39 protein-coding genes and 4 pseudogenes are annotated in these 46,183 nt (G+C 44.2%); 29 read left to right on the forward strand and 14 right to left on the reverse strand.

Annotated features, from left to right (window positions below):
• The coding region (locus tag PGRAN_RS15830) for a toxin Cry1Ac domain D-VI-related protein (RefSeq protein WP_173399972.1) at positions 1 to 1,408 on the reverse strand (1,408 nt) is incomplete at its 3' end.
• 347 nt (positions 1,409 to 1,755) lie between these two features.
• Entirely contained in the window at positions 1,756 to 2,451 is a 696-nt protein-coding gene (locus PGRAN_RS12280) for an N-acetylmannosamine-6-phosphate 2-epimerase (RefSeq protein WP_036067423.1), read from the reverse strand.
• Positions 2,452 to 2,621: 170 nt separating this feature from the next.
• On the opposite strand from PGRAN_RS12280, the gene PGRAN_RS12285 reads away from it, so the two are divergent.
• The 3 genes from PGRAN_RS12285 to PGRAN_RS12295 all read left to right on the forward strand — a co-directional run bounded on the left by PGRAN_RS12285 (position 2,622) and on the right by PGRAN_RS12295 (position 9,398).
• Positions 2,622 to 3,587, forward strand: a complete 966-nt coding sequence (locus PGRAN_RS12285; protein ID WP_036067424.1) for an LCP family glycopolymer transferase — start codon at positions 2,622 to 2,624, stop codon at positions 3,585 to 3,587.
• A 202-nt stretch (positions 3,588 to 3,789) separates the two neighbouring features.
• Positions 3,790 to 6,912 (forward strand): alpha-mannosidase, encoded by a 3,123-nt coding sequence (locus tag PGRAN_RS12290; RefSeq protein WP_036067425.1) that lies wholly within the window; start codon positions 3,790 to 3,792, stop codon positions 6,910 to 6,912.
• Between the two features lie 185 nt (positions 6,913 to 7,097).
• The gene (locus tag PGRAN_RS12295; RefSeq protein ID WP_036067426.1) at positions 7,098 to 9,398 is read left to right on the forward strand and encodes a bifunctional metallophosphatase/5'-nucleotidase; all 2,301 of its coding nucleotides are present in this window, start codon (positions 7,098 to 7,100) and stop codon (positions 9,396 to 9,398) included.
• A 158-nt stretch (positions 9,399 to 9,556) separates the two neighbouring features.
• On the opposite strand, the pseudogene rnjA reads toward PGRAN_RS12295, so the two are convergent.
• Together rnjA and PGRAN_RS12305 are read right to left on the reverse strand one after the other, a co-directional pair.
• Positions 9,557 to 11,223 (reverse strand): annotated as a pseudogene (rnjA, locus tag PGRAN_RS12300) (ribonuclease J1).
• A gap of 6 nt (positions 11,224 to 11,229) precedes the next feature.
• Positions 11,230 to 11,440 (reverse strand): annotated as a pseudogene (locus PGRAN_RS12305) (DNA-dependent RNA polymerase subunit epsilon).
• Positions 11,441 to 12,033: 593 nt separating this feature from the next.
• On the opposite strand from PGRAN_RS12305, the gene PGRAN_RS12310 reads away from it, so the two are divergent.
• The 4 genes from PGRAN_RS12310 to PGRAN_RS12320 all read left to right on the forward strand — a co-directional run bounded on the left by PGRAN_RS12310 (position 12,034) and on the right by PGRAN_RS12320 (position 15,699).
• A complete protein-coding gene (locus tag PGRAN_RS12310) occupies positions 12,034 to 12,804 on the forward strand; it encodes a Cof-type HAD-IIB family hydrolase (RefSeq protein ID WP_036067427.1) in 771 nt (256 codons plus the stop codon).
• A 227-nt stretch (positions 12,805 to 13,031) separates the two neighbouring features.
• On the forward strand, positions 13,032 to 13,139 hold the full coding sequence (locus PGRAN_RS16640) for a putative holin-like toxin (protein ID WP_149024059.1): 108 nt from the start codon (positions 13,032 to 13,034) through the stop codon (positions 13,137 to 13,139).
• 301 nt (positions 13,140 to 13,440) lie between these two features.
• Positions 13,441 to 15,339: an OPT family oligopeptide transporter gene (locus PGRAN_RS12315; RefSeq protein ID WP_036067428.1), complete on the forward strand. Its 1,899-nt coding sequence runs from the start codon at positions 13,441 to 13,443 to the stop codon at positions 15,337 to 15,339.
• A 15-nt stretch (positions 15,340 to 15,354) separates the two neighbouring features.
• Positions 15,355 to 15,699, forward strand: coding sequence for a PqqD family peptide modification chaperone (locus PGRAN_RS12320; RefSeq protein WP_036067429.1), 345 nt, complete (start codon positions 15,355 to 15,357; stop codon positions 15,697 to 15,699).
• Positions 15,700 to 15,971: 272 nt separating this feature from the next.
• Here the strand turns inward: PGRAN_RS12320 and PGRAN_RS12325 are convergent, their stop codons facing one another.
• Genes PGRAN_RS12325 through PGRAN_RS12340 form a run of 4 tightly spaced genes read right to left on the reverse strand, consistent with a single transcriptional unit; the run spans position 15,972 to position 18,633 of the window.
• Complete coding sequence (locus PGRAN_RS12325) at positions 15,972 to 16,742, reverse strand: DUF817 domain-containing protein (RefSeq protein ID WP_036067430.1); 771 nt, start codon at positions 16,740 to 16,742, stop codon at positions 15,972 to 15,974.
• A 21-nt stretch (positions 16,743 to 16,763) separates the two neighbouring features.
• Positions 16,764 to 17,321 (reverse strand): molybdenum cofactor guanylyltransferase, encoded by a 558-nt coding sequence (locus PGRAN_RS12330; protein WP_051998628.1) that lies wholly within the window; start codon positions 17,319 to 17,321, stop codon positions 16,764 to 16,766.
• Positions 17,308 to 17,958, reverse strand: coding sequence for an ATP-binding cassette domain-containing protein (locus tag PGRAN_RS12335; protein ID WP_036067433.1), 651 nt, complete (start codon positions 17,956 to 17,958; stop codon positions 17,308 to 17,310). Before PGRAN_RS12335 ends, PGRAN_RS12330 begins: the two co-directional genes overlap by 14 nt.
• Positions 17,959 to 17,961: 3 nt before the next feature.
• On the reverse strand, positions 17,962 to 18,633 hold the full coding sequence (locus tag PGRAN_RS12340) for a molybdate ABC transporter permease subunit (RefSeq protein ID WP_036067435.1): 672 nt from the start codon (positions 18,631 to 18,633) through the stop codon (positions 17,962 to 17,964).
• Positions 18,634 to 18,824: 191 nt separating this feature from the next.
• On the opposite strand from PGRAN_RS12340, the gene PGRAN_RS12345 reads away from it, so the two are divergent.
• The 14 genes from PGRAN_RS12345 (at position 18,825) to PGRAN_RS12410 (ending at position 32,773) form a co-directional block, all read left to right on the forward strand.
• The gene (locus PGRAN_RS12345) at positions 18,825 to 22,499 is read left to right on the forward strand and encodes a nitrate reductase subunit alpha (protein WP_036067437.1); all 3,675 of its coding nucleotides are present in this window, start codon (positions 18,825 to 18,827) and stop codon (positions 22,497 to 22,499) included.
• Entirely contained in the window at positions 22,489 to 24,084 is a 1,596-nt protein-coding gene (gene narH, locus PGRAN_RS12350) for a nitrate reductase subunit beta (protein ID WP_036067439.1), read from the forward strand. The genes PGRAN_RS12345 and narH overlap by 11 nt, the downstream gene beginning before the upstream one ends.
• Entirely contained in the window at positions 24,077 to 24,652 is a 576-nt protein-coding gene (narJ, locus tag PGRAN_RS12355; protein WP_036067441.1) for a nitrate reductase molybdenum cofactor assembly chaperone, read from the forward strand. Before narH ends, narJ begins: the two co-directional genes overlap by 8 nt.
• A complete protein-coding gene (narI, locus tag PGRAN_RS12360) occupies positions 24,642 to 25,310 on the forward strand; it encodes a respiratory nitrate reductase subunit gamma (RefSeq protein ID WP_036067443.1) in 669 nt (222 codons plus the stop codon). The genes narJ and narI overlap by 11 nt, the downstream gene beginning before the upstream one ends.
• Positions 25,311 to 25,652: 342 nt before the next feature.
• Positions 25,653 to 26,771 (forward strand): nitrate/nitrite transporter, encoded by a 1,119-nt coding sequence (locus PGRAN_RS12365; RefSeq protein WP_065427922.1) that lies wholly within the window; start codon positions 25,653 to 25,655, stop codon positions 26,769 to 26,771.
• Positions 26,772 to 26,867: 96 nt separating this feature from the next.
• Positions 26,868 to 27,620, forward strand: coding sequence for a molybdate ABC transporter substrate-binding protein (gene modA / locus PGRAN_RS12370; RefSeq protein WP_420911976.1), 753 nt, complete (start codon positions 26,868 to 26,870; stop codon positions 27,618 to 27,620).
• A gap of 88 nt (positions 27,621 to 27,708) precedes the next feature.
• Positions 27,709 to 28,929, forward strand: coding sequence for a molybdopterin molybdotransferase MoeA (locus PGRAN_RS12375; protein ID WP_036067446.1), 1,221 nt, complete (start codon positions 27,709 to 27,711; stop codon positions 28,927 to 28,929).
• Positions 28,908 to 29,393: a molybdopterin-guanine dinucleotide biosynthesis protein B gene (gene mobB, locus PGRAN_RS12380; RefSeq protein WP_036067448.1), complete on the forward strand. Its 486-nt coding sequence runs from the start codon at positions 28,908 to 28,910 to the stop codon at positions 29,391 to 29,393. Before PGRAN_RS12375 ends, mobB begins: the two co-directional genes overlap by 22 nt.
• Positions 29,390 to 29,812 carry a molybdenum cofactor biosynthesis protein MoaE gene (locus PGRAN_RS12385; RefSeq protein ID WP_036067449.1) on the forward strand — a complete coding sequence of 141 codons (423 nt, stop codon included), beginning with the start codon at positions 29,390 to 29,392 and terminating at the stop codon, positions 29,810 to 29,812. Before mobB ends, PGRAN_RS12385 begins: the two co-directional genes overlap by 4 nt.
• Positions 29,799 to 30,041: a molybdopterin converting factor subunit 1 gene (moaD, locus tag PGRAN_RS12390; RefSeq protein WP_036067452.1), complete on the forward strand. Its 243-nt coding sequence runs from the start codon at positions 29,799 to 29,801 to the stop codon at positions 30,039 to 30,041. The genes PGRAN_RS12385 and moaD overlap by 14 nt, the downstream gene beginning before the upstream one ends.
• A gap of 18 nt (positions 30,042 to 30,059) precedes the next feature.
• A complete protein-coding gene (moaC, locus tag PGRAN_RS12395) occupies positions 30,060 to 30,539 on the forward strand; it encodes a cyclic pyranopterin monophosphate synthase MoaC (protein WP_036067454.1) in 480 nt (159 codons plus the stop codon).
• Positions 30,540 to 30,558: 19 nt separating this feature from the next.
• Positions 30,559 to 31,560 (forward strand): GTP 3',8-cyclase MoaA, encoded by a 1,002-nt coding sequence (moaA, locus tag PGRAN_RS12400; RefSeq protein ID WP_036067455.1) that lies wholly within the window; start codon positions 30,559 to 30,561, stop codon positions 31,558 to 31,560.
• 70 nt (positions 31,561 to 31,630) lie between these two features.
• Positions 31,631 to 32,191 carry an NADPH-dependent FMN reductase gene (locus tag PGRAN_RS12405; protein ID WP_036067456.1) on the forward strand — a complete coding sequence of 187 codons (561 nt, stop codon included), beginning with the start codon at positions 31,631 to 31,633 and terminating at the stop codon, positions 32,189 to 32,191.
• 15 nt (positions 32,192 to 32,206) lie between these two features.
• The gene (locus PGRAN_RS12410) at positions 32,207 to 32,773 is read left to right on the forward strand and encodes an LOG family protein (protein ID WP_206537369.1); all 567 of its coding nucleotides are present in this window, start codon (positions 32,207 to 32,209) and stop codon (positions 32,771 to 32,773) included.
• Positions 32,774 to 32,818: 45 nt separating this feature from the next.
• On the opposite strand, the gene PGRAN_RS12415 is transcribed toward PGRAN_RS12410, so the two are convergent.
• From PGRAN_RS12415 to def, 6 genes are all read right to left on the reverse strand, one after another.
• The gene (locus PGRAN_RS12415) at positions 32,819 to 33,304 is read right to left on the reverse strand and encodes a MogA/MoaB family molybdenum cofactor biosynthesis protein (protein WP_036067459.1); all 486 of its coding nucleotides are present in this window, start codon (positions 33,302 to 33,304) and stop codon (positions 32,819 to 32,821) included.
• A gap of 13 nt (positions 33,305 to 33,317) precedes the next feature.
• Positions 33,318 to 34,313 (reverse strand): ThiF family adenylyltransferase, encoded by a 996-nt coding sequence (locus tag PGRAN_RS12420; protein WP_036067460.1) that lies wholly within the window; start codon positions 34,311 to 34,313, stop codon positions 33,318 to 33,320.
• Between the two features lie 93 nt (positions 34,314 to 34,406).
• Positions 34,407 to 34,652: a GNAT family N-acetyltransferase gene (locus PGRAN_RS17635; RefSeq protein WP_338151717.1), complete on the reverse strand. Its 246-nt coding sequence runs from the start codon at positions 34,650 to 34,652 to the stop codon at positions 34,407 to 34,409.
• Positions 34,594 to 34,839, reverse strand: a complete 246-nt coding sequence (locus PGRAN_RS17640) for a hypothetical protein (protein WP_338151718.1) — start codon at positions 34,837 to 34,839, stop codon at positions 34,594 to 34,596. Before PGRAN_RS17640 ends, PGRAN_RS17635 begins: the two co-directional genes overlap by 59 nt.
• 139 nt (positions 34,840 to 34,978) lie before the next feature.
• On the reverse strand, positions 34,979 to 37,150 hold the full coding sequence (locus PGRAN_RS15835) for a LapB repeat-containing protein (protein ID WP_051998629.1): 2,172 nt from the start codon (positions 37,148 to 37,150) through the stop codon (positions 34,979 to 34,981).
• A gap of 202 nt (positions 37,151 to 37,352) precedes the next feature.
• Complete coding sequence (gene def / locus PGRAN_RS12435) at positions 37,353 to 37,904, reverse strand: peptide deformylase (protein WP_036067461.1); 552 nt, start codon at positions 37,902 to 37,904, stop codon at positions 37,353 to 37,355.
• An 808-nt stretch (positions 37,905 to 38,712) separates the two neighbouring features.
• Here def and pdhA point away from each other — a divergent pair.
• The 8 genes and pseudogenes from pdhA (at position 38,713) to PGRAN_RS12475 (ending at position 46,165) form a co-directional block, all read left to right on the forward strand.
• On the forward strand, positions 38,713 to 39,828 hold the full coding sequence (gene pdhA, locus PGRAN_RS12440) for a pyruvate dehydrogenase (acetyl-transferring) E1 component subunit alpha (RefSeq protein WP_036067462.1): 1,116 nt from the start codon (positions 38,713 to 38,715) through the stop codon (positions 39,826 to 39,828).
• Positions 39,829 to 39,830: 2 nt separating this feature from the next.
• A complete protein-coding gene (locus PGRAN_RS12445; RefSeq protein ID WP_036067463.1) occupies positions 39,831 to 40,808 on the forward strand; it encodes an alpha-ketoacid dehydrogenase subunit beta in 978 nt (325 codons plus the stop codon).
• Positions 40,809 to 40,944: 136 nt separating this feature from the next.
• Positions 40,945 to 42,579 carry a dihydrolipoyllysine-residue acetyltransferase gene (locus PGRAN_RS12450; RefSeq protein ID WP_036067464.1) on the forward strand — a complete coding sequence of 545 codons (1,635 nt, stop codon included), beginning with the start codon at positions 40,945 to 40,947 and terminating at the stop codon, positions 42,577 to 42,579.
• Positions 42,580 to 42,583: 4 nt separating this feature from the next.
• Entirely contained in the window at positions 42,584 to 43,987 is a 1,404-nt protein-coding gene (gene lpdA / locus PGRAN_RS12455; protein WP_036067465.1) for a dihydrolipoyl dehydrogenase, read from the forward strand.
• 118 nt (positions 43,988 to 44,105) lie between these two features.
• Positions 44,106 to 44,426 carry a hypothetical protein gene (locus PGRAN_RS12460; protein ID WP_051998630.1) on the forward strand — a complete coding sequence of 107 codons (321 nt, stop codon included), beginning with the start codon at positions 44,106 to 44,108 and terminating at the stop codon, positions 44,424 to 44,426.
• An 83-nt stretch (positions 44,427 to 44,509) separates the two neighbouring features.
• Positions 44,510 to 44,822: pseudogene (locus PGRAN_RS12465) on the forward strand (hypothetical protein).
• Between the two features lie 44 nt (positions 44,823 to 44,866).
• Complete coding sequence (locus PGRAN_RS12470; RefSeq protein WP_051998632.1) at positions 44,867 to 45,901, forward strand: Rossmann-fold NAD(P)-binding domain-containing protein; 1,035 nt, start codon at positions 44,867 to 44,869, stop codon at positions 45,899 to 45,901.
• Positions 45,891 to 46,165 (forward strand): annotated as a pseudogene (locus PGRAN_RS12475) (UPF0223 family protein). Before PGRAN_RS12470 ends, PGRAN_RS12475 begins: the two are co-directional and overlap by 11 nt.
• Positions 46,166 to 46,183 lie beyond the last annotated feature (18 nt).

Here is a 46,183-nt window from a genome sequence, read left to right on the forward strand (position 1 = left end):
GCATCGACATCTTGCTTTCGCCGTGTTTTTTGTCATCGAGCTCTGTTTGTGCTTTATCCACGTATGTTTGGAGCTCCGCTTTCTTCGTCGTATCTGTCACGGCATCGACTTTCGTTTGTGCCGCGTCTATTTTGGCTTGTGTCGTCGTATCTTTGATGTGATTCGCTGGGTTGTCACTAAGGAATAGATCGTTCACACTCGTTGTTGCCGCCGCCACACGCTCGGCTTCGGCTGTGCGTGCGTTCAGCTCCGTTTGGGCTTTATCCACGTATGTTTGGAGCTCCGCTTTCTTCGTCGCATCCGTCACGGCATCGACTTTGGCTTGTGTCGTCGTATCTTTGATGTGATTCGCTGGATTGTCACTAATAAATAGGTCATTCACCGCAGTTTGTGCTACATCTGCTGCATTTGCTGTTACAGTGACTGAAATTGTTTTAGCTAAACCAGTATTCGCATTTGGCGTAACGGTAATCGTTGCGGTTCCTGTTGCTTTCGCTTGCCAACTACCACTTGCATCTACAGTGATAATATTGGAGTTGCTTGATGTATATGTTAGTGCTTGATCTGCCGCGGCCGGAGTAATGCTAGCTGTTATTTTCCCAGTAGTTCCACGAGCAGCATTGATCGCGCTTGTATCTACAGTTAGAGATGTCGGTACGTAAATGGATGTTTCATTAACACCTGGAATTGTGTTGAGCAAAATTTCTAAACTGCTTTCAACAGTAAGGCGTGCGTATTGAATACCTGTTCCTAGTGTAAATTTAAAATTGCCATTTGCATCTGTCGAAGTATACGCTACTCTCTGGGGTGTAGGAGTAGTCGTACCAAAGGTCCAAGCTCCCATTTCTCTAAATGTGATTGGTTGTGAAGGGCGATTATCAAGGTGCCCAGTTATTTCTTTGTCGCCTACTTTTACTGGGTTAATATAACCAGTATTCGCTGTATTTTTCGATTGTTGTATGCTTGTCTCTGCTGTTAAGCTATTTCCAGTCGTAATCTTAACGGAAAATGGATAAGCTCTAAAGGCATATTTAAACGAGCTAGAAGTATAGGGACCAGCCAAATCAACGGGGGTTAGATCTCCCGGAGTTATGCTATAGTTTCCATTAGAATCGGATTGAACTCTGGCAGCGTACCGTTTTAAGGCGTATACTGGATCTGAGGGATAATCAGCGTGTTCCCATAAGGAAACTTCTACTAGTTGAGCACCGCCCGGAACTTTACCAGTAATCTTAGTATCCCCGTCTCTCACCGTATTGATAAGATTATCTTGACTCGCGTTTACTGTCGACATTAATTTATTTTCTGCCGCATGTGTTTGTACTGGTGGTAACGCTGTTAATACCGTACTTGCGATCACATTCGTCGCAAGTAAGGCTATTGCTACTTTTTTCATATTCTTATTCATTAGTGTAATTCCTCCATTTTTCTTTATTGTGGTATGTGAGTGAACCTTTATGTCGTTTGACCTCATTTCCTGCGCTTTATTATCCCCCTTCTATGCATGTTTGATCGAGCAGTTTCTAGTTGTATTGTATACCACTCCTTTACTTTATCAGCTTTCCGAGCTAAAAAAATACATTCCTTCCGCTGTATGGACTTATTTTGTGACTAATTTGTTACATTTTTATTGTGTGTTTTTTTCATAAAGGGCGCTATTGATATATGCTTTATCTTTAGATTTTGGGCAGACGAAAAAAGCGCGCTTCATGACTTAGAAACGCGCTTCCTTGATACCTTCATAATTCTTTTCAATTATCGTAACGCCGAAACAAAGCGTTCTGTGATCTGTTGTGGCCTTGTGATCGCTCCACCAACAACAATTGCAAATAGGTTCATGGCTTGAATTCGTTTTGCAATCTCCGGTGTGCTCACATTTCCTTCCGCAATAATCTGTGCCGTGTTTACAACATGAATCATTTCTCGCAATACCGCGAAGTCCTCATCCGCTATCTTTTTTCCGAGTGTATCCTCCGTGTAGCCGAACAAGGTAGGGGCTATAAAATCAAAACCTAGCTGTTCTGCAACGATTGCCTCTTCAACCGTCGCCACATCTGCCATAAAAAGCTGATCAGGATACTTTTTCTTTATTTCAGGAAACAATTGTGTTATCAAGCAACCGTCTGGTCTGATTCTACGCGTCGCATCCATGGCTACGATCTCAGCGCCTGTTGCCACAATTTCATCCACCTCTGCGATCGTCGGTGTAATAAAGACAGGGCAGTCCCCATAGTTTTTCTTATAAATTCCGATAATCGGCAAATCGACTTCCGCTTGAATGGCTTGAATGTCTGCTGCACTGTTCGCTCTGATTCCAACAGCACCTCCGATTTTTGCTGCTAAAGCCATTTTTGACATAATAAAAGAGCTATGTAATGGTTCATCTTCCAGCGCTTGGCATGAAACAATAAGTCCACCGCGCATTTTCTCGACCTTTTCTTGATTTTTCATGGCAAAATACCTCCTGTTTATCATTAAATTCTAATTTGATTTATAGTCAGTGCAATGATAACATTAGTGTAAGTATCAATTCTAACAATAATCATGCCTATATACTACTTACAAGCTTCTATATTTATAAAAATCGTCGTGTCAGTATACACAGAAAGATAGGAATCAATATGGATACAATACGCTTTCAACCCTTTGAAAAAAAACCATCAAAACTTATGCAACGACTGCAGTTTTCGTTTGTTATCCTACTTGGTATCGTCTTCACACTCGGTGCTTTTGCAATTCACTATTACAACGGAATCCAACAAACGCTAAATGGTATCCACGTCCCGTTAGCGAAGGATAAAGCCTCCACGAGCACACTCACAGATGGCCATTCTTTTTCTATTTTAATGATCGGAACAGATGCGCGCGCGGGTGAAAAAAATGGTCGCTCCGATTCCATGATTCTGGCAACAATTAATAAGGAAAAGAATTCTGTTAAGATGCTCAGTATTCCTCGGGACACAAAAGTAACCTATGAAGACGGCGATATCGGAAAAATAAATGGTAGCTACTCGAAAGGTGGCGCAGAAGGCACGGTAAAAGCCGTAGAAGGTCTAATGAATGTGCCGATCGATTATTACGTAACCATCAATATGAAAGGCTTCAGCGATCTGGTTTCAGCGGTTGGTGGTGTCCGTGTTACGAATGATATCGATCTCACCGAAGTCAACAAAGTTTTCGTGAAAGGCAAGATTGATCTGGCTGGAAAAGAAGCACTGCAATACGTTCGAATTCGCCATGAAGATCCTCGTGGGGACTTTGGGCGGCAAGATCGGCAACGCGATGTTATCATGGGGATTAGTAATGAACTCGCAGGAACAGCTTCCATCACCCATTTCAACAAACTTCTAAAAGCAGTCGGCGATAACTTTACGACCAACCTCAAAATGGATGACATCACAGAAATTGCAACAAAGTATGCTAGCGTCAGAAACGACGTCGATACACTAAAAATGGAAGGCGAGGGCGTTTCCATCTACAGTGAAGCGTACGGTTTTAACCTATATTACTACGAACCAGATAGTGCATCTAAAGCAGCCGCAACCAAGAAATTCCGCGAACATCTAGGATTATCTACTACCGAATAACGGAAAAAGATGCGTGTGTATTAGCCTACTTCTATAGTGGCGCTAGTACACGCGTTTTTTTGTTTTGTAGAAATGTTATAAAAAAACTTCGTGGAGCAGGGCATTCAAGTCCAGTTTTCTTTAATTTATCTATTGGATCTGCTCCGTTTATATGCTATGTTTAAATCATAAATGAAAGCGTTTAACAGGAAGGTGTGAGGAGATGTTTTGGAAGCAGGAGAAATTGCAAAATCGTAATCGAGAGGTAGAAGGGTATCGTTATACGAAATCACAGATCATTTCGGAATTTGAGAAGTTAGAAGATGTGGATGGGACGATTGGCGCCTATCCAAAGGGGCTCGTTTTTGAGGAGAAGATTGTGCTTGGAAGTAACTGGTGTGGTCGTGATCGCTATGTGTGGTTAAAGACGGATATTATATTGCCGACACGACTTGAGGGCCAGCGCATTTTGGGATTTTTTGATTTTGGAAAAACTGGGGATGGAAATAATTCTGGTTTTGAATCGTTGCTATTTGTGAATGGAAAACCGTATCAAGGTGTGGATCAGAATCATAAGGAAGTATTTTTTGATGATGATTTGGCTGGGACGCAAGTGGAACTTATCTTTAGACTTTGGTCGGGGCTTGAGGGTGGTGGCGAGGTGACGACGCAGGAGCATCGATTGAACGCTGCGTTTGTTGGTTATTTGGATACGCAGATTGATGACCTATATTACACGGCCTCTGCGGCGCTTCAGACACTGGATTATTTGGATGAAAATAGCACGGAACGCTACGGGTTATTGCAGGCGCTTGACCACAGTTTTCGAGTGATTGATTGGGCGAATCCTGGGGGACCGACGAATGTGGCCTCCCTTTATGAGGCTGGGAAATTACTGAATGAAAAAATAGATGCGATGCCGAAAAATTTTGATGTAACGGTGACATGTGTAGGGCATACGCATATTGATGTAGCGTGGTTATGGCGTTTGAAGCATACGCGGGAGAAGTCAGCGCGGTCATTTTCGACGGTGATGCGGTTAATGGAGCAGTTTCCTAACTATGAGTTTTTGCAATCGCAGCCGCAATTGTATGCTTATATACAGGAGGATTATCCAGAGATTTATGAGGGGATTAAGGCGCGGGTTGCGGACGGGCGTTGGGAGGCGGACGGGGCCATGTGGCTGGAGGCAGACTGCAATATTCCGTCAGGTGAGTCTTTGGTGCGCCAAATTTTGCAGGGAACGCGGTTTTTTAAGGAGGAGTTTGGTAAGGATAGTAAGCATTTGTGGTTGCCAGATGTGTTTGGGTATAGTTGGGCGTTGCCGCAGATTCTGAAGAGGTCGGGGATCGAGACGTTTATGACGACGAAAATTAGTTGGAATCAGTTTAATCGGATGCCGCACGATACGTTTTGGTGGCGTGGGATTGATGGCTCGGAGGTTCTGACGCATTTCATTACGTCGCCGGATGTGCATGATTTGTACTATACATATAATGGGAATATTACAGCGCGGACGGTAAAAGGTGTTTGGGATAATTATCGGGATAAGCAGTGGAACAATGAGTTGTTGGTATCTTATGGATTTGGTGATGGTGGTGGCGGTCCGACGCGGGAGATGCTTGAGATGATCGCGCGTTTTGATAAGATGCCAGGGATGCCGAAAGTGGAAACAGGGCTTGCAGGGCCTTATTTCGAACGGTTACATGAGCGGGTGGAAACAACAGAGGAGTATGTGCATACGTGGAACGGTGAGCTTTATTTTGAGTATCATCGGGGGACATATACGAGTCAAGCGCATAACAAGAAAATGAATCGGAAATTGGAGCTGTTGTTGCGGGATGCGGAGTGGTTCCAAGTGTTACAGGCAGCGAGGACGGGAACTTTTGAGGCGTATCCGAGTGATCTGTTGCAGGAAAGTTGGCGAATGGTGTTGCGGAATCAATTTCATGATATTATTCCGGGCTCTTCGATTCAAGAGGTGTATGAGGATTGTGTGTTGGAGTATGACGAGGCGGAGAATCTGACTTTAGCGGCTTATGACGAGATGAGCGCGATGGATGAGGCGGCGCCAAATGCGGTGACATTGATGAATAGCTCCATATGGGAGCGGCCACGCTTGGCGGAGATTGCGATTCCGGTTGAGGAAATGGTGATTTGGAAGGATAAAGATGGGAATCGGTTGGACAGCCAGCGAAATTTAGCTGGTAGTTGGATAGTGGCGCTTGATGGGCTACCTTCGATGGGAACGATGACGCTAAATTACGAGATGGTAGATGACATCATGGATGCTAAGCCGTTAGCGAATATTCGTGATAATAGTTTGGAAACAGACCGGTACCGTGTCATTTGGAACGAGGCAGGGCATTTTACGACTATTTTTGACAAAAAGAACGACCGAGATGTTCTTGCAAAAGGGGAGCGTGGCAATGTATTACAAGTTTTTGAAGATAAACCTCTGAATTTTGATGCGTGGGATATTGATATTTATTATCAGGAGAAGATGCGCGAAGTGACGCAGTTGGAAAGCGTGGAAGTGATTCAAAATGGTGCGCTTCAGGCTACGCTACAAATGGAGTGGCTATACGGGGATTCGACGATTTCGCAAACGATTCATTTTTACAGAGATAGCGCGCGGATTGATTTTGAAACGGCATTAGATTGGCATGAAAAACAGCAATTACTAAAAGTTGCATTTCCTGTGGATGTGATGGCGACGGAAGCAACGTATGATATTCAGTATGGGAATGTGAAACGCCCGACGCACTGGAATACAAGTTGGGATTATGCGCGATTTGAGACGGTGGGGCATCAATGGGCAGATTTGAGCGAGAAGGGGTACGGTGTTAGTATTTTGAATAATTGCAAGTACGGTCACGATATAAAAGATCATGTGATGCGCTTGACGCTCCTGAAATCGGCAACGTATCCAGATGTGACACAGGATCAGGGGTTACATGATTTCACATATTCCTTATTGCCGCATAAAGGTGATTTTGTGGAAGGTGACGTTGTGCAAGAGGCATGGGCGCTCAATAATCCACTTCGCGTGGCGCTGGGCGCTCATATTACTCGATCGTTACTAAAATCAAATAAGGAGCAGATTCAAATCGATGCAGTGAAAAAAGCGGAGGAGGAGGATGCGATTATAGTTCGATTGCATGAATATACAGGGGGACGTTGTAACGTGCACTTATCGAGTGATTTTCAGATTGAATCGTGGCAGGAGTGCGACTTGATGGAGCGGCCGATTGATGAGATCAGGAGTGGAGACTTTGCATTTACGATTACGCCATATGAGATAAAAACATTTAAGGTGAAGGTCGCGTTAGCACAGTTTGAGTAGAAGGCTTACTGAAATGGGATGGAACTTTAGGCTAAAAAGTCATTAGCTTGAGGTTTGATCCTATTTTTTATGGTGATTGAAAAGAGAAGTAGCTTTTGTTACAATGATGAGGTAAGTATGAAACGCTTACAATCGATGCGAAATATATTTAGCATCATAAAACAAAAAAGGGAGGCTTTAAAAACGTGAATAATTTTTACAAAAAGGGATTAAAATTAGTTTTAGCAACAGGTTTAACGATAGGGATTGGTGTATCAGCGGTTGGAAATAGCGTGGTTGCGGATACGCTGGACCCCAATCTTGTGCCAGTACAAATATTAGGTATAAATGATTTTCATGGAGCACTAGACACGCCTTCTAGTTCACCGCTTGGTAAAATTGGTGGTGCGGACTACTTGGCGACAAATTTAAACAAGGCGGAGGAAAACTTCCTGACGGCGAATGGTTTAGCAGATAATTCAGCTAGCAATTCTGTACGCGTTCAAGCTGGCGATATGGTTGGTGCAAGTCCTGCTGTTTCAGGGCTACTGCAAGATGAGCCAACAATCAAAGTGCTCAATCGGATGAAATTTGAAATTGGTACGCTTGGAAATCATGAGTTTGATGAGGGCTTAGCAGAGTATAAACGAATTTTAGATGGAGGCGATACGACGGGCTTCAATGAAATTACGCAAAATTATGATCATGAAGCGTCGGATATGTCGATTGTTGTCGCGAATGTGGTCAATAAATCGGATGGCGCGATTCCGTATGGTTTCAAGCCATATGAGATTAAAAATATGGGAGGCGTCGACGTTGGTTTTATCGGCGTGGTAACAACGGAAATTCCATCGCTTGTTTTGGCGAATCATATTCAAGACTTTCATTTGCTAGACGAGGCGGAGACGATTGCGAAATACTCGGCGGAATTGCAGGCGAAAGGCGTGAGCGCGATCGTTGTTTTATCGCATGTTCCGGCTCTGACGCCAGGTAACCCTACGAATGGTGAAGGTAGCGTTTCAGGTGCTGCGGTGGACATGATCAATAAAGTCAACCAAATTGCGCCAAATAACAGTGTGGATCTTGTTTTAGCGGGGCATAATCATCAGTATACGAACGGTAAAGTCGGCAATACGCGGGTTGTGCAAAGCTATAATAATGGGAAAGCGTATTCGAATGTGACGGGGGTTTTGAATAAAACAACGAAGGATTTTGAAATGACGCCGAGTGCGGAGATTAAATATAATTTGCAAGATGTTACACCGGATGCGGCAGTGCGTAGCGTTATTGATGAAGCTTATGCGCTTGTTAATCCTGTGATTAGTAAGCCAGTTGGCCAGATGGATAGCGCGGTAGTGACGCGAGACACGAATGCGGACAATGAATCGCCGCTCGGTAACTTGATTACAGATGGACAGCGCGAAATGGCGAAGCAGGCTGGAATCGCTGTTGATTTTGCAATGACAAATAATGGCGGAATACGGGCGGACTTAATTGGCGTACCATCAGCTGGTTCATTTGCGGTGACATGGGGTGCAGCGCAAGCCGTTCAGCCTTTCGGAAATATTTTGCAAGTGGTGGAACTGAGTGGTGCAGATATCGTAGAAGCACTAAATCAGCAATATGATGAGTCGGAGAAATACTTTTTACAAGTATCAGGTTTAACCTATACGTATACGAAAAATGAGGCTGGCGAGAAACGAGTGGTGGATGTGCGCAAAGAGGATGGCACGAAACTGGATGAATCGGCGACATATCGCGTCGTTATCAACGATTTCTTATTCGGCGGTGGGGATTCCTTCTCTGCATTTACGAAAGGCAAGCAAGTGGATGTCATCGATCCAGATACAGATACATTCATCGATTATATCCAGTCACAAACGAAGCTCGTAACACCAGAGCTCGGTCGCAAAACGTTTAAAACAGAAGCCGCGATTGCGAAAGAAAAAGAAGATGCAGCGATCCAAGCCATTACAGATCATACGGTTTTCCAATCATATAAAGAAAAGGATGCTATCTTCCAAGGGAAAACGATTCCAGGCGCGAGGGTTGCTGTGAATTCGCTAGCGGTGAAAGCAAAAGCAGCTCCCGTCGTTGCGGATGCGAACGGTAACTTTGAGATCGACATGCACGCTGAAAACTTAAAAGAAGGCGATACATTTGATGTGACAGTCACAGATCCGGATGGCTACAGCAAAGACTTTACGGTTGCGGTCATGGCAGCAGATCCGATTGATAACGGCAGTGGTGAAGAGGTTCCAGGCGACGGTAATGGCGGAACGGTCGTACCCGATGTGGATAATGGGAGTATCACATCTCCTGATAAGGGAACGGTAAACCCAGGAGAAACGATTTCTTCGGCGGAGCAAACATTGACAGAAGTTGTCCCAGTAAAAACGCATGATGTTTTGCCGCAAACGGGTGATGAGGCGGAGAATCTAGTTGTGCTTGGTGGATTGGTACTGTTAGGTATTGCTACACATTGTCTAAGACGTAAAACAGCATAAATAGCATATTGTTTGGAAGAGCTTATTCAGGAGGGGGAATTAACCTCATGAATAGGCTCTTTTTTCTGTGACGAGGTAGCCATCTATCATCGGAACCAACAGTAAAAAAACCAATGAGGAACGAGTTTGGACTCGTCCTTCATTGGTTTTTTTGGATGCTACACTTCCATAATGATTGGTAAAATCATCGGACGGCGTTGTGTTTTATCATATAAGAATGGTTGTAGTGTATCTGTGACCTCATTTTTAATTTCTGACCACTGCACGGTTTTACTGTCCATCACTTTGTTTAAATGACGGCGGAGCAAGCCTTGTGCCTCATTAATTAGGTTTCCAGATTCGCGCATATAGATGAAACCGCGCGAGATAATATCAGGGCCAGCCATTACTTTATTTTTAGCGGCGCTAATGGAAACAACCACGATGACAAGACCTTCTTCGGATAGGACACGGCGATCGCGCAAGACGATATTACCGATGTCACCGATGCCACTACCGTCGATGTAGACACTCGCTGCTTGAATTTTACCAGAAACGTGTGCAGAATCGGCAGTTAAGGCTAAAACATCGCCATTTTCCATGATGAAGCTGTTTTCGTGAGGAACGCCACAATAGTAAGCGGATTGGGCATGCATTTTCTGCATCCGGAACTCGCCATGAATCGGCATGAAATATTTTGGCTTCATAAGACGAAGCATTAGTTTTTGTTCTTGTTGGCCACCATGACCAGATGTGTGAATATTGTTTACTTTACCATGCACAACTTCTGCACCAGCTTGGAAAAGTAGATTGATCGTGCGGTTTACGCTGATCGTATTTCCTGGAATTGGTGAAGAAGAGAAGACAACGGTATCGCCTGGTTGGATCTGGATTTGCCGATGGGTACCGTTAGCGATACGTGAAAGTGCGGCCATTGGTTCACCTTGACTACCTGTACAAAGAATGGTTACTTCGTTTGCGGCCAGTTTGTTTAGTTGCCCCATTCGATAAACGTATCTTTGGGTGCTTGGATATAGCCGAGCTCGATACCGATGGCGATGGCAGAATCCATACTACGTCCAAAAACAGCAATTTTTCGACCGGTTTCGACAGCGGATTCTACAACTTGTTGCAAGCGATAAATGTTGGATGCAAATGTAGCGAAGATAATCCGTCCGTCGACATCGCGGAAAATATCTTTAATGCTTTCCCCAACAATGCGTTCACTCATCGTGAAATTCGGCACTTCTGCGTTAGTAGAATCGGATAGTAAGCAAAGAACGCCTTCTTTACCGATCTCTGCCATTTTTGTTAAGTTTGCGGGTTCGCCAACAGGTGTGAAATCAAATTTGAAATCCCCCGTGTGGACGATGTTTCCAGATGGTGTTTTGACAACAATACCGTACGAATCTGGAATACTATGTGTTGTACCGAAGAACGAAATACTTGTTTTGCGGAATTTGAAAACATCGTCTTCTTCAAACTCATAGATTTTGGTTTGGCGTATTAGGCCGTGTTCTTCTAGTTTATTGCGAATCAGAGCCGCCGCCAATTTTCCAGCGTAAACGGGGATATTCAGTTCGCGGAGCAAATAAGGAACGCCACCGATATGATCTTCGTGACCATGCGTGATGAAAAGCCCTTTAATTTTCTCTTTGTTTTTGACAAGGTAGGTGTAATCAGGAATGACGTAATCAATGCCAAGTAGCTCGTCCTCTGGGAACTTGATACCAGCATCGATGAGGATTATTTCATCTTGAAATTGCACACCGTACGTGTTTTTACCGATTTCGCCTAGACCACCGAGGGCGAAAACAGCTGTTTCATTATTTTTTACAAATTTCATAGCGGATTACTGCCCCCACAGTTGGAAATCTTCATTTTGTTTTTCATATTGTAGGTGTGCATCGCTGAGTTGTTCAACTAGTTCGATATGGAAGGGTTGGTCTTTAAGAATAACGCGTACTTCTGGCACGTCTTTCGCTTCCACATAGATAGATCTGGTTTTTTCTCTGACTGGTTGTTTCGGTTTTTGTTTCTTGGTAATAAACTTTAAAAATCATTTTTTTCTCTCCTTTATGTTTCGTTAATATTCTTGTAAAAATAGCATTGCTCCTCATTTGCAATCTATTTACATACGGTTTCATGGATAAAAAGGGATGACCTCGTTAAAAAGGCAAAAAGAAACAATGGTAGCCGCACTAGTCTTCATAAGGCTACGATTTAGAATATGCCATGACATTCTGCGTTTTTTTCGCCTACTCCAATTGAATACCATTATTCTGCGCATTTTAAACAAAATGGACAGTGAATGATTTCAATTCACGGTAGGTTTAACGAGTCACTTCTTTTGTAAAAACAAGATCCGAACTTTTATCCTTGAGTTCTAATATACCATAAAAATCAATAAATGCTACTACAATATCTTAAAATGGGGTGAAAAAGTGATAGAAAGCAGGAAAAGTGTGTTTTAGCGTAGTCGGTGAGGTTTTTATAAGGGGTATTGCTTTTTAATAAGACTGGTATTTATTTTGAAAAGGCTAGTCTTTTTTAGGGGGAAATTCGCCCATTAGCGTGTTTTTTTTTGGTATACTGGAGGGGATATTGCTAATGGGTGCACTTTTTCCCGCAAATTTGGTCTGAGGAGATTTTAGCTATGAAGAAAATTGTGTTTTTTGATGTGGATGGTACGCTGGTGAATGACAACAAGGAGATCCCGGCTTCAGCGAGAAAAGCAGTGAAGGATTTGCAAGATAAGGGCGTATACGTTGCGATTGCATCAGGTCGGGCGCCGTTTTTACTAAAGGATATATGTGAAGAGCTAAATATTAATTCATATGTAAGTTTCAACGGGCAGTATGTCGTTTTTGAGGGAGAAATGGTATTCGATAATCCATTACCACAAGCCTCGATGGAGCATTTGATTGAGGTGACAGAGGAGCTTGATCACCCACTTGTGTTCATGAATGAGGAGACGTTGCGCACGAATATTCCGGATCATCATAAGGTGCATGAGGGAATGAATTCACTGAAAGAGGGATATCCTGAGCTTGATGCGGAATTTTATAAAGGGCGGACGTTGTATCAATGTTTGTTGTTCGCGGATGAAAGTCATGACGCTTTTTATAAGGAAAATTTTCCGGAGTATGGCTTCTTACGCTGGCATGATGTGTCGATGGATGTTGCTCCGGCGAATGGTTCAAAAGCCGTTGGGATTCGTGAAATGTTGAAGCGCTTGGATTTCAAAATTGAGGATGCGTATGCATTTGGAGATGGACTGAATGACATCGAAATGCTACAAGAAGTCGGCACGGGAGTCGCGATGGAAAATGGGCGTGACGAAGTGAAAGCTGTGGCAGATTTCGTGACGGATTCCGTGGATAATGACGGGGTTTTGAAAGGATTACAGCGATTAGGATTATTATAAGAGGAGCAGCGAATCTGATGATAGGTTCGCTGTTTTTGTAGTGCTACATGAGTAAATGGAATCGGCTAGAAACAATGGTTTATCGAATAATCTTTGTTCTAAAAAATAGGAAATATCATGGTATAATAGTCGCATAGAGTAAGGTATGTAAAGGATGGTGGCTTTCTAATGGAAGGGAGTGATGCTTATGTTATGTAAGTTATCAAATCTGGAGAAAGGAATGCCTGATGTCAGTTGCAGAATCGATTATGATGGCGCTTGGGTTTGGAATGTTTATTCTAACCTTTCTCAAGCTGGTTATCATAATTGTGCAAGCGATGAAACACGACAAATAAAAAACCCATCTACTACACTCTGACCAGAGATTAGGTGGGTTCTATACATCTAACGAAAGTCACCGTCTTTTAAGCGGCTTACGTCATTCTATATTAGAGGGTCGTGTACCACCACGGCGCTCTTTTTATTTGCCCTAATTATAACATAACTAAGCATCAGTACTCAAGCAATGATTGTATTTTCTTGTTCTTTCTCCTGAATATCCGTTGCGAAAATAGTAATGTAGCGGTAAAATAGAAACTGAATCGTTGCTTTAAAGGAGCAAAGATGACATAAATTATAAAAAGGAGTAGTTACAAAATGAGTGATAAAATGGGTAGCAAGAAGTTTCAGCCTTACATACCTGCTTCCAAATCACTGCCGGAATTGACTGCGACTGCCATTATTCTTGGTATTATTCTTTCAATTTTGTTCGGTGCGGCAAATGCTTACTTGGGGCTCAAAGTAGGTTTGACAGTATCGGCGTCGATTCCAGCGGCAGTTATTTCGATGGGGATTTTGCGAGGTATTTTTAGGCGAGATTCGATTTTAGAAAATAATATTGTACAGACGATGACGACAGCTGGGGAAGCGCTTGGTGCGGGTGCGGTGTTTACAATTCCTGCGCTATTCATGATGGGCGTGGACATCAATCAAATTATGTTGGTATTTATCGTGCTAACAGGGGGATTCCTGGGCGTGTTCATGATGGTGCCGCTTAGAAGAATGCTAATTGTCAATGAACACGAAACGTTGCCATATCCAGAAGGAACGGCCTGTGCGGAAGTTCTAAAAACAGGTGAAAAAGGTGGCGGGGCGCAAGCGAAAACTCGTTGTATTTGGTTTTGGGGTAGGTGCCTTGTGAAGGTTCTTACAGACGGGTTCAAGGTTTTCCGAAGTGATGTGCAGACCGGGATTTATAATTTCCAAAATGCCTTTATCGGAACGCAAATTTATCCTGCATTACTCGGTGTTGGTTTCATTATCGGGCCAAAAATTGCGGGTCAGATGGTTGCCGGTGGTTTGATGGCATCGCTCGTTTTGATTCCAGCCATTGCGTTTTTCGGCGCGGGAAGTTCGGATGTGATTTTCCCAGCGTCAGAAGCGTTGAAAAATCTGGACGCGAGTATGATATGGGATAACTATATTCGCTATATTGGCGCGGGTGCAGTTGCTGCGGGTGGTCTGATTACACTCGCGAAAACGATGCCAGCGATTGTGCAGACGCTTCGCAGTACAATGGTTGGTCTGAACAAGAATAAAGGTCAAAAAATGCTTGAGATTGAGCGTACGGATAAAGATATTCCGATGAAATGGGTTTTGATTGGAATTACCGTTCTAATTGTTATTATTGCGTTTGATCCATTTACGAATGTGGGTATTATCGGGGCGCTAGCCATCGCGATTTTCGGATTCTTATTCGTTACGGTGGCATCGCGGATTGTTGGGATTGTTGGTAGTTCGTCGTCGCCAGTTTCAGGTATGACGATTGCGACACTTCTGATTGTGGCGATTGCTTATAAATCGTTCGGTTATAGTGGTACGGAAGGTATTGTGCTGACGTTGACGGTTGCGGCAATTGTTTGTACGGCGCTCGCGGTTGCGGGTGATATTTCACAGGATTTGAAAACGGGGTATCTCGTTGGTGGAACGCCTTGGAAACAACAGGTTGCGATGATGATCGGTGTGATCGCCAGTGGTCTTGTGATGGGTTACATTTTGACGTTGCTTGATAACGCGTATGGTATGGGTTCAGAAGCCCTGCCAGCTCCAAAAGCGGCGTTGATGAAAATCCTAGCGGAAGGTATTCTAAATGGGAACTTGCCGTGGACGCTTATCTTTATCGGCGTTTCGATTGCGATTGTGATTGAATTCCTAGGCATGAACTCGCTTGTTTTTGCAGTAGGTCTATACTTGCCACTAAATATCAGTGCGACAGTTATGTTCGGTGGATTTGTACGATTGATCGTGAACCAAGTGATTAAGCGTAAAAAGGACAAGGAGAAAGAGGTACGAATCGAGCGTGGAACTTTGTTTGCGTCTGGTTTAATTGCTGGGGAATCACTCCTCGGTGTTATTATCGCGTTTGTGATTTCGATTAACCCGAATATTATCCCGACAGAGTACTTGCTTTCGAATCAATGGTTGCCATTCTTGGTATTCTTGATTGTGTGTACATTACTTTACTTCTCGACGGTACCAAAAAAGAAGAAAGCGTAAAATGAGGTGCTGAATATGCGAAAAAAAGAACGCCGAAATATGTTGGAAGAAATTCCAGTTTTGAAGGATGATCTTGTTTTGGAAGTGGCGGATCAGGAGAAGTATTTAATTGTGCCGCGCTCGGCTTGGTTGGAGCGCGTGGCGACGAAGCTTTTGAAACAGCCTACGGAACGGCGTATTAAGCTTGATGAACATGGTTATTTTATCCTTTCGCAAATGGATGGGGAGACATCGATTCCAGAGATGGAGGAGCGGTTTTCGCGGACGTTTGGGAATGAGGATGGCATGAGTTTGTCGAGGTTGGTCCGATTCTTGCAAATCATGGATTCGTATAGTTGGTTGAAGTGGAAAAGAGGATAGGGATAGCGGCGGAGATCAGTTTTTTGGTCTTCGCTTTTTTGTTTTGTATATATATTTTAATTGAGGAGGAATGTGGCATATGAAAGTTCTTATTATAGTGTTGTATATCTTATTGGCGCTATTGGTTATTCTATCTTATATTTTGGGTTGGGTATCTGAAAGTGTATTTGGCGCGGGCGTAGTTATAACGATTATTTTTGGATTATTCATGAGATTTTACTTAATGAGAGGAAGAAAGAACCGCTGAATCAGTTCCGAATCGGAGGCTCTTTTCACTCTTTGTGTAAATCTTTTTTGAGGAATTTCAGTTCGGCGATAATCATAACACTGATAATTATAAGTAGGTACCAGCTAGTGATTTTGCCGAAGCCCACGAGTTGCCAGGTGACTTCTTGATTGGGGTAATACCACGCGCCAAAGAAGCTGGCGATGTTTTCGGCAACCCAAATGAAGAAGGCGATGAGTAAGAACGACAGGGATAGTGGCATCTGCAATTGTTTATCGCCGACGGTGAAATAAACGGTAGTGCGCAAAAAGAGGATGAGGACGGCGATGATTAGAATGTAGCGAAAATCCCAGATGTAGTGATGTGTGAAGAAGTTTAGGTAAATCAGGGCGCATAATGTGATAACGTAACTGCTTTTCGGCCAATTTTTGACGGTGAGGTCAAAGCGTTTCCAGGCTTGGCAAATGTAGCTAGCGACACTTGAGTACATGAAGCCGCTGTATAGTGGGACGCCGAGAATTTTCGCATAGGCGTCTTCTGGATAGGCCCAAGAACCCATATGGATTTTGTAGATCTCCAGAACGAGGCCGATGATGTGAAAAAGCATGATGACTTTAAGTTCATCCCATGTTTCCAAGCCGAATTTGATGAGTAGTAATTGGGCGACGATACAGATGATGAGTAGCAGATCGTATCTGGGGATAAATGGGATATTGATATATTTAGACAGGGCAAGCGAGATAAAAATGATGGCTGGGAAGATACAGCAGAGTATTTGTTTCCACGTGAATTGCCAAAGCAGGGAAAAAAAGCGCATGTAGGGACCTCCTGAGAATGGTTATTGATAATTTCGGTTTTGGAACAGGTTTTCTTCTGGAAAGACCTGTTTTTTGGCATGGATGGATTGGAATAGCCCACGAATACGAAGGTTTTCTTTGGTGAGCATGGCTTTTATTTCGGGTTCACAATAAGGGATGCACGCGGTGAGGTAGTGACTGGCTGTATTTGTTGCGGCATAAGCGTTTCTAGCGTTGATAAGTTCGGCAAAGATTTCCGTCGTGATGTTCGGTGTATCCGTCGGTGAGATGAGATAGTGATCAAATTTGGCAGAGCTCATGACAGTGTAGATACCGCCAAGTGGCCCTTTATCAGTGAATGGCGGTTGGTCAGCTAAAACAGTGACCTGCTCTGCATCGAATAGTCTGTCGATGGCTGGGAATAGCCGTTCGTTTGTGACAATAAAAAGGTGACCGACAAGGGGGGTCATCTTGCTAACCGTTAACTCGACCCATGTTGGTGCGCTTGGTGTTTCTTTGTATAGCGCTTTATCTTCACCGAATCGTCTGGAATTTCCGCCTGCAAGCACGATACCGGCGATTGTTTTAGTTTTTGACAAGGCGACCATCCTTTATTTTTAAAATTTCTCCGGTTAGGGAGGCGGCTTCTTGGTGATAGTGGGTTACGAAGATGACGGGAATATCGAAGTCACGCGCCATTTGACCGACGAGCTCGATGCAGATGTTCCGCGTGTCTTCGTCAAGGCCGTTGAATGGTTCGTCCAAAAGAAGTAGGTTCGGATTAATAATCATTGCTCGAGCCATTGCTACGCGTTGCTTTTCACCGCCAGATAATTTTTGGACGGAGGAAAAAAGGAGATGAGAAATCTGTAAGTAATCGCTTATTTTGCGGACCTGTTGTTCGATTTCAACGCGATTTTTTTTGTTTACGGTTAGGCCGAATGCGATGTTTTGAAAGACGTTCATATTTGGAAAAAGGGCTAGGTTTTGGAATAGGTAGCCGACTTTGCGCGCAGCGGTTGGAACGGTGATGTCGCTATATGTATCGTCCCAGGCTGTGTTGCCGAATTCGATGATGCCTTCGTCGATTTTTTTAAGACCGCTGATACATTGGAAAAGGGTAGATTTTCCAGAACCACTGGCGCCCATGATGGCAGTGATCGGGGAGACGAAATCGTAATTTATATCGAGATCGTGAAATGGCAGTTTCTTTTTGAATTTTAAACGAAGTCCCATGATTTACATTCCTCTCGTTAAGTTAGTTTGGCGGACAGTGAGAATATGGATAACGAGTAGCGCGATGACACCAATGATGACGTTGATGAGGCCAAGGTAGATGGCTGTGCGCATATCGCCTTGTTGGACCATGAAGTAAATACCTGAGGCAATAGTATTCGTTTTTCCTTCGATGTAGCCGGCGACCATGAGTGTTGCTCCAAATTCCCCCATCGCCCGGCAAAAACTCAGTAAAATCCCTGCTAATATTGGCTGCCAGCAGTTAGGCAAGATGATTTTTAAAAAGATCGTTTTGGCGTTAGCGGACAAGGTTTGGGCAGCCCAGACGAGGTCGTGATCAATCGAAAGGAAGGCGCTTTTTAAACCTTGGTACATAATCGGAAGAATGATGATTGTGGTGGCAATAACGGCGCCGGCGAGTGTGAAAATAAAGCTATAGTTGAACGTATTCCATAAGAAAGCCCCGATGAGATCGTGTTTCCCGAATAGGTTGAGTAGGATGAGACCTACGACGGTTGGTGGTAAAACGAGTGGTAACAGAATGATGATTTCAACAATTAATTGGAATCTGGATTTGCGGTTCGCGAAATAGTAGCTGAGTGGAAGCATGGTGAGGAATGCGAGGGATGTGGATGCAATCGCGATTAAGAGTGAGTGTAGGACTGGTGTTAGCATATTCATTAAACCTCCAAAGGGTATGTATTCCTTATCTATTATGTTATTCTAACCGCGCATTGTCAAAGAATATTAGCTGTGAAAATATAGGGATTCTCCTGATGCAAAGAAAAGGATAGGCGTTGTATTATCGAATTAGGTAGGAAGTTCCTAGTTTTATTTGTGAATATAATAACAAATCGAGGTGGTACATAGTGAGGAAAAAAGGTTTGCGGTTCTTTAAACGGACGGAGAAATTTAATGGAAACTGGACGGTGATGGAGGAGAAAAGCCGGGCTTGGGAGAAGATGTATCGGGATCGTTGGAGTCATGATAAAGTGGTTCGCACGACGCATGGTGTCAATTGTACGGGTTCGTGTAGTTGGCAGGTTTTCGTGAAGAACGGGATTATTACATGGGAAAATCAGGCGACGGATTACCCGAGTTGTGGGCCAGATATGCCGGAATTTGAACCTCGTGGTTGTCCGCGTGGCGCGAGTTTTTCGTGGTATGAGTATAGTCCGCTACGTGTGAAATATCCGTATGTGCGCGGGAAATTATGGCGTTTATGGCAAAATGCGTTGAAGCAGTATGGTGACCCGATTAAGGCTTGGGCGAGTATTGTGGAAGACCCTGAGAAGGCGGAGAGCTATAAAAGTGCGCGTGGGAAGGGTGGACAAATTCGGGTGACGTGGCAGGAAGCGTATTATATGGTCGCGGCGATGCTGATTTATACGATTAAGAAATATGGACCGGATCGCTTGGCTGGGTTTACGCCGATTCCTGCGATGTCAATGATAAGCTATGCGGCTGGATCACGGTTTTTGACGCTGCTCGGTGGCGAAATGCTGAGTTTTTACGATTGGTATGCGGATTTACCGCCTGCTTCTCCGCAAATTTGGGGAGAACAGACGGATGTGCCGGAATCGAGTGATTGGTACAACGCTGGTTATATTATGATGTGGGGCTCGAATGTGCCGTTGACTCGGACGCCGGATGCGCATTTTATGACGGAGGTTCGTTATAAGGGGACAAAAGTTGTGGCGGTGGCGCCGGATTATGCGGAGAACGTGAAGTTTGCAGATAATTGGTTGGCGCCGAATCCTGGGACGGATGCTGCACTTGCTCAGGCGATGACGCATGTTATTTTGAAGGAATTTTATGTGGAACGCGCGGAATCGCAGTTTATTGATTACGCGAAACAGTTTACGGATTTGCCGTTTTTGCTGTTGCTTGATCAGACGGATAAGGGTTTAACGCCGGGTCGTTTCTTACGCGAGGATGATTTGTATGCGGGGCTTGAAAGTGGCGCGCACGCGGATTGGAAAACGTGTTTGATTGATGAGACGACGGGCGAGATTGTGGTTCCGAATGGGACGATGGGTCAGCGTTGGGAAGAGGGCGTGAAGTGGAACTTGTCGTTGGAACGCGAGGATGGTTCTGTGATTGCGCCTGCGATGACGGTTGGCTTGGATAGAATAGGCACGGTTGCGTTTCCTTATTTTGATAATACGGGGAATGGCATTTTTGAACGAGAATTGCCGGTTCGGGAAATTACGCTTGCGGATGGCTCGAAGCGCTTAGTTGCGACGGTTTATGATGTGATGTTGAGCCAGTATGGTGTGGCGCGGCATGACGGTGACCGAATGGCGGCTCGTGGTTTGGATGATGCAAAGAGTTTGTATACGCCGGCTTGGCAGGAACCGATTACGGGTGTGAAGGCGTATGTCGTGACGCAGATTGCGCGTGAGTTTGCGCAGAATGCGATTGATACGGGTGGTCGTTCGATGATCATCATGGGTGCGGGAATTAATCATTGGTTTAATAGTGACACGATTTATCGCTCGATTTTGAACTTGGTCATTTTGACGGCATCGCAAGGCGTGAACGGCGGAGGCTGGGCGCATTACGTTGGTCAGGAGAAATGTCGTCCGATTGAGGGCTGGCAAACGGTGGCTTTTGCGAAGGATTGGCAGGGCGCGGTGAGACAGCAGAATGCGACGAGTTTCTGGTATTTTGCAACGGATCAGTGGCGTTATGAGGAGATGGACACGGATGCTTTGAAATCTCCACTGGCGCAAAAAATGAGCTATAAACACCCCGCGGATTACAATGTGTTGGCGGCGCGACTAGGTTGGTTGCCTTCATATCCGCAGTTTAACAAGAATAGTTTGCTGTTTGCGGCGGAAAATAAGGACAAATCGGATGCGGAGATCGTGTCGGGTATTGTCGATGATTTGAAATCGGAGAAATTGCAGTTTGCGGTGGAAGATCCGGATAATCCAGTGAATTTCCCGCGTGGCCTTTTTGTATGGCGCTCGAACCTTGTTTCTTCTAGTGGGAAGGGTCAGGAGTACTTTATGAAGCATTTGTTTGGCACGACGAATAATTTGTTGTCGACGCCAAATGATGAATTTAAGCCGGAGGAAATGGTGTGGCGCGATGAGGAAACGGAAGGGAAATTGGACCTGATGGTGACGCTTGATTTCCGGATGACGGCGACGCCCATTTATTCGGACGTGGTGCTTCCTGCTGCGACTTGGTATGAGAAGACGGATATTTCGAGTACGGATATGCATCCTTTTGTGCATCCGTTTAACCCAGCGATTAGCCCGCTTTGGGAGTCGAAATCGGATTGGAATATTTTTAAGGATTTGAGTCAGACGTTTTCTGAGATGGCGAAGGATCATTTACACGAGGTGCAGCGCGATGTGATTATGTTGCCGCTGAACCATGATTCGCCAATGGAGATTTCGCAACCTTATGGTGAGATTAAGGATTGGAAAAAAGGCGAGGTTGAGGCGATTCCTGGTAAGACGATGCCGCATTTCCAATTTGTAGAGCGGGATTATACGCAAATTTACGATAAGTTTATTACGCTTGGTCCGAATGTTGGGACGGGTAAGGTCGGCGCGCATGGGACGCAGTTCTCGGTCGCTGAGGAATATGAGGAAATGAAGGGCATTAACGGGATTTATGAGGATGACTCGATGAAGAACGGGATGCCGATGATGGAGTCGGAACGACAGGCGGCGAACGCGATTCTGCATATCTCTAGTGCGACGAACGGGAAGGTGGCAGTTCGGGCTTGGGAAGTGGCGGAGGGCGCGACGGGGATGGCGCTTAGTCATTTAGCGAAGCCTCGCGAGGCGGAGCGGATTACGTTCCAAAGCATTACGGCGCAACCGCGTGAAGTGATTCCGACGCCAGTGTTTACAGGTTCGAATACGGACGGTAAGCGTTATTCGCCATTTACGACGAATATTGAGCATTTGGTTCCATTTCGGACGCTGACTGGGCGACAACATTTTTACATTGATCATGAGATGTTTTTGCAGTATGGGGAGTCGTTGCCAGTGTATAAGCCGACGTTGCCACCACAAGTTTTTGCGCCTCGTGATAAGGAGATTGTGGAGACGCCGGATACGATTGTGTTGCGCTATTTAACACCGCACGGTAAGTGGAATATTCACAGTATGTACCAAGATAATCAGCATATGTTGACGCTTTTCCGTGGTGGTCCGAACGTGTGGATTAACCATGAAGACGCCGAGGCTGGCAAAATTAAAGACAATGACTGGCTCGAAGCTTATAACCGAAATGGTGTTGTAACGGCTCGTGCGGTCGTGAGTCACAGAATGCCAAAAGGAACGATGTACATGTATCATGCGCAAGACCGTCATATCAACGTTCCAGGGACTTCGATTACGGGAACGCGAGGCGGCAGTCACAATGCGCCGACAAAAATCCACGTGAAACCAACGCAAATGGTTGGTGGGTATGCACAACTTAGCTACGGTTTTAACTATTATGGACCAATTGGAAATCAGCGGGATCTCTATGTTGCTGTCCGGAAACTGAACGAGGTGAATTGGCTTGAAGATTAAAGCGCAAGTAGGAATGGTAATGAATCTAGATAAATGCATCGGCTGCCATACGTGTAGTGTGACGTGTAAAAATACGTGGACAAACCGCCCTGGTGCTGAGTATATCTGGTTTAATAATGTAGAAACAAAGCCCGGCATTGGTTATCCGAAACAATGGGAAGACCAAGAACGCTATAAAGGCGGCTGGAAACTGAAAAAAGGAAAGTTGGAGTTGGCGGCTGGTTCGAAGTGGAATAAAGTCATGCTCGGAAAAATTTTCTACAATCCAGATATGCCGGAATTAAAGGATTATTATGAACCGTGGACGTACAATTACGATACGCTTTTCACGCCGAAAGAGAAGAAGAATCAACCGGTGGCGCGTCCGAAATCTGTGATTACAGGTAAAAACATGGAAATCGAATGGGGTCCAAACTGGGAGGATGATTTGGCGGGAGCACCAACAACGATGCCGCTTGATCCGAACATGAAAAACATCGAAACAGAGATAAAAACGAATTTTGAGACAGCGTTTATGATGTATTTGCCGCGTTTGTGTGAGCATTGTTTGAATCCTTCTTGTGTGGCGTCGTGTCCGAGTGGTGCGATGTATAAACGCGATGAGGATGGAATTGTACTGGTTGACCAAGAAGCGTGTCGCGGATGGCGTTACTGCATGACTGGTTGCCCGTATAAAAAGGTATATTTCAACTGGAAAACGAATAAGGCGGAGAAATGCACGTTCTGTTTCCCTCGTATTGAGGCTGGCTTGCCAACCGTTTGTTCGGAGACGTGTACAGGTCGAATTCGCTATCTTGGTGTGATGCTGTATGATGCGGACGGTGTCAAAGAAGCGGCATCTGTGGAGGACGAGAAGGAGCTGTATCAAAAACAACTAGACTTGTTCCTTGATCCACATGATCCCGCGGTGATTGAGCAAGCGCGCAAAGATGGGATTAAAGAAGACTGGATTAAAGCTGCACAGAATTCGCCGGTTTACAAAATGGCGAAGGAATATAAGATTGCGTTCCCACTACATCCAGAATACCGCACAATGCCAATGGTTTGGTACGTGCCACCACTTTCACCAATCATGAACTATTTTGAAGGGAAAGATTCGATTAATAATCCGGATATGATTTTCCCAGCGATTGATGAAATGCGGATTCCTGTCGATTATTTGGCGAGTTTGTTGACAGCAGGGAACACCGATGTGATTAAGACGTCGCTACAAAAAATGGCGATGATGCGGATGTATATGCGCGCGGTGAGTTCTGGCAAAGATTTTGATACGGAAAAATTAGCGCGAATCGGCATGACGGAGCAGGAAGTGAAGAAGATGTATCGCCTGCTTGCGATTGCGAAATACGAGGACCGTTTTGTGATTCCGGCGAGTCATAAAGAGGATTACATCGATACGTATAAAGCGCAAGGTTCGTCTGGTTTTTCGGAAGATGTTTGTGGTGGTTGTAGTCTGGCGGATCAGATTAATAAACCGGATGTTACGAATACACCGATGTCGATGGGAAATAGTACGCAACAGCCTTCGAAATCAACGCAAGATATGTATGAAGAAAGTTTTTATGGGGGGATTTGGCGTGATTAATTATGCCTTACTAGACGAAAAACGTGCTGTTTTTGGCGCTATTTCGGCAGTTTTGTCGTATCCTGAAAAACGCTTTATCAATGATCGTTTTCTGCTTTTAGAAACGTTTCAGAATCCTAAAACGCTGGAATTAATAACGGCGTTTTGGGAGGAAATTTCTGCGCTGACTTTTGGTGAAATTACGGAAACGTATGTGGACACGTTTGATTTTAATAAAAAGACGACGCTTTACATGACGTTTTATAAATTCGAAGATGCGCGGGAACGTGGGCAGATGTTGGCGAAGTTGAAAGTGCTTTATGAGATGTTTGGTTTGTTGCCAGATGACGCGGAGTTGACGGATTATTTGCCGCTCATGCTCGAGTTTATTGATGCGGGTGATTGGTATCTGGATGCGCGTTCTGGTGATAGTATGGAGCTTTTGATTGGCGTGATTGAAGATGGTTCGTATCATTTGCTCCGGGCACTTGAAGAGGCGGGGAATCCGTATCGTTTTGTAATTGAAGCAATGCGAAATGAACTGCGCGTTTGCGTGAAACAGGGAGAGGAGAAGCAGCATGTGGAATAATTTTTTATGGGTTGTTTTGCCCTATCTTGTTTTGGCGAGTTTCGTGTTTGGACATATTTTCCGCTATCGGTACGATCATTTTACGGTGACCTCGAAGTCTTCGGAAATGATTGAGAAAAAGCAATTGATGATTGGTAGTATTTTATTTCATATCGGGATTATTTTCGTTGTCGGCGGGCATTTCATCGGCTTGGTGATTCCGAAAAGTTGGACGACATCGATTGGGATTAGTGAGCATACGTACCATTTGGTGGCAGTCGGGATTGGTAGTATTTTCGGGATTATGGCGTTTGTGGGGATGTTTTTATTGACGTTCCGGCGGTTGTCGAATGATCGCGTGCGGATGACGAGTTCGATTATGGACATCATCGTGAATGTGACGTTGTTGTTGACGCTTTTCCTCGGAATGGCCAGTACGTTGTTTGCAAACCGGGCGAATCCTGGATTTGATTACCGAGAATCGATTGCGGTTTGGTTTAGGCAGTTGTTCATTTTTCAGCCAGATGCAAGTCTGATGGCGAACGTGCCGGTATTCTTCCAGCTGCATATCATTAGTGCGTTTATTATTTTCGCGCTGTTTCCATACACGCGTTTAGTCCATGCGTGGAGCGTGCCATTGTCGTATTTGAAGAGGAGTTATATTATTTATCGAAAATGAAAAGTGGAAATGGCCCGTTATGTTGATGAACTTTCAAACCATCGTTTGGTTTGATTTAGTGAATCAATAGGCAGTGGAGCATTGCGAGACTGACAACCTTTTAATTGTTAGGGGCGCAGATGTCGGAGGAACGAATGTTCACACTCATATTGAGGCTCTAACTCAGCAAAATATGCTTCCTAAGAGTCACAACAAATTCCGAGAGGCTGGCCGTTGGAGCTGGATCCAGAGGCGCCAAGCAAGACGCCTTATATGATTTTCTAAACCGAGGGGAGAAAATAAACATGCAACATACATCAAAAAAAAGACGCGTATATCGCGCTCACCATTGCCACCGTTGCGATGGCGATTTCATTCATGGTCTGGGCTTCTTTATCGCCAGTTTCTAATCAGATTGCCGCAGAATTTGGGCTATCTGCTTCACAAAAAAGTTTACTTATCGCAACGCCAGTACTTCTGGGATCGATTATGCGGATTCCAATGGGGATTTTGAGCGATCGGTATGGTGGTAAGAAGATATATATTATCACGATGCTATTTACGCTAATTCCGTTGGTGTTGATTCCGTTTGCGAGTACTTATTTATATTTAATGCTTTGCGCATTTTTTATCGGTATGGCGGGGACGACTTTTGCCATCGCAATTTCTTACGTTTCCACCTTTTTCCCAGCTGAAAAACAAGGCTTAATTCTTGGTATTGCTGGAATGGGGAACATTGGGAATGCACTTTCTGGTCTGATTATTCCACGCATTAACGCGAATTGGGGATTCGACTGGATCTATTATTCCTTGATGATTGCGATTGTGGTGATTGTCGCTATATTTGCGATTTTTGCGAAAGAAATGACATTGTCGACGGAAAAGAAAACTTTGAAGCAGTCGTTATCGGTTGTGAAGGATAAAAATACTTGGTATCTATCTTTGTTCTACTTCCTGACATTTGGTTCTTTTGTGGCGCTTAGTAACTATTTACCGGCGTTTATGGGTGATCAATTCTCGATTGGGGCAGTGAACGCTGGACTGTTTTCTGCTGGATTTGCAGCGACCGCGACATTCATGCGACCTGTAGGTGGGATTTTAGCGGATAAATTCAATCCGCCGAAACTGTTGACCACTGGTTTTGCGATGATTGCTGTAGCCGCGTTCTTGATTGCTTTTTCACTCACGCAGTACGGCATATTCACAACGCTTATTTTTATCACCGCGCTAATTGTAGGCCTTGGAAACGGGATTATTTTCAAAATGGTGCCGATGGTTTCAAAAGGGAATACGGGTGCTGTGACGGGATTTGTTGGTGCGGCCGGCGGACTTGGTGGATTTTTCCCACCGCTTTTGTTAGGTATTATTAAACAAAATATGGGTTCTTATACGCTCGGATTTATTTTGCTCGGCGTGTTTGCCCTCATTTGTCTTGTGACGGTTTGGATTGTTTATTTACGCAAGCAAGCCGTGACAACCTGATTTGAAATGGAAGGCAGTGGAACTATTTCGCTGTCTTTTTTTGAGGAAATTCCGTACAATAGGGATAGACTGAAATAGGGGGTATTGTAGATGAAAATGTGGATAAAAAGTGGGCTGATTTTTGCTGGGGTACTATTGGTTTTGGCAGGTTGCGGCACGCAAGAACCGCAAACGATACATATTTCTGTGGCGGCAAGTTTGAAAGATGTGATGGATGATGTGAAACCTTTGTATGAGAAGGAGCATGACCATGTGACATTAGAATTCGACTTTGCTGGTTCAGGGCAAATCCGCGAACGTGTGGAAAATGGGGCACCGATTGATGGTGTTTTACTAGCGAGCGTGGCGGATACGGATAAATTGATGGCGAAGAAATGGATTGATGGTAAACAGGAAATTGCTTCGAATACGCTGGTAGCTGTGATGCCGAGTAAGACTGTTCCGAGTGGTGATATCGAGTCAGAATTGGCGAAGGCTCGTGTGATTGCAATTGGCGATCCTGCTTCGGTGCCTGCGGGAAAATACGCGGAGGAGTTTTTGACGAAAGAGAAGTTGATGGCTAGCGTGAAGTCGCGTTTGGTGAAGGCAAGCGATGTGCGTCAAGTGTTGGCGTATGTGGAGTCGGGAAATGCGGATATTGGTTTCGTTTATCAAACGGACGCGATGATTTCAAATAAAGTGCAGACGGCGTATAAGATTAGCAATGAGTTGCACAGCCCGATTGGGTATTATGCGGCGACGGTGAAGGATACGGATGCGGTCGATGAGACATCTCAATTCATGGATTACATGAAGGGCACACAAGCGCAGAAAATTTTGAAGAAGTATGGATTTGGCGGAGCGAACTAACATGAAGTGAGCGCTTACACTGTTATTTTCATGGGGTTTGATGTATAGTGGAACTAGTTGGAATTTGCGAAAAAAGGAAGTGTTGGGCATGTTGGATAAACGGGTAGCCATTCGAGTGGAGGAAGCGCAGAAAAGATTGTTGGAGAACGCGGTCATGCTTGGCGCAGAAAAGATTGGGATAGCAGACGCGAACGGCCGAATCTTGGCGCAGGAAGTAGCAGCAACGATGGCGATGCCGTATTTCAGGCGTTCCGGATATGACGGTTTTGCGATTAGGGCTGAGGATGACGCGAATTATCCGCGAACATTTCAGGTTGTAGCGGATGTACCATGCGGTTCCGCGTATAATCACGATTTGCAGGAAAACGAGACGGTGCGCATCATGACCGGCGCTAAAGTTCCTGAGAATGCCGGCAAAATTATCATGTTGGAGCAGTCCCGCGAAACAGGAGACGCTACAACAATCACACTCATTAACACGCATAAAAATACCAACATCACAGAGCGCGGCGAAGAATTCGAGGCAGGCGCAACACTGCTCCAAGCCCATCATCATTTGAACCCAGGCTCAATCAGCCTACTCGCAGCATTTGGCATCCCGGCCGTGACCGTTTTCCGTCGACCGCGCGTCGCGATTTTATCCACGGGTTCCGAGCTTGTCCAACCTGGTGCGCCCCTCCCAGACGGGAAAATTTTCAACAGTAATCATCTGATGTTGGCGGCGCTTGCGAAAGAGGCAGGCGCGGAAGTCATTGCGGTGGAACAAATTGAGGACGACCTAGCGTTGACCAAAAATCGACTCACCGATCTTGCGAAACAGGCTGATTTAGTCCTGACAACAGGCGGTGTTTCCGTCGGGGACTTCGATTTCATGGCGATTATCGCAAAAGAAGATGCCGAACTGCTCTACAACAAAATCCAAATGCGGCCGGGCAGCGTCACGACGGCGATGCGGTATGAAAATACACTAGTTGCGGCTTTATCGGGCAATCCAGGCGCCTGCTTCACCGCGTTCCACCTGCTCATCGCGCCAGTGCTCGCCAAAATGAGCGGTGACATCGAAACCCAGTTCACTTTTCAACCAGCAAAGATGGGCGCTGATTACTCGAAAAACAATGCTTACGATCGCTTTTTACGCGGTCAATTGCTCTACGAGGCGGGCGAATTAACCGCTGTTCCCGTCGGCAGTGATATGTCGAGCGCGCTAGGAAACTTACACCTAACCGAGTGTCTCATCAAAATACCGAGTGGCAAAACTGGCAAAAATAAAGGGGAGGAGATCGAGATATGGCGCTTATCTTCCAAATAACCGGATTCAAAAAAAGCGGGAAAACAACGATGACAAACTGCTTTGTGCAGCAATTAAAAGCACAAGATTATACGGTGGCAGTTATCAAACATGACGTGCATGCCTTTGCAATCGACCATCCAAACACAGATTCCTACTCGTTTCGTGAAAGCGGTGCGGATATAGTCGCGCTATCTTCCTCCTCCCAGCACGCGATGATGGTGGACCAAGGAATCACGCTAAAAGACATGATTGCGAGTTTGCCGCCAACTGATGTGATTTTAATCGAAGGCTACAAGGAAGCGCCGTTTCCAAAAATTGTGATGGTGCGGGACGCAGAGGATATTGCTACGCTAGAAACATTACCAGCCGTATACAAGATGGCGACATTGCGCGATAACCTCCCAGCTAACATTTTGAAAGTGAGTACGCAAGATGCACAAGAGACATTATGTCAGACGATAATCGAGGAATTTTTACAATGATAGATGTCAGGTTGCAACAGGAGCCGATTGATGTTGGCGCCACATACCAAGAGTTAGTAAATGCTAGATTTGGCGCCGTGAATATGTTTGTCGGGACGATTCGTGAATGGACGGGAGAAATCCAGACGCAAACGATTCGTTACACGGCGTATAAAGAAATGGCGATCAAGGAACTGTCCAAACTCGCGCAGGAAGTAGAGACAAAATATGACGCCGATGTGATTGTGATTCACCGGCTAGGTGAGTTAGCGTTGACCGATATCGCCGTATTTATCGGCGTCGCAACGCCTCACCGTGCCGCTTCTTATGAAGGTTCGCGTTTTATCATTGAAGAACTAAAAAAACGCGTACCAATTTGGAAAGAAGAAGTGGATACGGATCGTGTTCGTTGGGGAGGTGAGCGAGATGACGCCCATTAAACTATTCGCTTTTCTCGTGCAGAAAGCAGGATTTCAAGAAGTGAATCTCGACCTTTCTGATTGCAAGACTGTTGCAGATGTGAGACAGTTAGTAAGTAAGGAAATTCCAGCGATTGAGGCCGACGTGGCGAAATGCATGATTGCGGTCAACATGGAGTTTCAAACAGACGATAGCCTGCTGACAGACGTTTCAGAAATCGCGATAATCCCTCCAGTAAGCGGAGGATGAGATGAAGGAGACGATAAAATGACTGATGAACTATCCCATTTCAATGATGAACAACGCGCCCACATGGTAGATGTAACGAAGAAAAGTGAGACACAAAGACGTGCGATCGCCGAAACAACGCTACATATGGAAGAAGCGACCTTGACGCGTATTAAAGACGGACGCATCGATAAAGGTGATGTACTAGCCGTTGCGCAAGTTGCGGGAATCATGGCTACCAAAAAAACAAGCGAACTAATCCCAATGTGCCATCCAATCATGACGACGAAAGTCAATATCATGTTCACTGATGATGGCAAAGATCACTTAACGATTGTCGCCGAAGTTGTCACGATTGGAAAAACCGGCGTTGAGATGGAAGCTTTGACCGCCGTAACTGTAACCGCGCTAACCGTTTACGACATGTGCAAAGCAATAGATAAAAAAATCGTCATTGGAAACACCCATCTCGTTGAAAAAACAGGTGGCAAAAGCGGAAAATTCCGTTTCGATAAATAACGAATAGGAGGTAGATATCATGCAATTATTAACCGATCGCTTTGGACGCGTCCATGATTATATCCGCATTTCCGTCACCGACCGTTGTAATTTACGTTGTGTTTATTGTATGCCCGATGAAGGTATGACGTTCCTACCTCACGAGAAAGTCCTATCCAAAGATGAGATTGTGGACTTCATGAAAATCATGGTCGGCTTTGGCATCAAAAAAGTCCGTATTACAGGCGGTGAGCCACTTTTACGAACCGATATCGTGGACATTATCGCAGGTATCAGCGCTATTCCAGAAATCGAGGATATTGCGGTAACGACAAACGCGATGTATCTCGTCAAAAAAGCAGAAGCCTTGAAAGCAGCTGGTTTAACGCGTGTCAACATCAGCTTAGATTCCCTACACGAAGACCGTTTTAAAACCATTACACGAGGTGGTAAGTTACAAAAAGTACTAGACGGTATCGCGAAAGCAGAAGAAGTCGGATTTTTCCCGATTAAACTGAACGTCGTCTTGATTAAAGGTCAGAACGACGATGAAATTTTAGATTTCCTGCAATTTACGAAAGATAAGGATATCAACATTCGCTTTATCGAGTATATGCCGATTGGTCATGCTGGCGACGGTTGGAAAAAGCAGTATTTGTCACTACAAACGATTTTTGATGCTTGTGAAGAAGCTGGGCTTTCATACAAACCAGTGGACTCGATTCGCGGCAACGGTCCATCTGAAAACTATCGTTTAGAAGGAGCAAAAGGCACATTTGGCCTGATTCACCCAGTCAGTTCCCATTTTTGCGCTAGCTGTAACCGGTTGCGTTTGACTGCAGATGGCTACATTAAGGCGTGCCTGTATTGGGATGAAGAAATGAATATTCGCCCGTTCATTGATGACCCAGAGAAATTGATGGCACTCGTGCAAAAGTCCATCGACAATAAACCGGAAAGTCATGAGATGGCGATTGCCTTGCAAGACGAAATGCAATCGCACAAACCAACGACGAGGCGCATGAGTCAAATCGGAGGATAATGAAAAACGCCAAAGTCTGTGTCTCGTTTTCGAGATGCAGGCTTTTGCGTCATAAAAGGAGTCGTGAAAAATGTCTGAAAAACCAAAGATAGGCCTCATTATCGGAAGTAACCGACCAACACGCGTCTGCCGTACGGTGGCAGAATGGGCGATGAAAGAAATGGAACACGAAGCGCTAAACCTGAGCCTGATCGACCTTGCCGAAATCAACTTACCATTTTTAGACGAACCAGAAATTCCAGCACATCATAACTACCAACAAGCACACACGAAGGCTTGGAGCGACTTAATCAGCGGCTACGATGGCTTCGTTCTCGTTTTTCCGCAATATAACTGGGGGTATCCCGCCGTCTTAAAAAATGCGTTGGACTTCCTATATGATGAATGGCGCGCGAAACCGGTGAGCATCATGTGCTACGGCGGACATGGCGGTTTCCAAGCAACGCTTAGCATGAAGCTCGTGACGCAAGGTTTACATATGCACAATATGGCGACCAACCCACCACTTGACATTTCGGATGAGATGTTCGATGCATCCGGCCAATTTAAAAACATTGAAAAAGACTTCGCGCCCTATAAAACCTCTTTACAAGCAGTATCTAATGAATTCGCGAACCTTTTAACCAAATAGATGGAGTTGCCACGTTTGAATTATATCGCAGTATTTTGTGGAGCAAGCATGGGAAACAGTCCAATATACCAAGAAGCAACCATAGCACTCGGAAAATGGATTGCAGAAAACCACGATGGCCTCGTTTACGGTGGCGGAAAAGTAGGTCTGATGGGCGTGCTCGCAGATCAAGTTTTAGCAAGTGGCGCTGAGGTGATTGGCGTCATTCCAGAGGCGTTGAAAAATAGAGAGATGGCGCATGAACGGTTGACGGAACTGCATGTCGTTGCGAATATGCACGAAAGAAAAGCACAAATGATTGCATCGGCGAACGTATATATTGCTATGCCTGGCGGACCAGGAACGCTAGAAGAAATCACCGAAGTTATTTCATGGGGAAGAATTGGCGAGCATACGAATCCATGTATTCTATACAATGTGAATGGTTATTATGATTTGCTCGGAAAGTTTTACGACAAAATGGTAGAAGAGGGCTTTTTAACACCAGCCGACCGTGACAAAATTTTGATATCGGAATCACTGGATGAGATCGACCAATTTATAGCTTCTTACGTGCCTCCAATGATTCGTACCTATAAATAACGCAAAAAATCCTAGCGATACGCACACCGCTAGGATTTTTTAATTCTATTTTCGACGTTCTGCCAAGAAGTGTGGCAATTCTGGAATAATGAGTTGGTTAATCGCAAGTCCGCAAGCGTTGGATGAACCAGGAAGAACGAAAAGTAACACATTATCGAGCGTAAACCCGGCAAAAGCCCGTGACAACATTGCCCGTGTTCCAATCTCTTTGTAACTAAGCATCCGGAACAGCTCGCCAAAACCGGGAATCTCTTGTGCAACTTGGTCCCACAATGCTTCAAAGGTCACATCGCGCACAGCAATACCCGTACCCCCATTTGAAATTACACAATCACATTGCGGTTTCAATTTGGCGAGCCCTTCGTTGATCAAGAAATCATCATCCTTCACAACAATGCGTTGCGTCACAACGTGTCCCGCCGCTTCAAGCGCCTCCGCGAGCAACTGCCCACTTTTATCTGTATCCAAATTCCTCGTATCACTAATGGTCAAAATGCCAACCCGAGCCTGAATAAATTCCTTCTGTTCCATGTTTTGCGCCTCCTCAAATTTCATTAAAAAAGTGCTGATATTGCTTCTTCGCTATCATTAAATCATCCGTCCCGTGCACCAACACACGCCCATTTTGAAAAACGGTGAAATCATATCCCTGAAAACAAAACGTCAAAACAAAGCGATTCGTTTGAAAAATAATATCCTGATTTTGAAGTACCATCTCTAACTCGCGAAAATCAATCGCCGAACCAATCTGAAACTGCACCGTATCACGCCCGCAAAGTAGAACTGGTTGCTTTGAAAACAAAATCTCAGCCGTCTCACCGCGCACACAAACCGCACAATCAGGATTCCGCTTTACACCAAACGCTTGAAATGTCATCTCCCAATTATCCATCTGATAATACTTCGCGCTTCGTTCCCCAAGCAACAGCTTCGTCAAAAGTGACACCTGAAGCCCCGAAAGCATCGGAATAAGCGCACCATGAACCCCGATAATATCACAACTCGTCTCATTAAAAAGCGGCATTTTCTCCATCAGGCAATGCAAACAAGCCGTCTCATCAGGAATAATCGGCATCACATTCGCAAATGTCCCCGCGCATGACGCAAAAACCCATGGTACTCGCTGATCCAAGCACCATTGATTCAAAAAGCGCCGCGTCGCAAAATTATCCGTACAATCCAAAACCGCGTCCACATTTCCCGCAAAAGGCAACAACGACTGAGGATTCGCATCATCCACCAAGAAATCAATCTGAACATCCCGATTAATCGCGCGTAGCGCCTTTGCCGCCGCCCACGCCTTCGCCTCTTTTTGCATCGCGTCCTGTTCCGTAAACAACGTTTGCCGTTGCAAATTCGATAATTCCACAAAATCACGATCCACTAAAATAAGCCGTCCAATTCCCATCCGAGCCGCAATTTCCGCTGCGTATGTACCAATCGCACCGACCCCAACAATCAGAACCGTGCTCGCCTGCAACGTCTCCTGTCCTGTCTTCCCAATCTGAGCGACCCGCATTTGCCGATCATAACGCTCCATATGAAACACCTTCTTCCTGCTCTTCCATTTTACCAGAAAACCGCTCACGAAGCTGTAAAAAAGAGCGGAATCAGGGAATTGCCCATCTAGAATTTATAGTCTCTTTGTAAAGCAGATAATTCGGTTTGCTTCCTTAAAATCCATCGCTCGATGAAAATGAAAACTAGTATCATTCTCTAATTCACAATCGCTGGCAAACTCGGTACACCCTTGCTGTTTAGCCCATTTTTCACACGCAGATAATAATTCCTTCGCATATCCTTTATGTCTATATTCCGCCTTAACAAAAATCCCCTCTAAGTATCCAACAGCTGGTAGCTGTTCCTTCCACATAATCATGCCTTAATTGGCACTGCGCAAATCCAACAGGCATATCTTGATCATATTTAAGAAAAAACCGCACGTCCCCTCGGTAAATTATTTCCGAAAACTCCTCCATCAAATCTTGAACAACTTGCCCGCTCCACAACATAACAGCTAAATTTGCTATGTGTTCTACATCATCTTGCCCTGCTTCCCTAATCAATTTCGCAAACCTCCAGTCTTTCTATTTTTCCTATTCCCATTATAACAGTTTCTAATAAAAGAAAAGGCTACAATAAAAAAAATCCCTAAAGACTAGATAACGTTTTTCTTGTCATCCAATCATCAGAGATTTCCCAATGTCAACTTCTTTTTTTCAACAATAGCGCTCCTGCAATAAGTACAATCCAACCAAATCCAGCAAGTGGAAGTGAGGAATCACCAGTCTCAGGCAAGCGTGGCACGTTCTGCATTTTACCTGAATCTATCTGACTCTTAGTTGGTTTCGTCTTATCAGGATTTGTTGGCTCAACAGGCTTAGTAGGGTCATCCGGTTTTGACGCAATCACATGAACCGTCACTTTCACCGGAACCGCAGCAACCCCATCCGAATTCACTGCGTTTAGAGTTACCACATAATCACCAGCAACCCCTAAATTCACCACACTCGCAAAATCAGAAGAAACAATACCATCATTGCTAGCACTGGCTTTATCATCCCTCAAAAACTGCGTCGCACTCACCGTAGCATATTGCTTATAAGTCACATCACTATCCGCGGAAATCACAGGAACGGCCGAGCTGACAATTTTGACAGTCACACGTACTGGTTTTGCGACATTCCCAGAACTATCGGTGGACTGCAAGGTGACAGTATACTCGCCAGGAACGGCAAAAATAACGGCCGTTTCAAAGTCAGATGTGATTGTGGAACCATCATCCGTTTTTGCTACAATACTATCCAAAAAGTCGGCTTCACTCACCGTTTGATCGATATCATAAGTGACAGTAGGAGAGGCGGTGATCACAGGAGCAGTCGTATCAACAATATGCACAGTAACGGTCACCGGAGCTGCGACATTCCCATATTGATCCGTCGATGTTAGCGTGACCGTATAATCACCAACCACGTCCAAATCTACAGCCGTTGCGAAATCAGAGGTAATGACAGAACCATCGTCCGTCGTGGCATGGATATCCAGCAAAAACTGACTAGCAGTTACGGCTTCATGTTGCTCATAAGTAAAGTTAGAATCGGCGGTAATAACTGGTGGCGTCGTATCTGGAACTAGAGGTACGGTAACAGTACCATGGTAATTTCCAGTACCATTCCCAAGCGTTACAGCTTCAAAAAATGAATATGTGACCTTCAATTGATTCGTTAATCCAGTCCAAGTAATTGTTGGGGCAGAATAGGTTCCTCCATTTGAAATCGTGTATGGCGCTAATTGATTACCACTGATACCGGTGATTGTCATTTCTGTTATACTAAGTGGATCGGTCGTATTCACAGCGGGCATTGTAAGCGTTTGTGAGTCAAAACGGAAAGTATTGAGATTGGTTAAATTAGCAAGCGGACTAATATCACTAATATGATTGCCAACCAAGCTTAAAGCCCCCAATTGGGTTAATCCACTTAAAGGTGTCACATCTGAAATATTGTTATTTATTAAATCTAAAGAAGTGATGTATTTTAAATGTTCCATTCCAACTAATGAAGTAATACCTTTGTTCAGTGTTTCAGCGGTACTCAAAGATACAATCGTATTCAAATCAGCTTGATTCACGACATCTGTTACATTTTTCCCTAATTTAGTTGCGATGACCTGCGCCAACATTTCATCTGGAAAAACCGTATTAATCGGTCCAATCGGATCATATATTATATTTTGTGTCGGTTGTGTCACTGTTCCATGAAAAATACCAATAGCATTTCCGTTAACAACAACATCCTGCTGGAATCGAAAACTAAGACTAGTTTGTGTCGTTAGGCCATTCCAAGTTACATTAGGGCTACTGTAAGTCCCACTATTACTTATGTTAAAAATTGTAGTTGGAATACCACCACTCATATTTTTCAGAACACCTGTTAAATTTAATACGAAAGAACCGTTATTCGAAGCCTGTGGTACAGTAATAGTCTGAGAGTCAAATCGACCAATCGCCAAATTGGTAAGTCCGGCTAGGGGTGTAATATCACTAATATTATTACTGCTTAGCCTTAGATCTTGCAAATTGTGTACATTCTGCATGCCATCAAGCGAAGTTATTCCTTTGCTTGAACCTTCCGCAGAAGAAATGCTTGTAATGGTATTCAAATCAGCCACAGTCACCGTATCAGTGATCGTTTTGCCAAGCTTGGTAGCAATCACTTGCGCGAGTGCGGCATCGGGAAATATTTGATTGATAGGTGCTGGTAAGGTTGCACTAAGTGGTGATTCCGCCGTCACTTTGGCGTTCGTACTTAGCCCAATACTCCCGAATACGATTACAATACAAATCAATAATTTCAACCCATTATGCAAATATTTCATTACAAATCCCCCTAATTTTTTGTACAAGCTTCTATGTAGTGTTCACTAAACTTGAAATAGCTTTTAGCCATCCATACCCTTTTTTGTTAAAAATAACACAGAAAAGGTACTGAAAATCTGGGAGGTCGTAAATGAAAAAAGTCCGCTTTGAAATAAAAAGCAGACCGAACTATATCAAATAGCTCGGTCTGCTTCGTCCTAGTTATTCATAAATTGTCACATCAGGCGGTAAATAAGAGGGATTTTCCTTATTAATATGATCATAAAACATAATCCCGTTTAAATGATCAATCTCGTGCTGTACTACAATCGCAGGATACCCCTTCAAACGCAATTTCAACGGCTTCCCATCGATATCAAAAGCTTCCACAGTCACACGCGCGCTGCGCACGACGAAACCAGGAACCTCACGATCCACTGAAAGACAGCCTTCACCACCGCCTAGACATGCATTTTCCACGGAATGACTACGAATCTTCGGGTTGTATAAAATATAGCTGTATAAACGATCATTGTCATCATGTACATGAATCGCAATCAAACGCTTGGAAACAGCAATTTGTGGCGCAGCAATACCGACACCAGCACGCAATTCGTGTTCCTCAGCGATTTCAGGATCTTGACTATTAATGAGGAACTCTAACATTTTTTGACCAGTTTTCTTATCTTCATCCGATAGCGGGAAAGTGACCAGCTCCGCGACAGCGCGCAAAACAGGATCTCCTTCACGGACAATATCATCCATTGTAAGCATTATTTTCTCTCCTGTTCTAATAAACTTATCTCCATTTTACCAAAAAAAGCTCGCGTTGGGAATGAATTTTACTTCCAATTCCTATCGAAAAGAGTAAATGCTAGGGATGAAATAACTTTTATGTTAGAATATAGACACTAAAAAGACGAACGTTAAAAACAGTAGTTAGCATATTGTTCGCCATGTCGAGCTGTTATATAAATATATTTGTTTGTGATTTCACAAACAAAAGAAAGCCGTTTCAAATAAAATTCGAAAGATGAAGCCTAAGCGATCTTTGCTTTATTATATAACAGTTTCATTTAAGAAACACAATTCCTAATACAGTTTTCGAAAGCGAATGATGGGACGTAAAACCTTGGTAATACAATAAAAACAAAGTGAGCTTAAGTTATTGACGAATGCAGATGGATGGTGTAAATTAAAGAGGAAGATTGGTGTATTAATAGTAAGGCGTTTAAAAAATATAACAGCGAAGTCTAAATCCAAGCGATCGCCGCGAAGCGAGGTGAATTTGTGAATGTGAAGGTATTTCGTATCCTTTTTCACAAACTCATCCCAAAACCATGTTTTCAGTCCTAAAAGATTGGGAATAGGCAAGAAGATGGGCAGATGGCACTGTGAATTATTTTTGAACGAACCGAATAATACACGAATCCAGTTAGGAAAATTGAGAAGCGAACCATGCATTGTATTGCTTGCCTGACAAGCGGAACTTTTGCTACATTATACGTAGTGGAAAGAATAACTAATGTTTGCGCATTCAATTCTTAAAAATATTTCAAACCAGAAGGGAAGAGATTACACGATGGCTTCTAAAACAAAGAAGACTGTAGTAGATGTGAAAGAGCAGTTTAAAGCTGTTGCCGATCAATTTGAATTGGTCCAAATTTTAAATGAAAAAGGAGAGGTTGTTAATCCTGACTTGATGCCCGACTTAACAGACGAGCAATTAGTAGAATTAATGACACGCATGGTTTGGACACGTGTTCTTGACCAACGTTCGATTTCCTTGAACCGCCAAGGTCGCCTAGGTTTCTATGCACCAACAGCTGGACAAGAAGCTTCACAACTTGCAAGTCATTATGCGTTAACAAAAGCAGATTACGTGCTTCCTGGTTACCGTGATGTACCACAAATGATCTGGCATGGTCTTCCACTGACGAAAGCTTTCCTATTCTCACGTGGCCATTTTGTCGGAAATCAATTCGCAGACGACTTAAACGTTCTATCTCCACAAATCATCATCGGTGCACAAATCGTTCAAGCTGCCGGCGTTGCTTTAGGGCTTAAGAAGCGTAAAAAAGACGCAGTTGTCATCACATACACAGGTGACGGCGGATCTTCACAAGGTGATTTCTACGAAGGTATGAACTTCGCCGGTGCCTATAAAGCTCCAGCAATCTTCGTTGTACAAAATAACATGTTCGCGATCTCAACACCACGCGAAAAACAATCTGCGGCAGTAACACTTGCTCAAAAAGCAGTTGCAGCTGGAATCCCAGGCGTTCAAGTAGACGGTATGGATCCACTAGCAGTATACGCTGTAACGAAATTTGCGCGTGATCGTGCCGTTGCAGGCGATGGCCCAACATTGATCGAAACAATGACTTACCGTTATGGTCCACATACACTTTCAGGTGATGATCCAACTCGTTACCGTACAAAAGAGCTTGATGGCGAATGGGAACTCAAAGATCCAATCGTTCGTTTCCGTACTTTCCTAGAAGCGAAAGGGCTTTGGAACGAAGAAAAAGAAAATGAAATAATTGAACAAGCAAAAGAAGAAATCAAAACATCTATTAAAGAAGCTGACGCTACACCGAAACAAAAAGTATCAGATCTTCTTAAAAATATGTACGAAACACCAACTGCTCCAATCAAAGAGCAACTGGCAATTTTTGAAGCGAAGGAGTCGAAATAATCATGGCGCAAAAAACAATGATTCAAGCGATTACAGATGCGCTTGCAGTAGAACTAAGAAATGACGAGAACGTCCTCGTTTTCGGTGAAGATGTAGGTAATAACGGCGGGGTTTTCCGTGCTACTGAAGGTCTTCAAGCAGAGTTTGGCGAAGATCGTGTATTCGATACGCCACTTGCAGAATCAGGTATCGGTGGTCTTGCTATCGGTCTTGCACTAGAAGACTTTCGTCCAGTTGCTGAAATTCAATTCTTCGGTTTCGTTTTTGAAGTAATGGATTCTGTTGCTGGTCAAATGGCACGTATGCGTTACCGTACTGGTGGTACTCGTACTGCTCCAATCACAATCCGTGCGCCATTCGGTGGTGGGGTTCATACGCCTGAACTTCATGCAGATAACTTGGAAGGCCTAATGGCACAATCACCTGGTCTAAAAGTTGTTATCCCATCAACTCCATACGATGCAAAAGGTCTCTTGATCTCAGCAATCCGCGATAACGATCCCGTTATTTTCTTAGAGCACATGAAATTATACCGCTCATTCCGTCAAGAAGTACCAGAAGGCGAGTACACAATCGAAATCGGTAAAGCAGCCGTTCGTCGTGAAGGTACAGACGTTTCTGTCATCACTTATGGCGCAATGGTTCAAGAATCTGTGAAAGCAGCAGAAGAACTAGAAAAAGAAGGCGTATCTGTTGAAGTTATCGACCTTCGTACAATCAGCCCGTTGGATGTAGACACAATCATCGCTTCCGTTAAGAAAACGAATCGCGTAGTTGTCGTTCAAGAAGCGCAAAAACAAGCAGGAATCGCTGCTAACGTTATCGCTGAAATCAACGACCGTGCCATCCTTTCTCTAGAAGCACCAGTGATGCGTGTTACAGCACCAGACAGCATCTTCCCATTCGCGCAAGCAGAAACAGTTTGGTTACCAAACCATAACGATATTGTTGAGCGTATTAAAGAAGTTTTAGCGTTTTAAGAGAAGTTTAGAAGAAAAACATGAGATAAGGTGGGAATGGATTACATGCTCACTTTGTTCTCATGCATATTGAGGCTCTAACTTAGCAAAGTACGCTTCGTAAGAGCCACAACAAAAACAGGAGGCTTTTAAAAAAATGGCATATTCATTTAAATTACCGGACATTGGTGAAGGTATACATGAAGGAGAAATCGTCAAATGGTTCGTAAAACCAGGCGATAAGATCGAAGAAGACGCGTCCCTTTTTGAAGTTCAAAATGACAAATCCGTTGAAGAAATTACATCTCCCATTACAGGAACTGTCAAAGAAATCCTTGTCGGTGAAGGCGTAGTAGCGACAGTTGGACAAGTTCTAATCACGTTTGATGGCGTTGAGGGCCATGAAAATGATGCAGAAGAAGCACCAGCAGCACCTGCCTCTACACCAGCAGCGGCTCCAGCACCAGCAGGTGGAAAAGGCATTTACGAATTCAAATTACCGGACATTGGTGAAGGAATTCATGAAGGCGAAATCGTGAAATGGTTCGTAAAACCAGGCGATCAAATTGAAGAAGATGCTACCATTTTCGAAGTGCAAAATGACAAATCTGTCGAAGAAATTACATCTCCTGTCGCAGGAACTGTAAAAGACATTTTAGTTGGTGAAGGCGTAGTAGCAACAGTTGGTCAAGTGTTAATCACATTCGAGGGCGACTTTGAAGGTGAAGCAACGGCAGATCACTCTTCTACTCCAGAATCTCCAGCAGACACTGCAAAACTTGCAAATAATAACGCAGCACAAGCGCCAGTATCAGGTGGAAATGGTACACCATCATCGCAAAAAGATCCAAACGGTCTAGTTATCGCGATGCCATCTGTACGTAAATATGCACGTGAAAAAGGCGTAGACATCCGCCAAGTTGCAGGATCAGGCAAAAACAACCGCGTGCTTAGCGCAGACGTTGATGCATTCCTAAATGGCGATACAGCAGCAGTAGCAACAAGCGAAGCAGCTCCAAAAGCGGCGTCACAAGAAACTGCAACAGCGAAACCAACAGCAAAAGCAGCGCCAGTTGTTAGCGGTGGAACATACCCAGAATCACGCGAGAAATTAACACCAACACGTAAAGCGATCGCAAAAGCAATGGTTAACTCGAAACACACTGCGCCACACGTCACGCTAATGGATGAAATCGAAGTTTCTGCTTTGATGGTTCACCGTAAACGTTTCAAAGACGTAGCAGCTGAAAAAGGAATCAAACTTACTTTCCTACCTTACATGGTAAAGGCACTAGTAAACACATTGCGCGAGTTCCCAGTGCTCAACACGACACTTGACGACGCAACAGACGAACTAGTTTACAAACATTATTTCAATATCGGTATTGCAGCAGATACAGATCACGGTCTTTACGTACCAGTTATCAAAGACGCTGACAAAAAATCGATTTTTGCAATCTCTAGCGAAATTAACGAATTAGCTACAAAAGCACGCGACGGTAAATTGACTGGGGAAGAAATGCGTCATGGCTCTTCTACTATCTCAAATATCGGATCAGCTGGCGGCCAATGGTTCACACCAGTTATCAACTACCCTGAAGTTGCCATTTTAGGTGTAGGTCGTATCGCAGAAAAAGCAATCGTTAAAGACGGTGAAATCGTAGCAGCACCAGTACTTGCTCTATCGTTAAGCTTCGACCACCGCGTAATCGACGGCGCAACAGCTCAAAAAGCTATGAACAATATCAAGCGGTTATTAAATGACCCAGAACTTTTACTAATGGAGGCGTAAAAAAATGGTAGTAGGCGATTTTCCAGAAGAAAGAGACACCATCGTCATTGGTGCAGGACCCGGCGGATACGTTGCGGCAATTCGCGCAGCACAATTAGGACAAAAAGTAACGATTATCGAGAAAGAACATTACGGCGGCGTTTGTTTAAACGTTGGTTGTATCCCTTCCAAAGCCTTGATCACAGTTGGTCACCGTTTTGCTGAAGCGAAACATTCCGATAACATGGGTATCACAACAGATGGCGTGAACCTAGATTTCACAAAAGCGCAAGAATGGAAAGGCTCTGTCGTTAGCAAATTAACAACAGGCGTGAAAGGCTTGCTTAAAAAGAATAAAGTGGAAATGCTAGAAGGAGAAGCTTTCTTCGTTGATGAGCACTCCCTACGTGTTATCCACCCTGAATCCGCGCAAACTTACACATTCAACAACGTAATCATTGCAACTGGTTCTCGTCCAATCGAGATTCCAGGATTCAAATTCGGCAAACGTGTTCTTAGCTCAACAGGCGCGCTAGCTCTTACAGAAGTTCCGAAAAAACTTGTCGTAATCGGCGGTGGTTACATCGGTACAGAACTTGGTGGCGCATTTGCTAACCTTGGAACAGAGTTAACAATCCTTGAAGGCGGACCAGAAATCTTGCCAACGTACGAAAAAGATATGATTTCTCTTGTAAAACGCAACCTTAAAGGTAAAGGCGTGGAAATCGTAACAAAAGCTTTGGCGAAATCTGCCGAAGAAACAGAAAATGGCGTAAAAGTAACATACGAAGCTGACGGCGAAACAAAAACCGTTGAAGCGGATTATGTCTTAGTAACAGTAGGTCGTCGTCCAAACACGGATGACATCGGCTTAGAACAACTAGGCGTGAAACTAAGCGAACGCGGTTTGATCGAAGTAGACAAACAAGGTCGCACAAATCTTTCTAACGTCTATGCTATCGGTGACATCGTTCCAGGTGTTCCACTTGCCCACAAAGCAAGCTACGAAGCAAAAGTTGCCGCTGAAGCGATCGCTGGCGAAGCATCTGAAAATGACTACACAGCCCTACCAGCAGTTGTTTTCAGTGATCCAGAACTAGCAACAGTTGGCTTAACAGAAAAAGAAGCAAAAGAAAAAGGCTTCGACGTAAAAGCTGCTAAATTCCCATTTGGCGGTAACGGTCGTGCCCTATCCCTTGACGCTCCAGAAGGTTTCGTACGTCTTGTAACACGGAAAGAAGACGGACTTATCCTTGGTGCCCAAGTTGCAGGAATGAACGCATCCGATATTATCTCGGAAATAGGACTTGCCATCGAAACAGGCGTAACAGCAGAAGATATTGCGCTTACTATTCACGCCCACCCATCTTTAGGCGAGTTGACAATGGAAGCGGCAGAGCTTGCGCTAGGTCGTCCAATCCACATGTAATACATGACGCTATCTGGGGAACAGTCCAGATAGCGTTTTACCTATGCAATTTACTATTGTGAAATCGAGAACAAAGTAGTATGATAACTATATAAAATAAAAGAATCCAGGTGTAAAATTGAAAAAAAAGGTTGAAAAAATTATTTTCGGTATTGTGTATGGTTTCTCCGCGATTTTCTTTTTAGGTTTTGTTGTGAACATTGTCCACGGTTTTATCGTGCATATGCATGAAACCGATAGTTGGCGCGCCGTTTTGCGAATATTAGCGAGTCCAGTGACAGATCCAGCGGTCTTTACGATCCATTTGACGAGTCCGATTTGGTCTGTGTTCTTGGCAATTATCATCAGCTACTTGTTGCCAGCATTCTTTTGTGTGGCGACGCATTTCTTGAAAAAGGACTATCTCGAAACGCATGAAAACAGCCGCTTTCTTCAATAAAAGTCGTTTTTGTGTGATTTTACATAGCAAAGGAGTAGAATGAGTGTAGTTCGGCACAAAATACGATTAGGATTAGGTGGAAAATGGGGACATGGAAGCGAGCGCTATTCTGGATAGCGTATGTGGTATCAGGGATTTGTTTTGTATTAACGATTTTAGCCTTTATTGTAGGATTTTTCCATCATATGCATGATACAGGTGGTATAAAAAGTGTTATAAAGATTCTAGAAACGCCGATTACTGGTTTCATTCAATTGACCAATGGTTACATTCAGAAGTCTGTGATGGAAGTCGTTTTATTGAGTATCGTTAGTTATGTTTTACCGACGTTTTTTTTGTATTGCGACACATTATATACGGAAGAACCACAGGCAAGCTTTCGAAGAGGAAGAATAGGAGAAAAGCGCTGATTCTACGAGTTGTAGAGTTGGTGCTTTTTTTTGCAATCACAATATTTTTATCGTTACGCTATTCATGATAAAATGAAGAAGGATACATCTAGTAAAGGGAGCGTGAAGCTGTTTTGGCAATGGATCGAAAAAAAAATTGCGATTATCGGCAATAATAAGATAAGCACGAGTTTCGTTTTTGCAATGATGAACCAGCAGCTAAATGTGGAGGCGTGCCTTATTGCAGAGAAGAAGTCTCACATGATAAAAGATATGCAGTACGGCACCTCCTTCCGATCAAGAACAACGCTTATATCGGGGAATTTCGGGGAATGTCGGAACGCGTCGTTAATTGTGTTCACGCATGATCCGTTTATGGATACCAAGGATATGCAACAGGCTTCATCGATCGTTCGCAAATTTGTGAAGCAGTGGATGGAAACTGGATTCCAAGGTATTTGCGTGGTGGCAACACCGCAGAGTGAGGTTGTCGCACATTGGATTATGAAATTCTCTGGTCTTGCTACTGACAGAATTATTGCGCTTGGCACGATGCTTGATACAGCACATTTACAATCGGAGCTAGGTCGGTACTTTCAGGTGAATCCGAAAAACGTGCATGCCTACATGATTGGTAGTACGCTAGAATACGGTGTTCCTATTTGGAGTCGCGCTTATATTGGTGGACGCCCGATTTTAAGCTATATCATGGATGAACCAGATCGCTATTCTTTTGAAAAATTAGAACCTATTGTGGCGCAAATAAGTGAGTTTCCACGTGAACCTTTAGCGGAGGGCCGTTTATTTGACTGCAGTATCGCGCTCGGTTTGACGGAGCTTGTGAAGGTTATTTTGGAAGATGCAGAGATGATTTTGACGGTGGGCGTATATGTACAAGAGAAATTCGGCGTGACCTCAGGATTCATCAGTATTCCAGCGGTTGTCGGTGCTTCAGGCGTCAAGAAGGTCGTTCCATTAACCCTTTCCGATGCGGAGCAAAAACAGTTAGTAACCACCGTAAAAGCGTTAGACACAGCGGTGCAATCCGGGTTATCGAATGAAGGAGGGAGCAAGCGTGGAGTATAGTTATCCGATTAATTTAGATTGGTCAAAAGACGAGATGGCAACCGTTATTAGCTTTTATCAAGCCGTGGAAAGAGCTTACGAGACTGGCATCGAAGCGTCTGAAATAAAAGCAAAGTATAGTGCATTCAAAGAAGTCGTTCGTTCGATCGGCGAAGAGAAGAGCCTGGGTAACGAATTTGAGAAGGCCAGTGGCTATTCAGCTTATCGCGTCATGCAACTCGTGAAAAACGCAACGACAAAGTAAAATTAAAAATGCAACCATAGGAGGAATTTTAAAATGGA

Origin of the sequence: Listeria grandensis FSL F6-0971 (genome assembly GCF_000525835.1) — a bacterium.
GTDB lineage: Bacteria > Bacillota > Bacilli > Lactobacillales > Listeriaceae > Listeria_A > Listeria_A grandensis.

Excerpts from the sequence above, each read along its gene's own strand:
- PGRAN_RS12280 (WP_036067423.1), bottom strand. The coding sequence starts at position 2,451 with ATGAAAAATCAAGAAAAGGTCGAGAAAATGCGCGGTGGACTTATTGTT.
- PGRAN_RS12285 (WP_036067424.1), top strand. The coding sequence starts at position 2,622 with ATGGATACAATACGCTTTCAACCCTTTGAAAAAAAACCATCAAAACTT.
- PGRAN_RS12290 (WP_036067425.1), top strand. The coding sequence starts at position 3,790 with ATGTTTTGGAAGCAGGAGAAATTGCAAAATCGTAATCGAGAGGTAGAA.
- PGRAN_RS12310 (WP_036067427.1), top strand. The coding sequence starts at position 12,034 with ATGAAGAAAATTGTGTTTTTTGATGTGGATGGTACGCTGGTGAATGAC.
- PGRAN_RS16640 (WP_149024059.1), top strand. The coding sequence starts at position 13,032 with ATGTCAGTTGCAGAATCGATTATGATGGCGCTTGGGTTTGGAATGTTT.
- PGRAN_RS12315 (WP_036067428.1), top strand. The coding sequence starts at position 13,441 with ATGAGTGATAAAATGGGTAGCAAGAAGTTTCAGCCTTACATACCTGCT.
- PGRAN_RS12320 (WP_036067429.1), top strand. The coding sequence starts at position 15,355 with ATGCGAAAAAAAGAACGCCGAAATATGTTGGAAGAAATTCCAGTTTTG.
- PGRAN_RS12325 (WP_036067430.1), bottom strand. The coding sequence starts at position 16,742 with ATGCGCTTTTTTTCCCTGCTTTGGCAATTCACGTGGAAACAAATACTC.
- PGRAN_RS12335 (WP_036067433.1), bottom strand. The coding sequence starts at position 17,958 with ATGGGACTTCGTTTAAAATTCAAAAAGAAACTGCCATTTCACGATCTC.
- PGRAN_RS12340 (WP_036067435.1), bottom strand. The coding sequence starts at position 18,633 with ATGCTAACACCAGTCCTACACTCACTCTTAATCGCGATTGCATCCACA.
- narI (WP_036067443.1), top strand. The coding sequence starts at position 24,642 with ATGTGGAATAATTTTTTATGGGTTGTTTTGCCCTATCTTGTTTTGGCG.
- PGRAN_RS12365 (WP_065427922.1), top strand. The coding sequence starts at position 25,653 with ATGGCGATTTCATTCATGGTCTGGGCTTCTTTATCGCCAGTTTCTAAT.
- modA (WP_420911976.1), top strand. The coding sequence starts at position 26,868 with ATGTGGATAAAAAGTGGGCTGATTTTTGCTGGGGTACTATTGGTTTTG.
- PGRAN_RS12375 (WP_036067446.1), top strand. The coding sequence starts at position 27,709 with ATGTTGGATAAACGGGTAGCCATTCGAGTGGAGGAAGCGCAGAAAAGA.
- mobB (WP_036067448.1), top strand. The coding sequence starts at position 28,908 with ATGGCGCTTATCTTCCAAATAACCGGATTCAAAAAAAGCGGGAAAACA.
- PGRAN_RS12385 (WP_036067449.1), top strand. The coding sequence starts at position 29,390 with ATGATAGATGTCAGGTTGCAACAGGAGCCGATTGATGTTGGCGCCACA.
- moaD (WP_036067452.1), top strand. The coding sequence starts at position 29,799 with ATGACGCCCATTAAACTATTCGCTTTTCTCGTGCAGAAAGCAGGATTT.
- moaC (WP_036067454.1), top strand. The coding sequence starts at position 30,060 with ATGACTGATGAACTATCCCATTTCAATGATGAACAACGCGCCCACATG.
- moaA (WP_036067455.1), top strand. The coding sequence starts at position 30,559 with ATGCAATTATTAACCGATCGCTTTGGACGCGTCCATGATTATATCCGC.
- PGRAN_RS12405 (WP_036067456.1), top strand. The coding sequence starts at position 31,631 with ATGTCTGAAAAACCAAAGATAGGCCTCATTATCGGAAGTAACCGACCA.
- PGRAN_RS12415 (WP_036067459.1), bottom strand. The coding sequence starts at position 33,304 with ATGGAACAGAAGGAATTTATTCAGGCTCGGGTTGGCATTTTGACCATT.
- PGRAN_RS12420 (WP_036067460.1), bottom strand. The coding sequence starts at position 34,313 with ATGGAGCGTTATGATCGGCAAATGCGGGTCGCTCAGATTGGGAAGACA.
- PGRAN_RS17635 (WP_338151717.1), bottom strand. The coding sequence starts at position 34,652 with ATGATTATGTGGAAGGAACAGCTACCAGCTGTTGGATACTTAGAGGGG.
- PGRAN_RS15835 (WP_051998629.1), bottom strand. The coding sequence starts at position 37,150 with ATGAAATATTTGCATAATGGGTTGAAATTATTGATTTGTATTGTAATC.
- def (WP_036067461.1), bottom strand. The coding sequence starts at position 37,904 with ATGCTTACAATGGATGATATTGTCCGTGAAGGAGATCCTGTTTTGCGC.
- pdhA (WP_036067462.1), top strand. The coding sequence starts at position 38,713 with ATGGCTTCTAAAACAAAGAAGACTGTAGTAGATGTGAAAGAGCAGTTT.
- PGRAN_RS12445 (WP_036067463.1), top strand. The coding sequence starts at position 39,831 with ATGGCGCAAAAAACAATGATTCAAGCGATTACAGATGCGCTTGCAGTA.
- PGRAN_RS12450 (WP_036067464.1), top strand. The coding sequence starts at position 40,945 with ATGGCATATTCATTTAAATTACCGGACATTGGTGAAGGTATACATGAA.
- lpdA (WP_036067465.1), top strand. The coding sequence starts at position 42,584 with ATGGTAGTAGGCGATTTTCCAGAAGAAAGAGACACCATCGTCATTGGT.